The sequence below is a fragment of the Stutzerimonas sp. genome (assembly GCF_982611455.1).
In genome coordinates, this window is sequence record NZ_CEXBBO010000017.1 from 1 (window position 1) to 55,383 (window position 55,383).

54 protein-coding genes (1 of these 54 only partly in view) are annotated in these 55,383 nt (G+C 59.7%); 29 read left to right on the forward strand and 25 right to left on the reverse strand.

The window, feature by feature from the left end:
* Positions 1–175 precede the first annotated feature (175 nt).
* From glyA to AC2LD7_RS11940, 5 genes are all read left to right on the forward strand, one after another.
* Complete coding sequence (glyA, locus tag AC2LD7_RS11920) at positions 176–1,429, forward strand: serine hydroxymethyltransferase (protein WP_484597950.1); 1,254 nt, start codon at positions 176–178, stop codon at positions 1,427–1,429.
* Positions 1,430–1,544: 115 nt separating this feature from the next.
* Complete coding sequence (locus tag AC2LD7_RS11925; RefSeq protein ID WP_484597951.1) at positions 1,545–2,894, forward strand: cache domain-containing protein; 1,350 nt, start codon at positions 1,545–1,547, stop codon at positions 2,892–2,894.
* A gap of 38 nt (positions 2,895–2,932) precedes the next feature.
* On the forward strand, positions 2,933–3,571 hold the full coding sequence (locus AC2LD7_RS11930; RefSeq protein ID WP_484597952.1) for a response regulator: 639 nt from the start codon (positions 2,933–2,935) through the stop codon (positions 3,569–3,571).
* 105 nt (positions 3,572–3,676) lie between these two features.
* Positions 3,677–4,138: a methyltransferase family protein gene (locus AC2LD7_RS11935; protein ID WP_484597953.1), complete on the forward strand. Its 462-nt coding sequence runs from the start codon at positions 3,677–3,679 to the stop codon at positions 4,136–4,138.
* Positions 4,139–4,197: 59 nt separating this feature from the next.
* Positions 4,198–4,566: a PilZ domain-containing protein gene (locus AC2LD7_RS11940; RefSeq protein WP_484597954.1), complete on the forward strand. Its 369-nt coding sequence runs from the start codon at positions 4,198–4,200 to the stop codon at positions 4,564–4,566.
* A 14-nt stretch (positions 4,567–4,580) separates the two neighbouring features.
* Here AC2LD7_RS11940 and radA read toward each other — a convergent pair whose 3' ends face one another.
* On the reverse strand, positions 4,581–5,942 hold the full coding sequence (radA, locus tag AC2LD7_RS11945; protein WP_484597955.1) for a DNA repair protein RadA: 1,362 nt from the start codon (positions 5,940–5,942) through the stop codon (positions 4,581–4,583).
* A gap of 358 nt (positions 5,943–6,300) precedes the next feature.
* Here radA and mscL point away from each other — a divergent pair, with 358 nt between their 5' ends.
* The 5 genes from mscL (at position 6,301) to bamJ (ending at position 11,272) form a co-directional block, all read left to right on the forward strand.
* Positions 6,301–6,711, forward strand: a complete 411-nt coding sequence (gene mscL, locus AC2LD7_RS11950) for a large-conductance mechanosensitive channel protein MscL (RefSeq protein ID WP_484598026.1) — start codon at positions 6,301–6,303, stop codon at positions 6,709–6,711.
* A 139-nt stretch (positions 6,712–6,850) separates the two neighbouring features.
* A complete protein-coding gene (locus tag AC2LD7_RS11955; RefSeq protein WP_484597956.1) occupies positions 6,851–9,301 on the forward strand; it encodes a Lon protease family protein in 2,451 nt (816 codons plus the stop codon).
* 175 nt (positions 9,302–9,476) lie between these two features.
* A complete protein-coding gene (locus AC2LD7_RS11960; RefSeq protein WP_484597957.1) occupies positions 9,477–9,812 on the forward strand; it encodes a PA4575 family protein in 336 nt (111 codons plus the stop codon).
* A gap of 163 nt (positions 9,813–9,975) precedes the next feature.
* Positions 9,976–10,464: a TIGR00645 family protein gene (locus AC2LD7_RS11965; RefSeq protein ID WP_484597958.1), complete on the forward strand. Its 489-nt coding sequence runs from the start codon at positions 9,976–9,978 to the stop codon at positions 10,462–10,464.
* A gap of 190 nt (positions 10,465–10,654) precedes the next feature.
* The gene (gene bamJ / locus AC2LD7_RS11970; RefSeq protein WP_484597959.1) at positions 10,655–11,272 is read left to right on the forward strand and encodes a BamJ family beta-barrel-assembly machinery protein; all 618 of its coding nucleotides are present in this window, start codon (positions 10,655–10,657) and stop codon (positions 11,270–11,272) included.
* Between the two features lie 3 nt (positions 11,273–11,275).
* Here the strand turns inward: bamJ and AC2LD7_RS11975 are convergent, their stop codons facing one another.
* Together AC2LD7_RS11975 and AC2LD7_RS11980 are read right to left on the reverse strand one after the other, a co-directional pair.
* Entirely contained in the window at positions 11,276–11,503 is a 228-nt protein-coding gene (locus AC2LD7_RS11975) for a PA4570 family protein (protein ID WP_484597960.1), read from the reverse strand.
* A 167-nt stretch (positions 11,504–11,670) separates the two neighbouring features.
* Entirely contained in the window at positions 11,671–12,639 is a 969-nt protein-coding gene (locus AC2LD7_RS11980) for a polyprenyl synthetase family protein (protein ID WP_484597961.1), read from the reverse strand.
* Positions 12,640–12,886: 247 nt separating this feature from the next.
* Here AC2LD7_RS11980 and rplU point away from each other — a divergent pair, with 247 nt between their 5' ends.
* The 4 genes from rplU (at position 12,887) to proB (ending at position 16,099) form a co-directional block, all read left to right on the forward strand.
* Positions 12,887–13,198 (forward strand): 50S ribosomal protein L21, encoded by a 312-nt coding sequence (gene rplU / locus AC2LD7_RS11985; protein WP_003281576.1) that lies wholly within the window; start codon positions 12,887–12,889, stop codon positions 13,196–13,198.
* A 35-nt stretch (positions 13,199–13,233) separates the two neighbouring features.
* A complete protein-coding gene (gene rpmA, locus AC2LD7_RS11990) occupies positions 13,234–13,491 on the forward strand; it encodes a 50S ribosomal protein L27 (protein WP_025240448.1) in 258 nt (85 codons plus the stop codon).
* A 167-nt stretch (positions 13,492–13,658) separates the two neighbouring features.
* Complete coding sequence (cgtA, locus tag AC2LD7_RS11995) at positions 13,659–14,876, forward strand: Obg family GTPase CgtA (protein WP_484597962.1); 1,218 nt, start codon at positions 13,659–13,661, stop codon at positions 14,874–14,876.
* A gap of 104 nt (positions 14,877–14,980) precedes the next feature.
* The gene (gene proB / locus AC2LD7_RS12000) at positions 14,981–16,099 is read left to right on the forward strand and encodes a glutamate 5-kinase (protein ID WP_484597963.1); all 1,119 of its coding nucleotides are present in this window, start codon (positions 14,981–14,983) and stop codon (positions 16,097–16,099) included.
* A 245-nt stretch (positions 16,100–16,344) separates the two neighbouring features.
* Here proB and rpsT read toward each other — a convergent pair whose 3' ends face one another.
* The gene (rpsT, locus tag AC2LD7_RS12005; protein WP_014854146.1) at positions 16,345–16,623 is read right to left on the reverse strand and encodes a 30S ribosomal protein S20; all 279 of its coding nucleotides are present in this window, start codon (positions 16,621–16,623) and stop codon (positions 16,345–16,347) included.
* Between the two features lie 214 nt (positions 16,624–16,837).
* Between rpsT and murJ the strand changes: the two genes are divergently transcribed.
* From murJ to ispH, 6 genes are all read left to right on the forward strand, one after another.
* On the forward strand, positions 16,838–18,385 hold the full coding sequence (gene murJ, locus AC2LD7_RS12010; protein ID WP_484597964.1) for a murein biosynthesis integral membrane protein MurJ: 1,548 nt from the start codon (positions 16,838–16,840) through the stop codon (positions 18,383–18,385).
* Between the two features lie 84 nt (positions 18,386–18,469).
* Positions 18,470–19,420, forward strand: coding sequence for a bifunctional riboflavin kinase/FAD synthetase (ribF, locus tag AC2LD7_RS12015; RefSeq protein ID WP_484597965.1), 951 nt, complete (start codon positions 18,470–18,472; stop codon positions 19,418–19,420).
* Position 19,421: 1 nt separating this feature from the next.
* Positions 19,422–22,253: an isoleucine--tRNA ligase gene (ileS, locus tag AC2LD7_RS12020; protein ID WP_484597966.1), complete on the forward strand. Its 2,832-nt coding sequence runs from the start codon at positions 19,422–19,424 to the stop codon at positions 22,251–22,253.
* A gap of 57 nt (positions 22,254–22,310) precedes the next feature.
* Entirely contained in the window at positions 22,311–22,814 is a 504-nt protein-coding gene (gene lspA / locus AC2LD7_RS12025) for a signal peptidase II (RefSeq protein WP_484597967.1), read from the forward strand.
* Positions 22,807–23,244 (forward strand): FKBP-type peptidyl-prolyl cis-trans isomerase, encoded by a 438-nt coding sequence (locus AC2LD7_RS12030; protein ID WP_484597968.1) that lies wholly within the window; start codon positions 22,807–22,809, stop codon positions 23,242–23,244. The genes lspA and AC2LD7_RS12030 overlap by 8 nt, the downstream gene beginning before the upstream one ends.
* A gap of 169 nt (positions 23,245–23,413) precedes the next feature.
* The gene (gene ispH / locus AC2LD7_RS12035) at positions 23,414–24,358 is read left to right on the forward strand and encodes a 4-hydroxy-3-methylbut-2-enyl diphosphate reductase (protein ID WP_484597969.1); all 945 of its coding nucleotides are present in this window, start codon (positions 23,414–23,416) and stop codon (positions 24,356–24,358) included.
* Between the two features lie 155 nt (positions 24,359–24,513).
* Here ispH and AC2LD7_RS12040 read toward each other — a convergent pair whose 3' ends face one another.
* From AC2LD7_RS12040 to AC2LD7_RS12070, 7 genes are all read right to left on the reverse strand, one after another.
* Positions 24,514–24,948: a type IV pilin protein gene (locus AC2LD7_RS12040; protein ID WP_484597970.1), complete on the reverse strand. Its 435-nt coding sequence runs from the start codon at positions 24,946–24,948 to the stop codon at positions 24,514–24,516.
* Positions 24,945–28,838 carry a pilus assembly protein gene (locus tag AC2LD7_RS12045; RefSeq protein WP_484597971.1) on the reverse strand — a complete coding sequence of 1,298 codons (3,894 nt, stop codon included), beginning with the start codon at positions 28,836–28,838 and terminating at the stop codon, positions 24,945–24,947. Before AC2LD7_RS12045 ends, AC2LD7_RS12040 begins: the two co-directional genes overlap by 4 nt.
* Before the next feature lie 43 nt (positions 28,839–28,881).
* On the reverse strand, positions 28,882–29,430 hold the full coding sequence (locus AC2LD7_RS12050) for a pilus assembly PilX family protein (protein ID WP_484597972.1): 549 nt from the start codon (positions 29,428–29,430) through the stop codon (positions 28,882–28,884).
* Positions 29,427–30,173: a PilW family protein gene (locus AC2LD7_RS12055; RefSeq protein WP_484597973.1), complete on the reverse strand. Its 747-nt coding sequence runs from the start codon at positions 30,171–30,173 to the stop codon at positions 29,427–29,429. Before AC2LD7_RS12055 ends, AC2LD7_RS12050 begins: the two co-directional genes overlap by 4 nt.
* An 11-nt stretch (positions 30,174–30,184) precedes the next feature.
* Positions 30,185–30,730 (reverse strand): type IV pilus modification protein PilV, encoded by a 546-nt coding sequence (gene pilV / locus AC2LD7_RS12060; RefSeq protein WP_484597974.1) that lies wholly within the window; start codon positions 30,728–30,730, stop codon positions 30,185–30,187.
* Positions 30,727–31,212, reverse strand: a complete 486-nt coding sequence (locus AC2LD7_RS12065) for a GspH/FimT family pseudopilin (protein WP_484597975.1) — start codon at positions 31,210–31,212, stop codon at positions 30,727–30,729. Before AC2LD7_RS12065 ends, pilV begins: the two co-directional genes overlap by 4 nt.
* Before the next feature lie 157 nt (positions 31,213–31,369).
* On the reverse strand, positions 31,370–31,873 hold the full coding sequence (locus tag AC2LD7_RS12070; protein WP_484597976.1) for a GspH/FimT family pseudopilin: 504 nt from the start codon (positions 31,871–31,873) through the stop codon (positions 31,370–31,372).
* A 78-nt stretch (positions 31,874–31,951) separates the two neighbouring features.
* Between AC2LD7_RS12070 and thiO the strand changes: the two genes are divergently transcribed.
* The 3 genes from thiO (at position 31,952) to speA (ending at position 35,937) form a co-directional block, all read left to right on the forward strand.
* Positions 31,952–33,082, forward strand: coding sequence for a glycine oxidase ThiO (gene thiO / locus AC2LD7_RS12075; RefSeq protein ID WP_484597977.1), 1,131 nt, complete (start codon positions 31,952–31,954; stop codon positions 33,080–33,082).
* A gap of 449 nt (positions 33,083–33,531) precedes the next feature.
* Positions 33,532–33,903, forward strand: coding sequence for a translation initiation factor Sui1 (locus tag AC2LD7_RS12080; RefSeq protein ID WP_484597978.1), 372 nt, complete (start codon positions 33,532–33,534; stop codon positions 33,901–33,903).
* A gap of 120 nt (positions 33,904–34,023) precedes the next feature.
* Complete coding sequence (gene speA / locus AC2LD7_RS12085; RefSeq protein WP_484597979.1) at positions 34,024–35,937, forward strand: arginine decarboxylase; 1,914 nt, start codon at positions 34,024–34,026, stop codon at positions 35,935–35,937.
* Positions 35,938–36,152: 215 nt separating this feature from the next.
* On the opposite strand, the gene AC2LD7_RS12090 is transcribed toward speA, so the two are convergent.
* Both AC2LD7_RS12090 and AC2LD7_RS12095 read right to left on the reverse strand, forming a co-directional pair.
* Entirely contained in the window at positions 36,153–36,494 is a 342-nt protein-coding gene (locus AC2LD7_RS12090; RefSeq protein WP_484597980.1) for a zinc ribbon domain-containing protein YjdM, read from the reverse strand.
* A 175-nt stretch (positions 36,495–36,669) separates the two neighbouring features.
* Complete coding sequence (locus tag AC2LD7_RS12095; protein WP_484597981.1) at positions 36,670–37,152, reverse strand: acyl-CoA thioesterase; 483 nt, start codon at positions 37,150–37,152, stop codon at positions 36,670–36,672.
* A gap of 317 nt (positions 37,153–37,469) precedes the next feature.
* Here AC2LD7_RS12095 and AC2LD7_RS12100 point away from each other — a divergent pair, with 317 nt between their 5' ends.
* Together AC2LD7_RS12100 and AC2LD7_RS12105 are read left to right on the forward strand one after the other, a co-directional pair.
* Complete coding sequence (locus AC2LD7_RS12100; RefSeq protein ID WP_484598027.1) at positions 37,470–38,972, forward strand: catalase; 1,503 nt, start codon at positions 37,470–37,472, stop codon at positions 38,970–38,972.
* 77 nt (positions 38,973–39,049) lie between these two features.
* Positions 39,050–39,601, forward strand: a complete 552-nt coding sequence (locus AC2LD7_RS12105) for an ankyrin repeat domain-containing protein (RefSeq protein WP_484597982.1) — start codon at positions 39,050–39,052, stop codon at positions 39,599–39,601.
* Here AC2LD7_RS12105 and cynS read toward each other — a convergent pair whose 3' ends face one another.
* Together cynS and AC2LD7_RS12115 are read right to left on the reverse strand one after the other, a co-directional pair.
* The gene (cynS, locus tag AC2LD7_RS12110; RefSeq protein WP_484597983.1) at positions 39,602–40,051 is read right to left on the reverse strand and encodes a cyanase; all 450 of its coding nucleotides are present in this window, start codon (positions 40,049–40,051) and stop codon (positions 39,602–39,604) included.
* Between the two features lie 259 nt (positions 40,052–40,310).
* On the reverse strand, positions 40,311–41,072 hold the full coding sequence (locus AC2LD7_RS12115) for a phytanoyl-CoA dioxygenase family protein (protein WP_484597984.1): 762 nt from the start codon (positions 41,070–41,072) through the stop codon (positions 40,311–40,313).
* A gap of 311 nt (positions 41,073–41,383) precedes the next feature.
* Between AC2LD7_RS12115 and AC2LD7_RS12120 the strand changes: the two genes are divergently transcribed.
* Complete coding sequence (locus tag AC2LD7_RS12120) at positions 41,384–41,914, forward strand: cytochrome b (RefSeq protein ID WP_484597985.1); 531 nt, start codon at positions 41,384–41,386, stop codon at positions 41,912–41,914.
* A gap of 52 nt (positions 41,915–41,966) precedes the next feature.
* On the opposite strand, the gene AC2LD7_RS12125 is transcribed toward AC2LD7_RS12120, so the two are convergent.
* The 3 genes from AC2LD7_RS12125 to AC2LD7_RS12135 form a co-directional block, all read right to left on the reverse strand.
* Entirely contained in the window at positions 41,967–45,620 is a 3,654-nt protein-coding gene (locus AC2LD7_RS12125; protein WP_484597986.1) for an AAA family ATPase, read from the reverse strand.
* Complete coding sequence (locus AC2LD7_RS12130; RefSeq protein WP_484597987.1) at positions 45,617–46,852, reverse strand: exonuclease SbcCD subunit D C-terminal domain-containing protein; 1,236 nt, start codon at positions 46,850–46,852, stop codon at positions 45,617–45,619. The genes AC2LD7_RS12125 and AC2LD7_RS12130 overlap by 4 nt, the downstream gene beginning before the upstream one ends.
* Positions 46,853–47,753: 901 nt before the next feature.
* Entirely contained in the window at positions 47,754–48,626 is an 873-nt protein-coding gene (locus tag AC2LD7_RS12135; protein WP_484597988.1) for a helix-turn-helix transcriptional regulator, read from the reverse strand.
* 334 nt (positions 48,627–48,960) lie between these two features.
* On the opposite strand from AC2LD7_RS12135, the gene AC2LD7_RS12140 reads away from it, so the two are divergent.
* On the forward strand, positions 48,961–49,176 hold the full coding sequence (locus tag AC2LD7_RS12140) for a hypothetical protein (RefSeq protein ID WP_484597989.1): 216 nt from the start codon (positions 48,961–48,963) through the stop codon (positions 49,174–49,176).
* An 18-nt stretch (positions 49,177–49,194) separates the two neighbouring features.
* On the opposite strand, the gene AC2LD7_RS12145 is transcribed toward AC2LD7_RS12140, so the two are convergent.
* Genes AC2LD7_RS12145 through AC2LD7_RS12160 form a run of 4 tightly spaced genes read right to left on the reverse strand, consistent with a single transcriptional unit; the run spans position 49,195 to position 51,813 of the window.
* On the reverse strand, positions 49,195–50,538 hold the full coding sequence (locus AC2LD7_RS12145) for a sensor histidine kinase (RefSeq protein WP_484597990.1): 1,344 nt from the start codon (positions 50,536–50,538) through the stop codon (positions 49,195–49,197).
* Positions 50,535–51,200, reverse strand: coding sequence for a response regulator transcription factor (locus AC2LD7_RS12150; RefSeq protein WP_484597991.1), 666 nt, complete (start codon positions 51,198–51,200; stop codon positions 50,535–50,537). The genes AC2LD7_RS12145 and AC2LD7_RS12150 overlap by 4 nt, the downstream gene beginning before the upstream one ends.
* Positions 51,200–51,505: a PepSY domain-containing protein gene (locus tag AC2LD7_RS12155; RefSeq protein ID WP_484597992.1), complete on the reverse strand. Its 306-nt coding sequence runs from the start codon at positions 51,503–51,505 to the stop codon at positions 51,200–51,202. Before AC2LD7_RS12155 ends, AC2LD7_RS12150 begins: the two co-directional genes overlap by 1 nt.
* On the reverse strand, positions 51,505–51,813 hold the full coding sequence (locus AC2LD7_RS12160; protein ID WP_484597993.1) for a PepSY domain-containing protein: 309 nt from the start codon (positions 51,811–51,813) through the stop codon (positions 51,505–51,507). Before AC2LD7_RS12160 ends, AC2LD7_RS12155 begins: the two co-directional genes overlap by 1 nt.
* A gap of 162 nt (positions 51,814–51,975) precedes the next feature.
* On the opposite strand from AC2LD7_RS12160, the gene AC2LD7_RS12165 reads away from it, so the two are divergent.
* Both AC2LD7_RS12165 and AC2LD7_RS12170 read left to right on the forward strand, forming a co-directional pair.
* Positions 51,976–52,335: a copper-binding protein gene (locus tag AC2LD7_RS12165; RefSeq protein ID WP_484597994.1), complete on the forward strand. Its 360-nt coding sequence runs from the start codon at positions 51,976–51,978 to the stop codon at positions 52,333–52,335.
* Between the two features lie 116 nt (positions 52,336–52,451).
* Complete coding sequence (locus AC2LD7_RS12170; protein WP_484597995.1) at positions 52,452–52,718, forward strand: PepSY domain-containing protein; 267 nt, start codon at positions 52,452–52,454, stop codon at positions 52,716–52,718.
* A gap of 13 nt (positions 52,719–52,731) precedes the next feature.
* Here AC2LD7_RS12170 and AC2LD7_RS12175 read toward each other — a convergent pair whose 3' ends face one another.
* The 3 genes in view from AC2LD7_RS12175 to AC2LD7_RS12185 are tightly spaced (each overlapping or abutting the next) and all read right to left on the reverse strand, a layout consistent with a single transcriptional unit that may run on beyond the window.
* Positions 52,732–54,390 carry a GMC family oxidoreductase gene (locus AC2LD7_RS12175; protein WP_484597996.1) on the reverse strand — a complete coding sequence of 553 codons (1,659 nt, stop codon included), beginning with the start codon at positions 54,388–54,390 and terminating at the stop codon, positions 52,732–52,734.
* Entirely contained in the window at positions 54,380–55,021 is a 642-nt protein-coding gene (locus AC2LD7_RS12180; RefSeq protein WP_484597997.1) for a gluconate 2-dehydrogenase subunit 3 family protein, read from the reverse strand. Before AC2LD7_RS12180 ends, AC2LD7_RS12175 begins: the two co-directional genes overlap by 11 nt.
* Positions 55,021–55,383, reverse strand: the 3' end of a protein-coding gene (locus AC2LD7_RS12185) for a hypothetical protein (RefSeq protein WP_484597998.1). The gene runs 609 nt beyond the window's last position; only the last 363 of its 972 coding nucleotides appear in the window; its start codon lies off the right edge, out of view — the gene reads right to left on this strand; it ends in the stop codon at positions 55,021–55,023. The genes AC2LD7_RS12180 and AC2LD7_RS12185 overlap by 1 nt, the downstream gene beginning before the upstream one ends.

A 55,383-nucleotide genomic window follows, 5' to 3' on the forward strand; every position in this document is an offset into this window, starting at 1 on the left:
AGCCTGAAGCCTGAAGCCTGAAGCCTGAAGCCTGAAGCCTGAAGCCTGAAGCGCCGCTATCAGCTTCTCGAACACTCATGATGTACATGACCAAGCCTCATACCCGCGCCCCGGCGGATGAGGTAGAATCCGCGCCTCTCTTTATATACCGCCAGCTGATTCTCAGGGGACTGCCATGTTCAGCCGTGATTTGACCCTCGCCCGTTTCGACGCCGATCTCTTCGCTGCCATGGAGCAGGAAGCCCAGCGTCAGGAAGACCACATCGAGCTGATCGCCTCGGAGAACTACACCAGTCCGGCGGTGATGGAAGCCCAGGGTTCGGTACTGACCAACAAGTACGCCGAAGGCTATCCGGGCAAGCGCTACTACGGCGGTTGCGAGCATGTCGACGTGGTCGAGCAGCTCGCCATCGATCGCGCCAAGGAGCTGTTCGGCGCCGATTACGCCAACGTCCAGCCGCATGCCGGTTCGCAAGCTAACAGCGCCGTCTACCTGGCTCTGCTCAATGCCGGCGACACCATTCTCGGTATGAGCCTGGCCCACGGCGGCCACCTGACCCACGGCGCCAGCGTCTCGTCCTCCGGCAAACTGTACAACGCCGTGCAGTACGGTATTAACGATCAGGGCCTGATCGACTACGACGAAGTCGAGCGTCTGGCCGTCGAGCACAAGCCGAAGATGATCGTTGCCGGCTTCTCAGCTTATTCCCAGAAACTGGATTTCCCGCGCTTCCGCGAGATCGCCGACAAGGTCGGTGCCTACCTGTTCGTCGACATGGCTCACGTGGCCGGTCTGGTCGCCGCAGGCGTCTACCCGAACCCGGTGCCGTTCGCCGACGTGGTTACTACCACCACCCACAAGACCCTGCGCGGTCCGCGCGGCGGCCTGATCCTGGCGCGTGCCAACGCCGACATCGAGAAAAAGCTGAATTCCGCCGTATTCCCAGGCGCCCAGGGCGGCCCGCTGGAGCATGTCATCGCAGCCAAGGCGGTGTGCTTCAAGGAAGCGCTGCAGCCGGAATTCAAAACCTATCAACAGCAAGTCGTGAAGAACGCCCAGGCCATGGCCGAAGTGTTCATTCAGCGCGGCTTCGACGTGGTCTCCGGTGGTACTCAGAACCACTTGTTCCTGCTCAGCCTGATCAAGCAGGACATCACGGGTAAGGACGCCGATGCCGCTCTGGGAAGCGCTCACATCACCGTGAACAAGAACAGCGTACCGAACGACCCGCGTTCGCCTTTCGTCACATCCGGCCTGCGCATCGGAACCCCGGCCGTTACCACTCGTGGTTTCGGCGAGTCCGAGTGCCGTGATCTGGCCGGCTGGATTTGCGACATCCTCGGCAACATGGGCGACGAGTCGGTGATCGCAGCGGTTCGTGGCAAGGTCGAGGCGGTCTGCGCCAAGTTCCCGGTCTACGGTAACTAAGGCATCATCGCAATACGGAGAAGCCCGGCCATTTCGCCGGGCTTTTTCGTTTTTACCCAAGGTAGATATATAGCAACCAGCGTTCAGCAAGACTCGTGTCATCCGGAGAGGCTCGATGCAGCTCAAACACAAAATCGCCGCGCTCAGCATCCTGCCTTTGCTGCTGGCCGTGGCGGTGGTCTGCGCGCTGGTCCTCCTGCAGAACCAGCGCCTCGGCGAACAGCAGGCCCAGCTGATCGAAACCAGCATCCTGGCGAGCAAGCAGGCCGAGTTGAAAAACTACGTCGAGATGGCCACCAGCATCATCGCACCGCTCTACGACAGCGGCCGGAATGACGCCGAGACCAAACAGAAGGTGCTTGCGGCGCTGGGCCGATTCAGCTTTGGCAGCGACGGCTATTTCTTCGTCTACGACCGTAGCGGACGCAACCTGATGCATCCACGCCAGAGCGAGCTGGTAGGGCAGAACCTATGGAACATGACCGACCCGAACGGCCTGCCGGTGATTCAGGCGCTGATGCACAGCGCCGAAACCGGTAAGGGTTTTCAGCGCTACGCTTGGCAAAAGCCCTCCACGGGGCAGTTCGCGGCGAAACTCGCCTACGTGGTGATGCTTGATCGCTGGGGCTGGATGCTCGGCACCGGCATCTACCTCGAGGACGTCGACCAGGCCATCCTGAAAGTACGTGAGGAGGTTTCCGGCGGCATTCACACCACCATGCTGGCAATCGCCGGGGTGGCGTTGGTGGCGGTGCTGCTCGTTTTCGCCAGCGGCCTGACGCTGAATGTCAGCGAGCGTCGGCTGGCGGATCGCAAGTTGCAGGTGCTTACCCAGCGCATCGTCAGCCTGCAGGAAGAAGAGCGCTCGCGGGTGTCTCGCGAGCTGCACGATGGCATCAGTCAGTTGCTGGTCTCGATCAAGTTTCAGTTCGAGCTGGCCAGTCACGAGCTGGCCAGTGGCAATCCGAAGGCGTTGGAAACGCTGGATCGCGGAACCGAACGCCTGGCGGGAGCGATCGGCGAGGTGCGGCGGATCTCTCACGATCTACATCCGTCGTTGCTCGACACGCTTGGCCTGCCGGCAGCGATCGGTCAGCTTGTGGCCGAGTTCGAACAGCGTAGCGGACTGAAAATGGTATACAGCGATGGCCTCGGCGATGAGATTCCAGACGATGCCGTCGCGGTCGCTTTATTCCGCGTCCTCCAAGAAGCCTTGACCAATATCGAGCGGCACGCTGCGGCACGCTCGGTGTATATCACGCTGGATGGCAACGACGCGTCGGTGCGCTTGAATGTCCGCGATGACGGCGCGGGATTCAATCCACGTCAACTCGATAGCATCAAGGGTGGCATCGGACTGCGCAATATCCGCGAACGAGTCGAACACTTCGGTGGACGTTTCAGTCTGGCCTCGGCACCCGGGCGTACGGAGCTGGACGTGACCCTGCCAGCGCAAGTCGGATGATGCCGGCCGAGATAAACGAATAAGAAGAGGCTCGCCCAATGAACCCCAAAGCGTGCATCAAGGTAGTACTCATCGACGATCATGCGCTGGTGCGTGATGGTATCCGTGCGCTGTTGATGGCCGTGCCCGGGCTGGATGTCGTCGGCGAAGCCGGTTGTGGCGCTGAGGCAAACGAACTGCTCGGTCGCGTGCCGGCTGATGTGGTGCTGATGGATATCGGCTTGAAAGACATCAACGGGCTCGAGCTGACCCAGTCGCTGCGCGAGCAATATCCGGACATCCGAATACTGATCCTGAGCATGTACGACAATCAGGAATACGTGAACACCTCGGTGAAGGTTGGAGCCTGCGGCTATGTATTGAAGGACGCACCTTCACGGGAAATCATCCGGGCGATCGAGGCGATTGCCGCTGGCGGCACTTATTACAGTGAAGGCATCGCCGAGAAGCTGGCCAGCCGCGGCGCTGAGGAGCGGGAGCTGACCCCGCGCGAGCGCGAGGTGCTGCTGATGCTGGCCCAAGGGCATAACAACAAGACCATGGCGCGCGCGCTGCAGATCAGCGTACGGACGGTGGAAACCCACCGGCTGAGCATTCGCCGTAAGCTCGATATCGATCGGCCGGCGGACCTGATGAAGCATGCGATGGTGCATGGCTGGCTGCCGGGGCAGCACTAGCGACCCGATCAAGGCGCTTGAGAATAGAGATCCGCCCAGAAGCCGTCGTTAGCTTGTCCGTGGCTTCCTGTAGGATTGCCCATCAAACAGCTCTCTGGACGCCACATGTCTGTCATACCTTCGGGCGTGATTCTGCCGCCGCCGCTGGTTTACCTGAGTTTCGTAGCCTGCGCTTGGGGGCTGACAAAGTGGGTGCCGCTCGATCTGCCACGGTACGGGCTGTTGGCGTTTGCCGGCTGGGGTTCGATTGCCGTCGGCATCGTGCTGATGCTCTGGGCGGCGCTGGAGATGTATCGCCACCGCACCACCATCAACCCTTACGGTAAACCGAGCAGCCTGCTGCAGACCGGGCCGTTCCGTTTCTCACGTAACCCCATCTATCTCGCCGACACACTGATTTATTGCGGCATCGCGCTGTTGCTCGACAGCCTCTGGCCATGGTTGTTGCTTCCCTTGTTGGTCCTCTGCATACAGCGCACCGTCATCGTCCACGAGGAGCATTTACTGACGCGGTTGTTCGGTGACGATTACCGGGCCTATCGGCGACACGTGCGGCGTTGGCTCTGAATTGCCTTGGCATCGCAGGCGTGACCTATAGTGAATGTAGATTTCCAGGAGTAGATCCGATGAGCGAAACAAGCAGCGACCGCCGGCGCTTTCAGCGCTTTGCCTTCGACGCCGAAACGGTGCTTCTGCAGGGGCAGCGCCGCTGGCCGGTCGAGTTGCACGACCTATCGCTGAAGGGGTTGCTGGTGCATCGTCCGACAGGCTGGGATGCCGATCCCGCGCAGCCGTTCGAAGCACGGATACGGCTGTCCGACGATGCTGAGGTGCGCATGGAGGTCGAAATGACTCATGCCGAAGGCGAGCTGATCGGCATGGTTTGCCGGTACATCGATGTCGACTCCATCAGTCATTTGCGACGGCTGGTCGAGCTCAATCTCGGCGACGAAGCGCTACTCGAGCGTGAACTTGCAGCGCTCGGCGCGCCCTGAACGTCGTCGCGGTATTACTCGAACAACGCATCCAGCGCCTGTTCGAGCCGCGTCACCGCGATGATCTCAAGACCGGCCGGCGCCTCCTTCGGGGCGTTGCCCTTGGGCACGATGGCGCGTTTGAAACCGTGCTTGGCGGCTTCCTTCAGTCGTTCCTGGCCGCTCGGCACCGGGCGGATTTCACCAGATAGGCCGACCTCACCGAATACCAACAGATCGGTATCGAGTGGCCGGTTGCGCAGACTCGAGATGACCGCGGCCATCAGTGCCAGATCCGATGCCGTTTCCAATACTTTCACGCCGCCGACCACGTTGATGAACACGTCCTGGTCATAGGTCGGAATACCGCCGTGGCGATGCAGAACGGCGAGCAACATGGCCAGGCGATTCTGATCCAGCCCGAGGGTGACGCGGCGCGGGTTGGCCATGTGGCTGGTATCGACCAGTGCTTGGACCTCCACGAGCATTGGCCGGGTGCCTTCCCAGGTGGCCATGACGACACTGCCGGGTACCGCTTCCTGCGCGCGGGTGAGAAAGATCGCCGAGGGGTTGGTGACTTCCTTGAGGCCCTTGTCGGTCATGCCGAACACGCCCAGCTCGTTGATCGCGCCAAAGCGGTTCTTCACCGCGCGCAGCAGGCGCAGGCGGCCATCGGATTCGCCTTCGAAATACAGCACCGTATCGACCATATGTTCCAGCACCCGCGGACCGGCGAGCGCGCCTTCTTTGGTCACGTGGCCGACAAGAAAGATCGCCGTGCCGCTCTGCTTGGCAAAACGCACCAGCAGCGCCGCACTTTCGCGCACCTGGGCGACGCCGCCGGGCGCAGATTGCAGCTGCTCGGTGAAGATCGTCTGGATCGAATCGATCACCATCACTTTGGGCTTTTCCAGGCGCGCGGTGGCGATGATGGTTTCGATGCAGGTTTCGGTCATCACTTTGAGCTTGTCCTGCGGCAGGTCCAGGCGGCGGGCGCGCATCGCCACCTGCTGCTGGGACTCCTCACCAGTGACGTAGAGCGCCGGAAACTGCCGGGCTATGTTGCACAGGGTCTGCAGCAGGATGGTCGATTTGCCAATGCCCGGGTCACCGCCGATCAGCACTACCGAGCCGTCTACCAACCCGCCACCAAGTACGCGATCCAGTTCGCCGGAGGCGGTGGAAAAGCGAGGCACTTCTTCGACGCTGACTTCGGCCAGGGTCTTGATATTGGCCTGCTCGCCGGCCCAACCGGCGCGGCCCGACGGCGGCGCGGCGCCGTCAATGATGGTTTCGACAAGGGTATTCCAGGCGCCGCAGTCGCCGCACTGGCCCGCCCACTTGGGGAAGGTCGAGCCGCATTCGGTGCAGCCATACATGCGCTTGGCCTTGGCCATGAGGAACTCCGTGTCGAGCAAATGGAGCCGCATGATAACGGCTGACTCGATCGGCATCAGCCACAAGCGCCGCGCGATTGTAAAGGAATCGCACAGAAGCGAAGCTCAGCGCGACGGACTATAGCCGCGCCCTGCTTTCGTAGGATGGGTGAAACCCATCAAAGCGCAACAACGTAATCCCAGGGTGCCATCAAGCGGCACCTGAAAACCTGCGCCTACCCACGCAAACCAACCGTTCCTGCTACCGCTGAAATCTGTCTGGCCCGGTGCTTGAACCAAACCTATGCTGCACAAGGTCAAAGCGCTACGGCGGTCGTTCCGGCCGCAATTTTTCAATGACCAAGGGGAGAGAATTCATATGGGCATGATCAGTGAGTTCAAAGCATTTGCAGTGAGGGGCAACGTCATCGACATGGCGGTCGGCATCATTATCGGGGCGGCGTTCACCAAAATCGTCTCGTCTTTCGTCGCCGACGTGGTGACGCCGCCGCTTGGGATGTTGATCGGTGGTGTGGACTTTTCGGATCTGGCCATCGTACTCAAGCAGGCCGTGGGCGATGTGCCTGCGGTAACCCTGAGCTATGGCCGCTTCATCCAGACGATGTTTGATTTCGTCATCGTTGCCTTTGCCATTTTCCTTGCGGTGAAGGGCATCAATAGCCTCAAGCGCAAGGAGGCAGAGGCGCCATCGGCTCCGCCGGCACCCAGCAAGGAAGAGGTGCTGCTGACCGAAATCCGCGATGCGCTGCGCGCACAGAATCGGCCATAAGGCGGGCCTGACGATGCGCTAGAGATTTTGCGGCACTACAGCTCCCGGCACGGCTTTCTGCACCTTGCAGCCAGGCAGAGGCATCGCCAGAATGGCGGCATCAATCGTGGCCATCAGGCCACTCCAGCAAGGATTTCCGATGCCCGAAACTGTCGCTGCCGGCCTGCGCCTGGCACCCGAGGCGCTGACCCGCCCCTTCGAACCCGCTCAGTTCGACTTCAAGACCACCGATGAACTGGAGCCTTTTCTCGGCGTGCTCGGACAGGAGCGCGCGGTCGAAGCCCTGCAATTCGGCGTGGCGATGCCACGTCCCGGCTATAACGTTTATGTGATGGGCGAACCGGGAACGGGCCGTTTTTCCTTCGTGCGGCGCTACCTCAAGGCTGAAGGCAAGCGGCTGGATACTCCCTCGGACTGGATGTACGTCAATAATTTCGACGAGCCGCGCGAGCCGCGCGTGGTGGAGTTGCCCCAAGGCGGAGCCGGTGAGTTCATCGCCGACATCGGCCAGCTGATCGACAATTTGATGGCGACTTTCCCTGCGGTGTTCGAGCACCCAAGCTTCCAACAGAAGAAGAGCGCCATCGATCGCGCCTTCAACCAGCGCTACGACAAGGCACTGGATGTCATCGAGAAGCTTGCCCTGGAAAAAGAAATCGCCCTCTACCGCGACAGCAGCAACATTGCCTTCACGCCGATGAAGGACGGCAAATCGATGGACGAGGCGGAGTTCGCCCAACTGCCCGAGGCAGACCGCGAGCGCTACCACGAAGATATTTCCGCGCTGGAAGTCCATCTGAATGAAGGTCTCGCCAGCCTGCCGCAGTGGAAGCGCGAGTCGAGCAATCAACTGCGCCAGCTCAATGACGAGACCATCAGCCAGGCCTTGCAGCCACTGCTCGCGCCGTTGTCGGAGAAGTATGGTGAGAATGCGGGCATCGACGCCTACCTGCAGGCGGTGCAGGTCAATCTGCTAAAAACCGTGGTCGAGCAGTTGGTCGACGAGAATCGCCCCGACGCCCAGACCCGCCAACTGCTCGAAGAGCAGTACAGCCCGAGCCTCGTGGTTGGGCACCCGCTCGACGGCGGCGCGCCAGTGGTGTTCGAGCCGCACCCGACCTATGACAATCTGTTTGGCCGTATCGAATACAGCACCGATCAAGGCGCTCTCTACACCAGCTATCGCCAGCTGCGCCCAGGCGCGCTGCACCGCGCCAATGGTGGTTTCCTGATGCTCGAGGCGGAGAAGATGCTCAGTGAGCCCTTCGTCTGGGAAGCGCTCAAGCGCGCCTTGCAGTCGCGCAAATTGAAGATGGAATCGCCGTTGGCCGAGCTTGGTCGGCTGGCGACCGTGACGCTGAACCCGGCGGTCATTCCGCTCAACGTCAAGGTCGTGATCATCGGCTCGAGGCAGCTGTACTACACGCTGCAGGACTTGGATCCGGATTTTCAGGAGATGTTTCGCGTGCTGGTGGACTTCGATGAAGAAATCCCGCTGGCCGAAGACAGCCTCGAACAGTTCGCCCAACTGATGAAAACCCGCACATCGGAAGAGGGCATGGCGCCACTGACCGCCGCGGCGGTTGCGCGTCTGGCCACCTACAGTGCGCGACTGGCCGAGCACCAGGGACGTCTGTCGGCGCGTATCGGTGATCTGTTCCAGCTGGTCAGCGAGGCGGATTTCATTCGCCAGCTGGCCAAGGACGAAGTCACCGATGTCGGTCACATCGAGCGGGCCTTGAAAGCCAAGGCCACCCGCACCGGGCGCGTCTCGGCACGCATCCTCGAGGACATTCTCGCCGGCGTCATCCTCATCGACAGCGAGGGCGCCGCCATCGGCAAGTGCAATGGCCTGACGGTGCTGGAGGTTGGCGACTCCGCGTTTGGCATGCCGGCGCGCATCTCGGCCACGGTTTATCCGGGTGGTTCGGGCATTGTCGACATCGAGCGCGAGGTCAATCTCGGTCAGCCGATTCACTCCAAGGGTGTGATGATCCTGACCGGCTTTCTGGGCAGCCGCTACGCACAGGAATTCCCGCTGGAAATTTCTGCCAGCATCGCGCTGGAGCAATCCTACGGGTATGTCGACGGTGACAGCGCATCGCTTGGCGAATGCTGCGCGCTGATTTCAGCTATCTCGCGCACGCCGCTCAAGCAATGCTTCGCCATCACCGGATCGATCAATCAGTTCGGTGAAGTGCAGGCCGTCGGTGGCGTCAACGAGAAGATCGAAGGTTTCTTCCGGCTGTGCGAAGCGCGAGGGCTGACAGGCGAGCAGGGCGCGATCATTCCCTTCGCCAACGTCACCACGCTGATGCTCGACGAGCGCGTGCTTGAGGCGGTGCGCCAGGAGCGCTTCCACATCTACGCTGTGCGTCATGTGGATGAAGCGCTCTCGCTGCTGGTCGGCGAACAGGTGGGTGCGGCGGACAAGGACGGGCAGTTCCCCAAGGGCAGCGTCAATGCTCGGGTGGTGGAGCGGTTGCGCGATATCGCCGAGATCGAACTCGAGGACGAAACCAAGAGCGACGCAGCGCCACCGTCGGAAGTCCTGGCCACGGCGCCGACAAACGGTGCGGAGCAGAACTAGTCGGTTCTATATTGAGCGGTTATTGAACGGAACGATACGACCGGTTGCGGGTCTGCAATGGAGGGGAGTTCCCACTCCCTATCCACATGGTTATCCACAGCTTCTGGGGATAAACAGGTTGGCCCGGCCATTCGTCGAGAGTGGCGGTGCGCAACCGAGCGCGAGGATCGCCGTCATGTCACACACGCTTTGCCTGAACCGCCAGTGCCTGGGCCTAGTGACCCGTATCGAATGCATCATCCGTCCACTAGCCGGCGGCAACGGCTTATGGACGCTGCTCTGCGCGGCGGGTATCAGTACCGGTCAGCCTACTGCGATCAAGGCGCAGGGCCCATTCCACGGGCCTCGAGAGGCTGAGTCAGTGCTGGAGGCGATAGCCAGTAATCTCTATGGGCAAGGCTATTGCGAATCCAACTCGCCATCGATCTGGCAACTGCATATGCAAGCTGAATTGCGCAAGGTCAACGCTAACCAGGCTCGTTATCTCGGTGGTTGGGAATCGCGAACCTGAGTCATGGATGATCGCGTCGCGTCTGCGGGCTTGGCTTTTCTGGCTAGGCCGGCGGCTTTGTGATTTTCTTATCCACAACGAAATATGCTGCCACAGCGCCTTTATTGAAGACTCCGTAGCGCTGCGTATACTCGCCTGCCTGTATCCGCCTCAGTGAGAACAGATGGAACGCTTCATCGAGAACACCATGTATGCCGCGCGCTGGTTGCTGGCGCCTATCTACTTTGGCCTGGCGTTCGCCCTGTTGGCCTTGGCGATCAAGTTCTTTCAGGAAATCTGGCACATCCTGCCGGTAGTGCTGTCTCTGAGCGAAGGCGATCTGATTCTCAAGCTGCTGTCTCTGATCGATATGGCGCTGGTGGGCGGCCTGTTGGTCATGGTCATGCTGTCCGGCTATGAGAATTTCGTGTCGCAGCTGAACGTGGACGAAGGCAAGGAAAAGCTCGACTGGCTCGGCAAGATGGACTCCGGCTCGCTGAAGATGAAGGTGGCAGCGTCGATTGTGGCGATTTCCTCGATTCATCTGCTGCGTATGTTCATGGATGCGCAGCAGCTCGAAAGCGAGCAACTGATGTGGTACGTCATCATTCACCTGACATTCGTGTTCTCCGCGTTTGCCATGGGCTATTTGGACAAGCTCACCAAGCATTGATCCGCTAATTGCCAGTACGCCGGATTGCAGCCATGCTCCGATCGACGCGGTGCGGTCGCGCTCGTCATTATGGCCATGCCTTTCAATCAGCAGGTTCAAAGCGGTGACCTGACTCGCTCAGTGAGGAGGCGGGTGTTAGAAAGCAGGGCTGTGCTAGGCTGTCGGCCCTTTTTTCCAGCGGAGCCCAGGCATGACCGATCTGAACCTTTCAACCGACGAAACTCGCGTGAGCTACGGTATCGGCCGCCAGCTGGGGGATCAGTTGCGTGATAATCCGCCGCCGGGCATCAGCCTGGATGCGGTGATCGCAGGCATTCGTGATGCCTTTTCCGGTGCTTCGAGCCAAGTCAGCCCGGAAGAGCTGAACGCCAGCTTTGCAGTCATTCGCGAGCGCATGCAGGCCGAGGCTCAAGAAAAGGCCGAAGCCGCCGCAGGCGAGGGCAAAGCGTTTCTGACGGAGAACGCCAAGCGCGAAGGCATCACAACGCTCGAATCGGGTCTGCAATACGAAGTGCTCACCGCTGGCGACGGCGCCAAGCCGAGCCGCGAAGACCAGGTCCGCACTCATTATCACGGCACGCTGATCGATGGCAGCGTTTTCGACAGCTCTTATCAGCGTGGCCAGCCGGCCGAATTTCCGGTCGGTGGCGTGATTGCTGGCTGGACCGAAGCTCTACAGCTGATGGCCGTCGGCAGCAAGTGGCGCCTCTATGTACCGAGCGAACTGGCGTACGGCGCCCAGGGTGTCGGTAGCATTCCTCCGCACAGCGTGTTGATTTTCGACGTCGAGCTACTGGCAGTACTTTAAAGGCTAGGGGCGCAACGCCCGTGCATAGCTGAACAGGAACAGGTTGCGTACCTGTTCCTTGAGCACGCCGGCCTCGCTGGTGCTCAACTCCTGCAGATCCAGATCGCCCTGCTCGCGCAGTTCGTCCAGGGCTTCTCCTTCCAGTGAAACGCACACCGCACCGGTGTTGCGATCGAGTATCCGTAGATAGGGTTGCGGACGGTCCAGCCAGGCATCGATCAGATAAGTCATTGTTCACCTCCAGTTGATTCATTTAATGAGAATAATTGTTATTTGCAAATACGCAAGCGCAAAAATCCTCAGCTCCGATCGATGGCGGCGGGTCTGATCAATATGGCTAATGAAGTGTTGGGTGAGCGGCTGGAAGGGTGCACGACGCTCCCTTCGACTCTTTAACGTCAGTGCGTCCGAGCGACGGCGAAGCGGCTGAGTTCTACCAAGGCGTCGCGATAGCGGTTAGCGGGGATTAATTCGAGGCAGGCGATGGCACGATCGGCATAGTCACGCGCCATACGTGCGGTGTACTCCAGTGCACCGCACGCTTCTACGGCCGTACGGATACTTTCGAGATCTTCAATGCCGCCTTTCTGGATCGCTTTGCGCACCAGCGCAGCCTGTTCCGCGCTGCCTTCGCGCATGGTGTAGATCAATGGCAGGGTTGGCTTGCCTTCGGCCAGATCGTCGCCGACATTCTTGCCGAGGGTTTCGGTGTCGCCCTGATAATCGAGAAGATCGTCCACCAGTTGAAAGGCAATGCCCAGATGATCGCCAAAGGTGCGCAGCGCCTCGCACTGTTCCGCGCTGGCGCCAGCCAGAGTAGCGGCGCTGTGGGTGGATGCTTCGAAGAGCATCGCGGTCTTGCCGCGGATGACTTCCATGTAGATTTCTTCGGTGGTGCTGGCATCGCGGACTTTGGATAGCTGCAGCACTTCGCCTTCGGCAATCACTCGGGTAGCTTGGGAAATGATGCGCATGACCGGCATTGAGCCGAGATCGACCATCATTTCGAACGAGCGCGCATAAAGGAAGTCGCCCACCAGTACGCTTGGCGCGTTACCCCACAGCGCGTTGGCAGTGGAGCGGCCACGGCGCATGCCGGACATGTCGACCACATCGTCATGCAGCAGAGTCGAGGTGTGCAGAAATTCGATGATTGCAGCCAGCAGGCGCAACTGATCGCCCTTGAGGCCCAGTGCGCTGCCGCTGAGCAAGACCAGCAAAGGGCGTAGGCGCTTGCCGCCGGCCGAGGTGATGTAATCCCCGATCTTTTCCACGAGCGGCACGCGGGAAGTCAGTTGGTTGCGGATAATGCCGTCAACGGCGGCAAAATCTTCAGCCACTACTTGGTAAAAGGCCTGGGGTTGCATCGGGGACGAGTACTCCTCGGAGATTGCGCGGCATGCTATGGGGCGGGTCAGGCACTGTCAAGGCAAGGCCCGCCGGCTATTGCGTGTGTCCTGGCGCATGCGTACAATCGCGGACCCTGAACTTCCCCCTGGGCATTTCCCTGCCTTACGCAATTGCAAGGGCGCCTCTCCCGGCCCCGAGCAGCCATGCCAGCCACCAACTATTTCACTTAAGCGCTGGGTGAGCAGGATCAACGGAGATACACAGATGTACGCAGTTATCGTTACCGGCGGCAAGCAATACAAGGTCGCCGAAGGCGAATACCTCAAGATTGAAAAACTCGAAGTTGCCACCGGCGAAGCAGTCACTTTTGACCGCGTTCTGCTGATCGGCAACGGCGAAGATGTAAAGATCGGCGCTCCGGTGGTCGATGGTGCCAAGGTCACTGCTGAAGTGATCGCCCAAGGTCGTCATGACAAGGTCACCATCATCAAATTCCGCCGTCGTAAGCACCACATGAAGCGTCAGGGCCACCGTCAGTGGTTCACTGAGGTCAAAATCACCGGTATTCAGGGCTAATCGGGCCTGAATCCCCTTATAGGAGTATTGAACTCATGGCACACAAAAAAGCTGGCGGTTCTACCCGCAACGGTCGCGACTCAGAAGCCAAACGACTTGGCGTGAAGATGTACGGCGGCCAGGTCATCAAGGCCGGCAACATCATCGTGCGTCAGCGCGGCACCCAGTTCCATGCCGGTTACGGCGTCGGTATGGGTAAGGATCACACCCTGTTCGCGAAAGTGGAAGGCGTGATCAAATTCGAAGTGAAGGGCGCTTTCGGCCGTCGCTACGTGAGCGTCGTCGCAGCCTAACTGCGGCGTTGCTGGAAAAGCCCTGTCATGCGACGGGGCTTTTTTGTTTCTGTATCCTGAGGCTCTTGCAAAGAAACTGCTCGGTGCTCATTCAGTTTTCGCTGGGTTTTTTGCAAGACCCTTATGTTCCTGTTTTCTAGCCCGTCCCTGCGGCGGGAGGCGTTCCCATGAAATTTGTCGATGAAGTGTCGATTTTTGTAAAAGCCGGTGATGGTGGTAACGGCATGATGAGCTTCCGCCGTGAGAAGTTCATCGAGAAAGGTGGCCCTAACGGCGGCGATGGCGGCGATGGCGGTTCCGTTTATTTGGAAGCCGACGTGAACCTCAATACGCTGGTCGACTACCGCTATACCCGCCGCTTCAATGCGCCGAATGGGCAGAAGGGCGGTAGCACGGAATGCACCGGTGCGAAGGGTGATGATCTGATTCTGCCGGTGCCGGTCGGCACCACCGTAATCGATGCCGCTACCCAGGATGTCATTGGAGACTTGACCAAGCCAGGTCAGCGCCTGTTGGTCGCTCAAGGTGGTTGGCATGGTCTGGGCAATACGCGCTTCAAGTCGAGCACCAATCGTGCGCCGCGGCAGACCACGCCGGGCAAGCCTGGTGATGCGCGCGACCTGAAACTGGAATTGAAGGTACTGGCCGATGTCGGCCTGCTGGGCTTGCCAAACGCTGGCAAGAGTACCTTTATCCGCTCGGTTTCGGCGGCAAAGCCGAAGGTGGCGGATTATCCCTTTACCACGTTGATTCCAAATCTCGGCGTGGTCAGCGTTGGTCGCTACAAAAGCTTTGTCATTGCTGACATCCCTGGTCTGATCGAGGGTGCAGCCGAAGGTGCCGGCCTGGGAATCCGATTCCTCAAGCACTTGGCGCGGACTCGTCTGTTGCTGCATCTCGTAGATATGGCGCCGCTGGATGAAAGCGACCCGGCCGACGCCGCCGAAGTGATCCTCAACGAGCTGGACAAGTTCAGTCCGGCCTTGATGCAGCGTGATCGGTGGCTTGTACTGAACAAGGCCGACCAGTTGCTCGAGGAGGATCGCGAAGAGCGCGTGCGTCGAGTTGTCGAGCGTCTCGAGTGGACCGGACCGGTTTTCGTCATTTCCGCTCTGGAGCGTGAAGGTACCGAGGCGCTCACTCAGGCCATCATGCGTTATTTGGACGAGCGCACAATGCGCATCGCCGAGGAGCCCGCATATGCCGAGGCGCTCGCCGAGCTGGATCAGCAAATCGAAGACGAGGCGCGTGCCCGTCTGCAGGAACTCGACGATCAGAGGGCGTTGCGCCGTGCTGGCGTCAAGGCGGCAGCGGATGTCGACGATGACGACTTCGATGATGACGATGATGACGAGGGCGGCGCTGAAATTTTCTACGTACGTTAAGCGTAGTTTTCTATGTAGGCGCGGGTATAGCGAGTGGTCGGCGGGCTGGCTCGTCTGATGCTCATCGAATGGTTTGGCCGGATACCGGATAGAAGGCGGGATCGATGCGGGACAAGGTGAGCGGCGCGCGGCGCTGGGTGGTAAAAATCGGCAGCGCGTTGCTGACCGCCGATGGGCGTGGTCTCGATCAGGCGGCGATGGCTGTCTGGGTCGACCAGATGGTGGCGCTGCGTGAGGCCGGGGTCGAGCTGGTGCTGGTATCGTCCGGTGCCGTTGCCGCTGGTATGAGTCGCCTAGGTTGGACGGCTCGCCCCAAGGCGGTTCACGAGCTTCAAGCAGCTGCTGCAGTCGGTCAGATGGGTTTGATTCGGGCCTGGGAAACCAGCTTTGCGCGCTGCGATCAGCAGACGGCGCAAATCCTCGTCACGCATGACGATCTCTCTGATCGCAAGCGCTATCTCAATGCGCGCAGCACCCTGCGGACCCTGATTGATCTTGGAGTGGTTCCGGTCATAAACGAGAACGATACAGTCGTTACCGACGAAATCCGCTTCGGTGACAACGATACCTTGGCTGCGCTGGTGGCGAACCTGGTCGAGGCGGACCTGTTGGTGATCCTTACCGATCGCGACGGCATGTTCGATGCGGATCCGCGCAGCAATCCTAGCGCTAATCTGATCAGCGAGGCGCGCGCCGATGATCCGGCGCTGGATGCTGTGGCGGGCGGTACTGGTGGCGCGCTGGGGCGCGGCGGGATGCAGACGAAGCTGCGCGCGGCTCGCCTGGCTGCGCGTTCCGGTGCCCATACGGTAATCATAGGTGGTCGTATCGAGCAGGTACTGGCGCGGCTCAAGACCGGCGAGCAGCTCGGAACGCTGCTGGCGCCCGAATGCAATCGTCACGCTGCGCGAAAGCAGTGGCTGGCCGGGCACCTGCAGACGCGCGGCACCGTCACGCTTGATGCTGGTGCGGTGCATGCCCTTAAACAGGGTAATCGCAGTCTGTTACCGGTTGGGGTCAAGGCGGCGCAGGGTAGTTTCCGGCGTGGTGAGATGGTGGTCTGCGTGGGACCGGATGGGCGCGAGATTGCCCGCGGGCTGGCCAATTACAACGTTGCCGAGACTCAACGGATTCTTGGGCGGCCATCGGATGAGATCGAGAGGCTGCTTGGTTACGTCGATGAGCCGGAGTTGATTCATCGCGACAATATGATTCTGGTTTGATTGGTAAAAAAGCCGACGAAGCGCTGGAGGCTTGAGGCTGAGCGGAAAAGCGGCGTGCTCTGGAGTGGCGGGTTTCAAGTAAACGCAGAAAGCGTTTGATGTGGGGCGATTCCGCGCCGAATCCTGTTCAGCCTTCAGCCTTCAGCCTTCAGCCTTCAGCCTTCAGCCTTCAGCCTTCAGCCTTCAGCCTTTCTTTGAGGCACAAAAAAACCGGCGCTAGGCCGGTTTTTTCAAGAACGTGCAGTTTAGGCTGCAGCAGCTTCGCCGAGGGCCTTGATGTGACCATTCAGGCGGCTCTTATGGCGAGCGGCTTTGTTCTTGTGAATGATGCCTTTGTCGGCCATACGGTCGATCACGGGCACGGCTGCGGTGTAAGCAGTACGAGCTTTTTCCAGATCTTTTGCATCAATGGCTTTGACCACATTCTTGATGTAGGTACGAACCATGGAGCGCAAGCTGGCGTTGTGGCTGCGACGCTTCTCAGCCTGAATTGCGCGTTTTTTGGCGGAAGGGCTGTTGGCCACCGTCGAACTCCTCGAAAACGTGGGATTACAAAGCAAATAAGGCCGCGAATCATGCCGATGCGGCGCATGGTTGTCAAGCCTGTTTCAGTCATGGGTACTGGCCGGACAGATGGGGTGCCGCTAAACTCGCGGCCTCTTTCAATGTCGTAACTGGCCATCGACCGATGGCCAATTGTCTGGCCGGATCAATCCTGCTGCAACTCTAGGAAGACAAATGTCCGATACATCCGGCAAGGGCGGGTTGCTGCGTTCCAGTGCGGTGGTTAGCGTAATGACGCTGCTGTCCCGCGTGCTGGGCATGGTACGCGATATGGTGGTGGCCAGCTACTTCGGCTCGGGGGCTGCTGCGGACGCCTTCTTCATAGCGTTCAAGATCCCCAATTTTCTTCGGCGGCTGTTCGCCGAAGGCGCATTCGCTCAGGCTTTCGTGCCGGTCCTGTCGGAATACCGAACCAATCGAGCGCTGGCCGAGGTCAAGCTGCTGGTCGATCGTACCGCGGGCATGCTCGGTCTGATCCTTACCGGTATTACCGCGATCGGCGTGCTGGCTTCTCCTTATGTGGTCATGCTCTTCGCGCCGGGCTTTCATGATGATCCGGCGAAGATGCAATTGGCGGGCGAGCTGCTGCGCATCACCTTTCCTTATCTATTGCTGATTTCCCTAACGGCTTTTACGTCCGGCGTGCTCAACAGTTATGGGCATTTCGCTGTGCCGGGCTTTACCCCAGTGCTGCTCAACGTTTGCATGATTACATCGGCAGTGTTTCTCACGCCTTATTTCGATCAGCCGATCATGGCGCTCGCCTGGGGCGTGTTCATCGCCGGGTTCGCGCAGCTGGCGTTCCAGCTTCCTTACGTGGCCAAGCTGGGATTGCTGCCGCGTCCGCGGGTGCGCTTCGGTGACGAAGGCGTGCGGCGCATCATGTTGCTGATGGTGCCGGCGCTGTTCGGGGTTTCGGTCAGTCAGATCAATTTGTTGCTCGATACCGTCCTCGCTTCCTTTCTACAGACCGGCAGCGTGTCGTGGCTGTATTACGCGGACCGCCTTTCCGAGCTGCCATTAGGTGCGTTTGGCATCGCCATCGGCACAGTGATCCTGCCGAGCCTGTCGCGTCAGCATGCGGGGCAAGATCCTAAAGCGTTCTCCGATACGCTCAACTGGGCGTTGCGGATGGTACTGCTGGTGGGGATTCCCGCGGCGCTTGCGCTGGGCATGCTGGCTGAGCCGCTGATCGCCAGCCTGTTCTTTTACGGTGCGATGAGCGAAGAGGCGGTGGTGCAGTCGGCCAGTGCCTTGGAAGCTTATTCTCTGGGTGTGCTGGCGTTCATGCTTATAAAAGTGTTGGCGCCGGGCTTCTTCGCACGGCAGGACATGAAGACGCCGGTGCGTGTCGCAATCATTTGCATGGTCGCCAATATGGTGATGAATCTGATCCTGATTTGGCCGCTCAAGCATGTCGGGCTGGCATTGGCAACGTCGTTGTCGTCGATGCTCAATGCGGGGCTGCTGTTTTGGGGGCTGTACAGGATCGGCGTATTTGAGATTGCGCCGGGTTGGGGGCTGTTCCTTCTGCGCCTGTTTGGTGGTTGCGCCGCGATGGTCGCTGCGGTCTGGTGGCTGAATGTGCCGTCCGTCGAATGGTTTGGCTGGGATTGGCAGCGGCGAGCCTTGCAGCTGGCATTGCTGGTTGCCGCTGGCTTGGCGGCGTTCGTCGCTGGGCTGATATTGCTCGGTCTGCGTCCGCGGCATTTACGTCACTGATCGCTTCGGGCCGCTCACGGCAAACCTGTCCGGGGCCGGTGCCTCATGCGTATAATCGACGACTTTTCAAGCAAGAAGTGCGGTATGCAGCTGGTTCGAGGTCTTCATAACCTGCGCCCCCGGCATCGGGGTTGCGTCGCCACCATCGGTAATTTCGACGGCGTCCACCGGGGGCACCAGGCTATCCTGGCGCGCTTGCGAGAGCGTGCGGCCGAGTTAGGGCTGCCAAGCTGCGTGGTGATCTTCGAGCCACAGCCGCGCGAATACTTCGCACCGGACAGGGCGCCCGCACGCCTGACCCGGCTGCGTGAAAAACTTCAGCTGCTGGACGAGCAGGGCGTCGATCTAGTGCTGTGTCTGGCTTTCAATCGACGTTTGCGCGAGCTGAGTGCCGCCGAGTTCGTCCACGCGACACTGGTCGAAGGGCTTGGCGTTCGGCATCTGGAGGTCGGTGATGACTTCCGTTTCGGTTGTGACCGTGCCGGTGATTTCAATTTTCTGTTGAAGGCCGGCGCTGCGGAAGGCTTCACTGTCGAGGCAGCAACTACCATCGAGGTCGATGGCGACCGAGTTAGCAGTACGCGGCTGCGACAGGTACTTGCCAGCGGCGATTTGGTACTGGCGGAGAAGCTGCTCGGTCGACCGTTCAGTATCACCGGACGGGTCATGCATGGGCAGGCGCTAGGGCGTCAGCTTGGTGCGCCGACCGCCAATATCCAGCTCAAGCGCAAAAGCACACCGCTTAGCGGGGTGTTCATGGTGAGTACGGAAGTCGACGGCATAATACAGCCGGCCGTGGCCAACATCGGCACGCGCCCGTCGGTCAAAAGCGACGGCCAACCCCATCTGGAAGTGCACTTGCTCAATTATCAGGGCGACCTCTATGGTCGTCTGCTGTGCGTGACCTTTCACCACAAGCTGCGTGATGAGCAGCGCTTCGCCTCGCTGGAGGCGCTCAAGACGGCGATCGAAGCAGATATCGCCGCGGCTCGCGAATACTGGCGGGCTTCACCCTTTACCACGAGTCAGGACTGAAATGACCGATTACAAAGCGACCCTCAATCTGCCGTCCACGGCATTTCCGATGAAGGCCGGTCTGCCACAGCGCGAGCCGGAGACCCTGCAGCGCTGGAACAGCATCGACCTGTACGGGAAGCTGCGGCAGATTGGCGAGGGTCGCCCGAAGTTCGTCCTGCATGACGGCCCGCCGTATGCCAACGGCAGTATTCACATCGGTCATGCGGTGAACAAGGTCATCAAGGACTTCATCGTCCGTTCCAAAACCCTTGCCGGTTTCGATGCGCCCTACGTGCCCGGTTGGGATTGCCATGGCCTGCCGATCGAACACAAGGTAGAAATCACGTTTGGTAAAAACCAACCTGCCGACCTGACCCGCGAGCGCTGCCGTGCCTATGCGGCCGAGCAGATCGAAGGGCAAAAGGCTGACTTCATCCGTCTCGGCGTGCTCGGCGAGTGGGACAATCCCTACCGCACCATGGATTTCGCCAACGAGGCCGGTGAAATCCGCGCGCTGGCGAAGATGGTTGAAGGCGGCTTCGTCTTCAAGGGCCTGAAGCCGGTGAACTGGTGTTTCGATTGTGGCTCGGCGCTGGCCGAGGCGGAAGTCGAGTACCAGGACAAAAAGTCCGATGCCATCGACGTCGCTTTCCAGGTCGAAGACGCGGACAAGCTGGCGGCGGCCTTCGGCGTGGCAGCGTTGGCCAAGCCGACCAGCATTGTCATCTGGACCACCACGCCCTGGACTATTCCGGCCAACCAGGCGCTCAACGTACATCCCGACTTTGTCTATGCCCTGGTCGACACCGGCGAAAAGCTGCTGGTTCTCGCCGAAGAACTGGTGGAGTCCTGCCTGCAGCGCTATGGCCTGACCGGTGAAATTATTGCCCGTTGTGAAGGTAAGGCGCTGGAGCTCATCCGTTTCCGTCATCCGTTCTACGAGCGCTTCGCGCCGGTCTATCTGGCCGACTACGTGGAAACCGGCGCCGGTACCGGCATTGTCCATTCCGCGCCCGCTTACGGTGAAGACGACTTCCGCTCCTGCAAGCATTACGGCATGGAGAACGACGATATTCTCAGTCCGGTGCAGAGCCATGGCGTCTATGTCTCCGACCTGCCGTTCTTTGGCGGCCAGTTCATCTGGAAGGCCAACCCGGCCATCGTCGAGAAGCTGGCTGAGGTCGGTGCGCTGCTCAAGCACGAGTCGATCCAGCACAGCTACATGCATTGCTGGCGACACAAGACTCCGCTGATCTACCGCGCTACGGCGCAATGGTTCGTCGGCATGGACAAGGTGGCTCACGATGGCAGTTCGTTGCGTCGCCGGGCGCTGGACGCCATCGAACAGACCGAATTCGTCCCTGCCTGGGGCCAGGCGCGGTTGCACGGCATGATCGCCGGGCGCCCGGATTGGTGTATCTCGCGTCAACGTACCTGGGGTGTACCGATCCCGTTCTTCCTGCACAAGGAAAGCGGCGAGCTGCACCCGCGTACCGTCGAGCTGATGGAGGCCGTGGCGCAACGTGTGGAGCAGGGTGGTATCGAGGCCTGGTCGAAGCTGGATGCGGCCGAGCTGTTGGGCGACGAAGCGGCGCAGTACGACAAGATCAGCGACACCCTGGACGTCTGGTTCGACTCCGGTACCACGCACTGGCACGTGATGCGCGGCTCGCACCCGATGGGGCATGACAATGGCCCCCGTGCGGATCTGTATCTGGAAGGCTCCGACCAGCATCGCGGTTGGTTCCACTCATCGTTGCTGACGGGCTCGGCCATCGACGGTCATGCGCCGTACAAGGGGCTGCTGACGCACGGTTTCGTGGTCGACGAGAACGGCCGCAAGATGTCCAAGTCGCTGGGCAATGTCGTTGCGCCGCAGGAAGTCACTGACAGCCTGGGTGCTGACATCCTGCGCCTTTGGGTAGCCTCTACCGATTATTCCGGCGAGATGGCAGTATCCAAGGTCATCCTGCAGCGCAGCGCTGACTCCTATCGCCGCATTCGCAACACCGCGCGTTTCCTGCTTTCCAACCTCGACGGTTTCGACCCGGCGCAGCATCAGGTGCCGGTCGATCAGATGATCGCGCTCGACCGCTGGGCCATCGATCGCGCACTGCTGTTGCAGCGTGAAATCGAGGAAGCCTACGGCACCTACCGTTTCTGGAACGTCTATCAGAAGGTGCACAACTTCTGCGTACAGGAGCTGGGTGGTTTCTATCTCGACATCATCAAGGACCGCCAGTACACCACTGGTGCCGACAGTCTGCCACGACGCTCTTGTCAGACGGCGCTGTACCACATCGCCGAAGCATTGGTCCGCTGGATCGCGCCGATCTTGTCCTTCACCGCTGATGAAATCTGGCAGTACCTGCCGGGCGAGCGCAACGAATCGGTGATGCTCAACACCTGGTATGAAAGGCTTGCCGAGTTGCCGCAGGACATTGAGCTGGGTCGCGAATTCTGGGAAAGCGTCATGGCGGTCAAGGCTGCCGTGAATAAGGAATTGGAGGCCCAGCGTGCCGCCAAGACCATTGGTGGCAACCTGCAGGCCGAAGTGGTGCTTTATGCCGAAGCTTCGCTCGTGGCCGATCTGTCCAAGCTGGGTAACGAGCTGCGCTTTGTGCTGATCACTTCGGCCGTCGAAGTCGCGCCGTTGGCTGAGGCTCCGGCCGCTGCGGTGGAAAGCGAACTGGCGGGCTTGAAGCTGCTGGTCAAAAAGACCGAACACAGCAAATGCGGTCGCTGCTGGCATCACCTACCAGACGTGGGCAGCGATGCCCAGCATCCGGAGATCTGCGGTCGATGCGTGGAAAATATCGAAGGCGCCGGCGAGGTCCGCCGCTATGCGTGACGGTGCGTATTATCGTAGGGCGGACGCAACCCGCCGTGTTCTTTCGAGGGCAGCGGAATGACCTCGCGCTTCGGTAAGCTCACATGGCTCTGGCTGACCGTGCTGGTGATTGCACTGGATCAGGCATCCAAGCATTACTTCGAAGCCAACTTCAGCCTGTACCAGAAGGTCGAGGTGATACCCGACTACTTCGCTTGGACCCTGGCCTACAACACGGGCGCAGCCTTCAGCTTTCTTGCCGATCATTCCGGCTGGCAGCGTTGGCTATTCGCCGTGATCGCCATCGGCGTCAGTGCCGTGCTGGTGGTCTGGATGAAACGCCTGAAGCCCCACGAGACCTGGCTGGCGGTTGCCTTGGCGCTGGTCTTGGGGGGTGCCCTCGGCAACCTCTATGATCGTGTGGTGCTTGGTCACGTGGTCGATTTCATTCTGGTGCATTGGCAGAACCGCTGGTATTTCCCAGCATTCAACATCGCCGACAGCGCCATCACCATCGGCGCCGTGATGCTGGCGCTGGATATGTTCCGTGGCAGTAAAACGGGAGAAGCGGTAAATGACTGAACAACGCATCGGGCCGGACATGCAGGTGACTTTGCACTTCGCGCTGAGCCTGGATAATGGCGAGCAGGTCGATAGTACCTTCGACAAGCAGCCGGCCACCTTCAAAGTCGGCGACGGAAACCTGCTTCCGGGCTTCGAACAGCAGTTGTTCGGGCTCAAGGCCGGCGACAAACGCACCATCCAGATCGCGCCGGAACAAGGCTTCGGCCAGCACAACCAGCAGAACGTGCAGGTCATGCCTCGTAGTCAGTTCGAAGGCATGGAACTCTCGGAAGGCCTGCTGGTGATCTTCAACGATGCAGCCAAGACTGAGTTACCGGGTGTCGTCAAAAATTACGACGAGCTCCAGGTCACCGTGGATTTCAACCATCCGCTGGCCGGCAAGACGTTGACCTTCGAAGTGGAAATATTCGAGGTCAAGCCGGTCTGAAAGACCAGTCCCTGTAAGCAAGCTGCTCTTGTAGGAGCCTGCTTGCTGGCGAACCAGGGCGCGTTCCCCTATTGCGAGCATGGGCGTTATGGAGATTCCAGCTTCGCTTCATACCGCTGACCAGGCGTTACACTCAACAACTCATCCGCCCCGAGTGCCGAGAATTCACATGCAAATCAAACTCGCCAATCCGCGTGGCTTTTGTGCCGGTGTCGACCGTGCTATCGAGATCGTCAACCGTGCCCTCGAAGTCTTCGGTCCGCCGATCTATGTGCGTCATGAGGTCGTGCATAACAAGTTCGTGGTGGAGGATCTGCGTGAGCGGGGCGCAATCTTCGTCGATGAACTCGACCAAGTGCCGGATGGCTTTATCGTGATTTTCAGCGCCCACGGCGTGTCGCAGGCGGTGCGGATGGAAGGGGAAAGGCGCGGCCTGAAGGTGTTCGACGCCACCTGCCCACTGGTCACCAAGGTACATCTGGAAGTGACCAAGTACAGCCGGGAAGGGCGCGAGTGCATCCTCATCGGCCATGAGGGGCATCCTGAAGTCGAAGGCACCATGGGCCAATACGACACTGCCAACGGCGGCTCGATCTACTTGGTAGAAGACGAGGAGGATGTTGCCAATCTGCAGGTTCGCAACCCTGACGCGCTGGCATTCGTTACTCAAACCACCTTGTCCATGGACGACACCAGTCGCGTGATCGATGCGCTGCGGGCACGTTTCCCGTCGATCGGCGGGCCGCGCAAGGACGATATCTGCTACGCCACCCAGAATCGCCAGGATGCGGTCAAGCAACTGGCCGGCGAGTGCGATGTGGTGTTGGTCGTCGGCAGCCCCAACAGCTCTAACTCCAATCGCCTACGCGAGCTGGCCGAGCGCATGGCGACCCCCGCATACCTGATCGATGGGGCGGAAGATCTCAAGCGTGAGTGGTTCGAAAATGCCAGCAGAATCGGTATCACCGCCGGTGCCTCGGCGCCCGAAGTGCTGGTGCGTGGGGTGCTCGATCAACTACGCGAATGGGGCGCTACGGGGATGGATGAGCTGGACGGGCGGCCGGAGAACGTGACGTTCTCGATGCCGAAGGAGTTGCGGTTGAAAGCCCTATAGCTGTTGCCTATGGATTGCGATGTGACGGATAGCGTCTGCAACGAACTCCGGTCGTGCAACTTACCGGACTGCGGCCTCGCGATAGCGCTTTAGGAATAATCTGACAGAGCGGAGGCCGGAATTTGGCCTTCCTCTGCTATCCCTAAGTTTTTAGGCTACCGCCAGCATTCCGACCATGCTTTGGAGCCGGTATTGCCCTTGGTTCCGAGCGCATTCAGCGTCAGATTTCCACAGGCTGTGTCGCTGAACTGCTGATCGGCGCTTAGAGTATAACCGCCGTCTCCATCTTCAGCCCCAACAGTCAGGGTGTACTTGCCAGTATCGGACGTTACACCGCTGCTTGTTGAGGAACGCAGTTTAAGTTTGGCAACATCCGCTGCATCTGTAATGTATCTATTGTTCTGGGCGAAGTAGCGCTCTTGTCGTGCCGCGGCCTCACTCAGCAGCGCTTGACCTTCTGTGCGATTGCCGCGGAGCACGTAGTCTTGATAGGAGGGATAGGCAATCGCCGCAAGAATTCCGATGATCGCTACGACAATCATCACCTCTATCAGAGTAAATCCTTTAGTTGTTCGCATTATGAGAGTCATTGAAATTCCTCTGGAATAATATGCCAGCTCTGGCGCCCGCTCGAATTAGGGTCATCGCCTACGGTTGCAGGGTCGTTGGCACCGTCACTGCCATACACTTTGTTACCTGGGGCCAGGTTGAAACCGCCCAGAGCAGGAAAGCGAACCCCTGATATAACCTTGTCAGTGTACTTATCGACGCCGTCTACTATGCCGTCTTTGCTCAGGTCAAGCACGTTGTAAGCTGTGCGTCCACCGGTATATGCATCAATCGCATAGAACCATGTGTCGGCTCCATCGGAGCAAGGGTCAAGATTAGGTGTCAGGCTGCTGTAAAACAACGTACGGCCGCTTGCAGACATATTATTGATGACCATTTCACCGAGTTTGGCTGAGCCTACCTGCAAATTAAGCTGCCAGCCCCATTCTGCAACATTTCCGTCGTCCTGCAGATCCGTCGTATCTGGCTTAAACCAGCTGATCATGTCATCGCTGAGGATCCGAATGTCATTAGTTGCCTGATTGCCTTCTAAGCCAACCAAAGCGCCGTCATTTTGTGTGCCGAACGTTTGACTTGCTAGATTGCTTCGTTCCTCCGCGCGAGCGGTGGCCTCAGTGGTAGGCTGAGCTCTTGTTTGGCGATCCCATATGCCATAAATGGTCATTGCGCGGCTTGTATCAACATTGGCGTCATTGTTTTCGAAGTATTTTCCGGTGCCGAATAGTACGAGGTAGCCATAGCGTGTTGGATGTCGGACCAGCGACGGTTGAATAGTTATCGGCTGCCGCGCCTCAATCTCGTTCTCATCATCACGAGCCGTAAAAAGCGGGGTTTCATTGTAGGAAGTCTTAAAGTCATCGGTGCTGACATTGACTTGCCGGTTTCTTGAAAAAGGGTCGCCCGACATGGTGCCGTCTGTGTTCACAGGTTTAATAAGATCAAACCGCCACAGGTTGCCCTGAAGGTCGCCGGCATATGCGTAATCGGCAATGCCATCGCCGTTGTTATCGGCTGCGCGCACGCTAGAAAGCCCATTGGGCAGGCTCGTGCCGTTCTCCACGACTTCGGGCAGTTCAAGCTTTTTCAGCAGGTCACCGGTCTGGATATCAATGATCAGCAATGCCGCTTTGTCATTTGTGCTGTTATACCCATTTCCCATCAGCACAGCCCACTGTCCGCTATGTAGACGAACAATCTCTGGCTGAGCGAAGGTGTAGCCTAAGTCTACGTCGCCGTTCTCGGCAGTCGCGTCGAATTCCCAGAGCAACTTGATGTTTGTCGGGTCGGTGATATCGAGTGCGAAGAGCGCTTTGCCGCCGGCACGCAGTGTGCCGACTAGAACGGTCCGCCAACCATCAGCATCGCTGAAATAAACATCGCGAACAATGGGAGATCCATCCACGAAGAAGCGGTGCTCGCCGCCAGCGTAGTTTTTGCCTGTCAGGCGATAGAGGTTCGGCATCACCTCGCTAGGTATGAACGAAAAATCCGCTTTGCCGGTCGATGCGTTAAACCCATGCAGCATGCCGTCGTTGGCACCCACATAAAGCATCTCCTTGCGCCCATCCGGGTTAGCTTCAGTGATTTTTTTATGGGTTTGGCGGAAATCCGCATAGCCCTGATACCCCGCTCGACCCTGCGGTGCATCCGCGCTGATAGGGTTTTCGATTTGGTCTGCTAGATACGCTAGATAGCTCGGTGTACCAACAATTACGGGACTTGAATTAATGATGTCCCCAATTACTGTGCTGCGCTTGCGAAAATGCTCATCACCACTGCCTTCGTTGGCGCGGCTGCCTTGAATATAGGCCACGCGCTCCTCACCCCGTCCATCTGAGGAGTTGTTCAGGCTCTCTGGATTTTTGTTAAAAAGAACCTTTTGCTCATCGCTGAGGTTGTTCCAATCGAAATTTTCCAGGCCCGATCCCTCGGTGGAGCCGGAGTTTATTGACACATCTAGAGTGGACTGGTTGCGCTCTTTGGAACTCCAGAGCTCTGTCTGCGTTCCGCTAGCATCAACGGAAGTCCTAACCATTTCCCCGCTCCAGTCCTCGCTAGAAAACTGTGTCGCGTAGATATTACTTTGAAGTTCTGCGCCGTCCGCATCCGACACGAAGGAGGCGGATACTGCCGGCCGTGCAGCTGTGGTAGTGCGATCCGAGATTCGATTGAGGATTTCTTGGAATGCCTCGACCATGGCTTCCGGACTATCAACGCTGAAAAACTCGCCTCGGGAATTAATTGCTGTATGCCAGAGATCGTAAATATTGTTCGCACTGTCGGCTTCAGGCTTTGGCCATGATTTTGCACCGCTAACGAGGTTGTTGTAGCCGTTACCCCCGAACGTGCCCTCGTCCTGGTCCCACTCTAAGCCTGATAACGTCAACGATTCCGTTAATCCAAGACCCATAGTGTAATTGACCATGTGCTGCCAGTCGGCGGGGTCGTTTTTTGGATCCCAGTACTGGATCGTGGCGTCGGTATTAGCGGCGCGTACATATGGCTTAAGGTTGTTTGCAAGATTGGAGTTTAAGTCGGTCGCCCAATAGTGCATAGCTAGGTCGGCCAGTGTATTTGTGTGGTCGCTTACATATGGGTGGCGTGTTCCGGAGTAATTTTTACCATCCGGTAAATTCACTGAACTATGGTCAGGCTTCAGGTTCGACGGGCTAGCATTGTTACCGTTCCACATGCCATCCGTCATCAAAACGTGGTAGCTGGGTCGGCATGAGTACTGAGGTGACTGTACGGTAGTTCCTTTTCCGCCCGAACTGGTAAAAGGATTGGGTGTCTTCGCCCACGCTTCGTCTCGCTTAAGGAATTCGCCGGCTCGTCCTAGTGCCTCGCGAAGCGGGGTACCGCTATCAAATTGGATGTCCGTAAGCCAGTTGAAGAAGTTTCCCTTGTGTTGAGTGTTGAATTCTCGAAGCAGGTTCTTATCGCAGGCTCCCTCGGTCAGGCTTTTGCAACTATTGAGGCTCTGCCAGTTAAACCGAACAGAGGACGATAGGTTATTGAATGCGATGTTGGTAGCGCTCAGTGTGGCTAGTGCTCGGTTACGGTAAAAGGAGTACCAGATCGCGAAATTTTCCCGCTCGTCAGTACCGTCAATTCCGGAACTGGCCGAAACGGTAATCAATTCATAACACTCGTCGTCCTCTTCTGATTCGCTTACACAGTTTGGCAAGCTTGTGTTAAATACATAATAGTAAGCCGGAACTCCTTTCTGAGTGTCGTTACTGGAGACACTTTGCCGCTCGCCTCTATATCTAGTCCTGCCGCTTGATCTGTAACTTTCGCAAGAGAATGTGTAATAGCCATTAAATGTACATTCCCTTTCATTGGAGAAGCTCTCTCGGCTGCCGGTAAGGTTTATGAAGTCGCTGGCGGGGTTTTCAGCAAGCCTGTATATCGTGCCGCTTCCAGAATAGTTCGTGCTGCTTGAGTAAGTGTAGCTCTGCTCTTGCGAAATGTCGTAATCCCAAGATACTTTATAGTCATCGCTTAGGTTTACCGTTCCGGCGCTCGTTTTAAACCCGTTTTGATAAGCGCTTGTGAAGCTTGTGCTATATCCAGGGCTTGCTTCGCTGCCATCATCATTCGTCTTGGTCGGTACTTGGTACGTGACCGCGGGGTTGTAATACATTGGGTTGAAGGTAGAGGATTTGGCCCTTCTAGTGTTGCGCCACCCACTACTTTCCATACCGATTCGGTCCGGGGCAAATGCGAAGCGCATACTTCCTGAGTCATCGAGAGTCAAAATCAGGTTTGGCGCAACCGTATCGTTAAGTATAAGTGGAATGTTGCTTATGTTTAACGCTGCTGCAGTCGCAGCCTGAGTTCCGCTGAGAAATAAAGCGCAGCCAAAGAAACTGGCGACGGCTTTTTGATAGAAAGTAAGGGCGCTCATAGCGGCTCCATGAGAACGAGTAAGAGGTTGAGAGAATGCGCTGTTATTCGCTTTCAATCCGGCCTTTCGAATTCAAGGCGGTCGTAGAACGCAAAGCGGCACTCAGATTATTACTAGTTGAAGAGCTGTTAATCTCATAGCGGAAAATCCCTATACCCATGAGCATATTCCCATACTCAGGATTTTCGTTTTCCCCTTGAGTTTCACCCGATGGTGCTATCTGTGCGTACCAAAGCGCTTCCCGCTCTAGTTGAGTGTCGTCGCTGGGGGAGTACTCTTGGTGGTCGGTGAAATCCTGCCCGTAGGCAGGCTCTCTGTCCAAGAGGCAAAGCGTTTTAGTTGAAATTCCATCGCAGTTGCTCGTAGGCTCCTGAGGTCCACGAACAGTCGCTCGGCGTTCGCCGTCTCTTAATGCTGATTCTGCAGTGCTCAAAAGTTTTTTCTGTTCGGATACGTTGCCTGTAATACGAGCTTCCAGCACGACTTCGCGCATATTAGAAATCGCCAATACAGTAAGGATGAGCAGGAATACCATTGCAATAAGCAAGCTGGCGCCGCGTTGCCGGTATATGGAGAGAGAAGGTGAAATCATGGCAGGCGATTCCTTATGCTAATGGTGCTTCCAGTCCTTGAGTAGAGTCGTCTGTCTGGCGTTTCTGCATCGTCGAGATATTTTGCGGACCATTGTTTGTAGGCCGCACTGTCCGACGTGTCGCTAAGCTGCGCGGATGTAGCGGTCAGGGCGGAATAGCGGATTGTACGAATTTCATCGTTCGAACCGGGAGCGAGCTTGTAGGAGTTCACGATTTTTGCGTCGTTTGAATTGATGCCGTATTCGAAGCGTATATCTACGATTCCATTGGCGATTGGTTGGCTGTTGCAGCGCAGCTCTTCTGTTTCGTCATCGAATTCAAATCTGGCTACGATCGGGTCTTCTTCAAAGGTTGTATATGGCTGAGATGGTATGTCCTCAACATCGTTGCCCTCGCAATCTTTCGCGTCGGTGAACGCCGGCTGATAGCGAATGCAGAAACTCTTCTCATCGACATATGTAATTGTTTGTCCGGCAGCGAAGTTGCAGCCTTCGGCTGTTTGGGCCGGAAATGAAAATTCGAATTCACTATCGGGCTGCCGTCGATACCCTGCCTTTGCCAGCTCTTGTTCGAGAATGAGTAGGGTGTATCGGCCATTTTCGATGTTTGTCGTTTGCCCTTGCTGAAAGAGATAGTTGCGCTTGTTATCAATATAAATCTGTGTGATGCCAAGTATTAGAAAACTACTGATGGCCAACGCCACTAGCAATTCGACCATCGAGAGTCCAGCTTGCCTGCTCATGTATATAATTCCTACAGTTCCGATCGAATTCGGTAATGGCAAAGCGAGCTGCTCGGTTCTTCCTCTTCGCCGTCCTCCCCGCCGTCCAGATCGGCGTCGTTGAGACAACCTTCCCCTTGGGCTTGCCAAGCAACCTGAATCTCAACCACAGAGCCGTTCGCACAGGAGCCAGGGGCCTTGGAACGACAAACGTGAAACTCGCCAGCGACTTCCTCATCCTTCGCGCCGGGAAGCAGGGCGCGCACATCTCTGGACCAGCACGCTAACTGCTGGGACACGGCGGAGTTGGCAAGTTCGATACAGCTGGTAGGGTCAGTAGCAGCTGGGGGCAGGCTATCGAATGAGTAGCTGCTGATTTCACTTGGATTAGCCTTGATCAGCTCAAATAGATCGCTTGTGAGCATCGCCGCTTGGTTTCGCTGCACGGAATCCTGAGTGTATTGAATGGCACGGCCTTGCATTGCGACGAGCCCGATAATGCCGATGCTGATAAGCAGCAGGGTGACCAGCACCTCGATAAGGCTGAAGCCATTTTGAGGAGTGAAAGGATGCTTCATGGCGTGCAGCTTCCCAATGTTTGGCCAGATTCGGTCCCACGAGCATGGAGCTGCGTTGCACCGCTTGCGCTGATGGTAATTAAGTATCCAGAGGAGCTGTCTGTATCCCGGCACAACGTCAAACGTGCGCTTTCTGCCGTTCCGTTAGGGGAGTACTCAAGGCTTGTGAAGCTCGCACGGATGTTGGCTTGTGCGGGGGTTGGCACGAATTGCCGCAGCACGGCCTGGCTAGTGACTGCGGTGGCCGTCCAGGCTTGCTGGTCGCTGCCGACCGTAACTCGAATAGTTTGACGGTTTGCTACCGCGGAGCTTCGTGCATATTGCAGAAACGCCTGTAGCTCTTCCGCATTACCCTGAAGCTGATTGTTGCGGATAAATGTGGACAAATTTGGCGTTGCAATGCTGACGATAATCGCCAGCAAAGCGACGACGATGACTAATTCGATGAGGGTGAATCCGTGCATGCCTGAACGACGAGACATGATGAGCTCCATAGAACTTGACGGCGGAAGCATGACGTTTGCACCGAACCGTGTCGCCATAGTGAAGACAGCCGGCTCGAATGGTTGGATGTTCGGTAATGGGGCGTTACGGTTTTGTGATTTGCATCTGATTATGAAAGCTCCGGTGCCAGTTGAATCAGCTGCAGTATTTAAGCTTCTTCTCGTTCTCCTGTTCACTGCCTAAGCGAATGCGTCCTTGTCGGCTCAATATGACCTGCCATGAAACGCGCTTGTCATGGCACTGATAAAAAAAGCCGTTACTGCTGGGGCTGGTTCCGTTGGTGTAGAAAACTATGTCATTTGAAAATCCGCTCCAGCGCAAAGGATTATCGCGTGCAAGCCGGCTGTGACGATGCGTCATCTCGCTCCGCAAGCTCCGAATCATCCAGCCGGACGACCAGTCGGTCTGGCATGCTTCGCCGTTTCCTGATGCACACAGTTCAATGGCGCCGCCGCTCATCACTGCATAGGCACGGGCGTACTGCAGAGCAGAAAGCATCTCATCGCGTATCGCGTGCTGCCGGTTTCGTTCAACGAAGTCAGCGAAGTTGGGTATGGCAATCGAGCTGACTATGGCAAGCAGTGCTACCGTGATCATCAATTCGATAAGCGTAAACGCCCGTTGTCGTTTGGGCTTCATGGTGCGCTTCCTTTTGCACGTATGATTCGGTCTTCCAGACGGCCCCTTTTTTAACGTCGTATGGTTCAAAGTCAAGGCATGAGCGGTGAATCTGCTGATCCATTGGAGATAAGTGTGGCTGATGTATCAATAGTCGTCGGCGGAGGCGTCATTGGCCTGCTTTCGACCTATCTACTGGCGAGCGCAGGCCAGGAAGTCGTTTTGCTCGAATCAGGTGAGACGGGCACCGAAGCCTCCTGGGCTGGCGGCGGTATCGTTTCTCCGCTTTACCCGTGGCGCTACAGCCCGGCGGTGACGGCGCTGGCGCATTGGTCGCAGGCGTTCTATCCGCAGTTGGGGGGACGGCTGCTCGAGCAGACCGAGATCGATCCCGAGGTGTACGAGACCGGGCTCTACTGGCTGGATTTGGAGGATGAAGGCGAGGCGCTGGCCTGGGCTGAGCGTCAGGGGCGCTCTCTGGAGCGAGTGCCGATGAGGCAAGTGCACGCCGCGGTACCCGAGCTTGGCGAAGGGTTTTCTCGGGCGATATTCATGCCGGGAGTCGCCAACGTGCGCAACCCGCAGCTTTTGCGCGCCCTGCGGGAGGCGCTCGCCAGGATGCCGGGCGTAAGGGTGATCGAGCACTGCCCGGTGACCGGTTTTATCCGTGACGGCGAGAGGATTCTTGGAGTCCACACGGCGCAAGGCGAAATACGAGCCGAACGGGTGGTGGTTGCCGCCGGGGCGTGGAGCGGTAAATTGCTGGCTACGCTGGGGCTTGAGCTGCCGGTCAAGCCAATGAAGGGGCAGATGATTCTGTTCAAGTGCGCCGCAGACTTTCTGCCGAGCATGGTGCTGGCCAAGCGGCGCTATGCGATCCCGCGTCGCGATGGCCATATCCTGGTGGGCAGCACACTTGAAGACGCAGGCTTTGACAAGACGCCGACCGAAGATGCGCTTGAAAGCCTCAGGGCCAGCGCTATCGAACTGCTACCGGCGCTGGCTGATGCGACCGTAATCAAGCACTGGGCCGGGCTGCGTCCGGCTTCACCCAAGGGCATTCCGTATATTGGGCCAGTACTGGGTCATGACGGCCTCTGGCTCAACTGCGGACACTTTCGTAACGGTCTGGTGCTGGCTCCGGCGTCCTGCCAGTTGCTGACGGATCTGATGCTGGGGCGGCCGCCTTGCATCGATCCCGAGCCGTACGCCCCGGTCGGTCGGCTCTGATGTTCGCCCGGATTTGATAAGCGCTTCGGAATGATGGCGAGCCCCGCGGTTTAGTGGGGTTTTGTTGTTAAGGCGGGATGGTTTAACGAGCGGTAGTGTCTGGAGCCGACTCCCTGCCGGCCGCGGGTCAGTTTTCGCCGCGGGTCGCGCCTCCCACAAGGTTTCGGTATGGGCTTTGGCCAGCGATGGGCGAGGCTTCTGGCTCGTCAGTGAACGGAACCCAGCGCTTCGATGTGGAGTGAGTCCGCATTCGCCACAATTCGTGTTTTTCCACAGGGCTCGGTATGCACGCGTTGCTCTTGTAGGAGGCCCGCCTCGGGGCGAAGCTTTTCAGGCTGTTCGCGGCGATGACGGTGCAGCGCTTCGAGTGAGCCGGTTTTGCTGTTAAATTGCTCGGCTTTGTGGCGCTGGGCGTAGCTGCGCCGATTTCTTCGCTCAAGAGGTTTCGTGTGGCCAAGAAAACCACCTCCTTGTCGGGCCTTGGCGGCCTGGTATTTTCCACCGATGCAGGGCGGCATTGTCCGGATTGCAGCCAGCCTCTGGATGCCTGTGTCTGCAAGCAATCCGTGATCCCCGGAGGCGATGGCATCGCTCGGGTTCGCCGGGAGAGCAAAGGCCGCGGTGGCAAGACGGTGACGACGATTACTGGCGTACCGCTTGCTGAAATTGAACTCAAGGAGCTTGCCAGTGCCCTCAAGCGTCGCTGCGGTACTGGCGGTGCGCTCAAGGATGGGGTCATCGAGATCCAGGGCGACCATGTTCAACTGTTGCTGGATGAGCTGATCAAGCGCGGATTTAAGGCAAAAAAATCCGGCGGTTGAGCTCTTTTTCTATCCAATCATCGTTTGCGCTTATTTCCTTGCGCACCGGCTGTCCAACCGGGATAGCCTTTCTGTCGTGTTCTACTGCCCGACAGACCACCATTTTTTCAGGAGACTTAGATGCCCGTACGACGCACACGTAAAGACGACGGCAGCCAATGGACCGCAGCGGACAGCCGTAGCGTTTACGGCATTCGTCACTGGGGCGCGGGTTATTTTTCGATCAGTGATGACGGTCAAGTCGAAGTGCGCCCGCAGGGACCGGTTGGCGAGCCGATCGAGTTTACCGGGCTGATCGAACAGCTGCGTGATGCGGGGCTGACTTTGCCGTTGCTGGTGCGTTTCCCGGACATTCTGCAGGACCGCGTTCGCCGGCTGACCGGCGCCTTCGATGCCAACATCGAACGGCTGGAATACCAGAGCAAGTACACCGCTTTGTATCCGATCAAGGTCAACCAGCAGGAAGCGGTGGTGGAGAACATCATTGCCACGCAGAACGTCGCCATCGGCCTTGAGGCCGGTTCCAAGCCCGAGCTGATGGCCGTGCTGGCGCTGGCGCCAAAGGGTGGCACCATCGTCTGTAACGGCTACAAGGATCGCGAATTCATCCGCCTGGCGTTGATGGGGCAGAAGCTCGGGCACAACGTGTTCATCGTCATCGAGAAAATGTCGGAAGTGGGCATGGTGATCGAAGAGGCCGCTGAGCTAAAAATCCTTCCGCAGGTCGGGCTACGAGTGCGATTGTCATCTCTGGCGTCGAGCAAGTGGGCCGACACGGGGGGGGAGAAATCCAAATTCGGTCTGTCCGCCGCGCAGTTGCTTACCGTCATTGAGCGCTTCCGTGCGGCTGGCGTCGAACAGGGCGTGCGCCTGCTGCATTTCCACATGGGTTCGCAGATCGCTAACCTGGCCGACTACCGCGACGGCTTCCGCGAGGCCATCCGCTACTACGCCGAGCTGCGCGCGCTGGGGCTGCCCGTCGACCATATCGATGTGGGCGGTGGGCTGGGGGTCGACTACGACGGCACGCATTCGCGCAACGCCAGTTCGATCAACTACGACATCGACGAATACGCCGGCACCGTGGTCGGCATGCTCAAGGAATTCTGCGATCGTCAGGAGCTGCCGCACCCGCACATTTTCTCCGAGAGCGGTCGAGCCATGACCGCGCACCATGCGGTGCTGGTGATGCAAGTGACTGACTTCGAGCGTCACAATGACGAGCCGCCGACCATCGAAAATTACGACGAGCTCCCCGAAATCGTCCAGGCGCTGGCCGATCTGCTTGGCCCTTCCGATCCGGAGATGGTGACCGAAACCTACTGGCGCGCCACTCATTACATGAGCGAGGCCGCGGCGCAGTATGCCTCCGGTAAGTTGTCGCTGGCGCAGAAGGCCCTGGCCGAACAAAGCTACTTCGCCATCTGTCGTCGTCTCTATAACCAACTCAAGGCACGCCAGCGCTCGCATCGCGCCGTGCTCGACGAGTTGAACGACAAGCTGGCGGACAAGTACATCTGCAACTTCTCGGTGTTCCAGAGCCTGCCGGATACCTGGGCGATCGATCAGATCCTACCGATCGTGCCGTTGCAGCGTCTGACCGAGGAACCGGTGCGCCGCGCCGTGCTACAGGACCTTACCTGCGACTCCGACGGCAAGATCAAGCACTACGTCGATGAGCAGAGCATCGAGAACAGCATGCCGGTGCATGAGATTCAGGCGGGGGAGGAATATTTCCTCGGGGTCTTCCTGGTCGGGGCTTACCAAGAAATTCTCGGCGACATGCACAACCTGTTCGGCGACACCGATTCGGTGAATGTGTATCAGCGCGAGGACGGCAGCTACTACCACGCAGGCATTGAGACCCACGACACCATCGAGGACATGCTGCGCTACGTGCACCTGTCGCCCGAGGAGCTGATGACCTACTACCGCGACAAGGTCTCCAGTGCGCGGCTCAGCGCCAAGGAACGCACCCAGTACATCGACGCGCTGCGCTTGGGTCTGACACGCTCTTCGTATCTCACGCCTTGAGCCAGCACAGTCGATAACGACGCCGAATGCAGGAATGCTAAGCCGCATTCCGGCACGCGGTGCCGGCTCGGGATGAAAGAGGTCGGCTTCGAGGTGAAGTTTTGGCTCTGTTGGCAGGCTTCGCCTGCATTCGCCACGGGGCGTGCCTCCTACAAGCGCACTGCGCAGGCGTTTGCGTCTGTGGGAGGGCCGACCCGGCGCGAAGCTTTTTGCTTTTAGACCTTTCTAACGAACTCCGATTTCAGCTTCATCGCGCCGATACCGTCGATCTTGCAGTCGATGTCATGGTCGCCGTCACACAGGCGGATGTTCTTGACCTTGGTGCCAACCTTGACCACCAGCGACGAGCCCTTGACCTTTAGGTCCTTGATCACGGTGACGGTATCGCCGTCCTGCAGCGTATTGCCGACCGAATCCTTGATGATCTTTTCATCGCTGGTAGATACCACTGGCGCTGTGGCGGACCACTCGTGGGCGCACTCCGGACAGACCAGCATCGGACCGTCCTCATAGGTGTATTCGGAGTTGCATATAGGGCAGGGCGGCAGAGCGCTCACGGCAGATCCTCGGTTTGGTGATGCAAAAAGCCGCGAATTGTATGAGTTTTTCCTGCTCTGCGGCGCAGGCGGTATGTCGTTTGCTGCGTGTTCCGGTCTACCCACCGGAGCGGCTGGGTTGGTTGCCCGCCGCATCGGTCACGGCTGGGCACGGGTTCGAATCGGTACGGTGAATTCAGGCTTCGTCCTTGATCGCCTGATAGCGCTCTTCCAGCTCGCGGCGGATCTGCCGGCGCTGCTGGGCCTGGGCGAAACGGCGTTTCTGGTCGGGCGTCTGCGGTTGTAGCGTGGGCACGGTTGTCGGGCGACCATCTTCGCCGACCGCGACCATCGTGAAAAAGCAGCTGTTGGTATGGCGAACCGTCTTATGGCGAATGTCTTCGGTGACGACCTTGATGCCGATCTCCATCGACGTATTGCCGGTGTAATTGACCGATGCCAGGAACGTCACCAACTCGCCCACATGGATCGGCTGGCGAAAATTCACCTGATCGACCGACAGCGTGACCACATATTGCCCGGCGTAACGGCTGGCGCAGGCGTAAGCGACTTCGTCGAGATATTTCAGCAGCGTGCCGCCATGTACGTTGCCTGAAAAGTTGGCCTTGTCCGGCGTCATCAGTACGGTCATGGTCAGTTCGGCGTTTCCATCAAGCATGGTGCGCGGCTCGTGCTGGCAAAAAGGGCCGCTACTTTAGTCGAATACGAAGCGGCTGTGTGCACCCAGGACGCGCTGCCTTCAGTTTTATTTTCGCGGGTCAATGTGGCAATAGCGCGCAGAGCCAGCAGCGCGCGTCCGCGTGCATTGCTTGCAATTTTCTAACAAGCAGAATCTGCCTATCGCACCGCTTCGCTTATTCAATTGGGGTGGCGCGGCGCCCGCTCCTAATCTTCCCGCTGCGTTCCAGACGCAATTAAAAACGAGAAGAGGAAGAGTGAATGAACCGTTACCTGTCAGGCGCCTTGCCTGCACGCATGCTGCTTGGCGTGCTTTGCGCGAGCGCGCTGTCGCTTTGCGCCCATGCTGCTCCGCTGACCCGCGACAATGGCGCGCCTGTCGGCAACAACCAGAACTCGCAGACTGCCGGCCCCAACGGCTCGACCCTGCTGCAAGATGTACAGCTGCTGCAGAAGCTGCAGCGCTTCGGCCGCGAGCGTGTGCCCGAGCGCGTCGTGCATGCGCGCGGTACCGGCGCCCATGGCGAATTCACCGCGACCGACGATATTTCCGATCTGTCCCTGGCCAAAGTCTTCGAAAAGGGCAGCACCACCCCGGTTTTCGTGCGCTTTTCCGCCGTGGTGCATGGCCTGCACTCGCCAGAAACCCTGCGTGATCCCCGTGGTTTCGCCACCAAGTTCTACACCGCCGATGGCAACTGGGACCTAGTCGGCAATAACTTCCCGACCTTCTTCATCCGCGACGCGATCAAGTTTCCGGACATGGTCCACGCGTTCAAGCCCGATCCTCGCACCAATCTGGATGACGACACACGTCGCTTCGACTTCCTCTCTCACCATCCCGAATCCACTCGCACCCTGACGCTGCTGTATTCCAATCAGGGCACGCCAGCCAGCCTGCGGATGATGGACGGCAACGGCGTTCACGCCTACAAGCTGATCAATGATCAAGGTGATGTGCACTACGTGAAGTTTCACTGGAAGAGCCTGCAGGGCGTGAAGAACCTGGACCCGAAGGAAACCCAGGAGATGCAGGGTAAGGACTACAGCCACCTGACCTCGGACCTGATCGCCGCCATCGACCGGGGCGACTACCCGAAGTGGGACCTCTACATTCAGGTGCTCAAGCCGGAAGACCTGGCTAAGTTCGAGTTCGATCCGCTGGATGCCACCAAGATCTGGCCTGACGTACCTGAGCGCAAGATCGGTCAGATGGTGCTGAACAAGAACCCGGACAATGTATTCCAGGAAACCGAGCAGGTCGCCATGGCACCCGCTAACCTGGTGCCTGGCATCGAGCCGTCCGAGGATCGCCTGCTGCAAGGCCGTCTGTTCTCCTATGCCGATACGCAGATGTACCGCGTCGGCGCCAATGGCATGAGCCTGCCGATCAACCGTCCGAAAGTCGCTGTCAACAACGGCAACCAGGATGGCCAGCTGAACAGTGGACACACCACTACCAGCGTCAACTACCAGCCGAGCCGTCGCGAAAACCGTGAAGAAACGCCGCGGGCTATCTACAGCAAGACTGCGCTGACCGGCACCACTCAGCAGGCGCCGATCTACCGCGAGCAGAACTTCAAGCAGACCGGCGAGCTGTATCGCTCGTTCAGCAAGAAGGAGCAGCAGGATCTGATCAATACGCTGGGCGGAGAGTTGGCTAAGACCGATCAGGAAGCGCGCTACCTCCTGCTGTCGTACTTCTACAAGGCGGACGCCGAGTACGGCGAAGGACTGACCAAGGTCGCCAAGTCCGACCTCAAGCGGGTCAAGGCGCTGGCCGCCAACCTGCAGGACTGATGCAGCAATCGGCCGTCGCCACGTACGGCGGCCACTGACCCGAGCCAGGCTCGGGTCAGCTATTTAAGGAGCAGAGCATGAAGTGCTTTTATCTGTTAGCTGCCTTGCTGCTCGGCAGTGGGCAGGCATTCGCCGCGTCGGAACTGAACGCGGTATCGAATGACTCCGAGCAGGTCCAGACTCAATTACGCGACTACTTCTTCAACGCCGCTCGCTTTGGCGATAACGAGGTTCTCGACGAATTCATTCAGGCCGGATACGACCTGAACACCGCCGACGAGAAGGGCTACACCGCCTTGATCCTGGCGGCCTACAACGGCCACCCGGATACGGTGGAGCGGCTTATCACCGCCGGTGCCGATGCCTGCGCCGAGGACAAGCGCGGCAACACCGCCCTGATGGGCGCGATCTTCAAAGGTGAGCTGCGCATCGCCAAGCGCTTGTTAGCCACCGAATGCGACCCCGACCAGCGCAACAAGGCCGGCCAGACCCCAGCGATGTACGCCGCGCTGTTCCAACGCGATGCTCTGCTCGAAGCGCTACGCGAGCGAGGAGCCGATCTCGAGTCAAGCGATCCGCTGGGCAACAACGTCGATAGCCTGGCACGTGGCGAAATCCGTACCCGCTGATCAATAACTCTTGTACGGCAGAAATTTGCCGGACAGGACGACATTGACTCGATCACCCTTCGGGTCGGGTTGGCGTTGAATATTCATAGAGAAATCGATGGCACTCATGATGCCGTCACCGAACTCCTCGTGGATCAGCTCCTTGATGGTGCTGCCGTAGACGTTGACGAGTTCGTACCAGCGATAGATCAGCGGATCGGTGGGCACTGTAGTCGGTAATGACCCTTTATAGGGCACGATCTGCAACCAGGCGACGGCTTCGTCAGGCAGCTCGAACAGCTTGCCGAGGGTTTCCGCCTGGGTTTTGTCGAAGGCCATCTGGCCAAGGCAGCCGGCGGTGGTCCATTCCTTCGACATGCCGATGGACTCGGCCACCTGGGTCCATTTCAGGTTTTTGCGCACCTTGGCAGAAACGATCATCTGGGTGACTTGGCTGCGGCAGGAAATCATGGCGTTACCTCGTTCACTGGAGCCGCGGCGGCGGCAGGTATCGCCAGTGATGCATGACATATGCCAGGGGGACGGAGGTGGCTTGGGTTTCCATCGTCGCGAAAATGATCGGACAGGCTGAATCCAATCGCTTTTCAGAATGTAGGGCCGAATTCATTCGGCCGATCAATGACCCAGCTGCATCGGCCTAACGAGTTCGCCTGAGGGATTGACTATAGGTAATTTCTGAAGCGCATCAAGCCGCTGCAAGACTCTCCCTTCAGTCGTACTCCGACGCCTCATGCTTGCCTAGCAAGCGCCGCTGCCTCGGCGTGGCCGCTGCGATCACCTCGGGATTGAAACGCCATTGCAGATAGGGCGAAAACTTCTGCGCGACCATGCGCCGGCCGTAGTGCACTTGCAGCAGGTAACGGCTGCGGTCGGTTGTGCGGTTGCGGCTGCCGGCGTGCCAGAGATCGCTGCGAAACAGCAATATGTCGCCGGCTTCACAGAGCACCGGTTCGAGGGGCTGTCCGTGCCAGCTGATTTCACCCTGGCGTGGTTTGCGGCCGGCGCGGTGGCTGCCGGGAATCACGAGCGTCGGGCAGAGATCCGCATCGATCCGGTCGAGATAGATGTGTGCCGTGCAGACCTGCATCGGCAGCTCGAAGGCGGGATCGGCCAACAGCGCTTCCGGCAGCTCCATCGCCAGATAGTCCGCATGTAACTCGCCACCGATGAAGCCCGGACGGCTGCGCCAGGCGGTCTGGCCGATCACATGGCAGTCCGCACCGAGGCAGGCTTCGGCCAGTTCGATGACACCCGGTAAGTCGAGATAGGCCAGCCAGAACGGATCGCGATTGAACACGCATTTGTAATGGTCGTCGACCAGGCCCTGGTAATCCCAATGGATCGGCTCGAGGCGATCGATGGCGGCGCGCACGTCGTCGATTTGCTGCGATTGCAGAACGCCCCGCAGCAGTACGAAGCCTTGCTCATGCATGGCCTGCAATAGATCGGCGGTGAGGGCAGTTCGTGGCATAGCGGCAGACTCGAAAACGCTTAGGCTGTCGACAGCTTGTTGAAAGCCTAGGTTCGTATGCTGTCACCGCTCGCGATGACCTGTCCTCGCAGCAGGCGCGCAGCCACAAGCGGTGCGCTGGTTGCATCCCTTCTCGTGCGAACACCGGCCACGCGGCCACAAGCGGCGTCCGCCGGGTTCGCTTTTCACCCGAAAGCCGCACCAGTCGCATGGCGAAACCGCTCTGGCTTGGGTTCTGACGCCGTTTGAGCGAAAATCGCCGCGCTTTTTTCCGTCGCACATCGATGCGCTTGGCATGTCACGAGGCTTGGATGACTACCGCACGTTTCACTCCTGTACAGATCCTGTTCCACTGGCTCAGCGCGCTGCTGGTGCTGACAATCATCGCGTTGCCTTACGGCGCGGATTTCTTCGCATCGCTACTCGGTGGCAAGGGCAACGTATTTACCCTGCACAAGTCGCTTGGCGTCGTAGTGCTGGCGTTGACCCTGCTGCGCCTGGCCTACCGTGGCCGCAAGGTTGCGCCGCAACAGCTCGAGCCCCAGCAATCCCGCACGCAGCAAATCGCTGCCGCTGGCGGACATGGGCTGCTTTACCTGCTGTTGTTGCTGATGCCGATCTCCGGTCTGCTGTTCGGCAGCAAACCAATCAATCTGTTTTGGCTGGCGGAGATCGGACCGCTGCCGTTCTCATCCGACATTCGTGGCGTGGCGAAGGACGTCCACATCCTCGGCCAGTACGTGCTCTTCGCAATGATCCTGGGCCACGCCGCCGTTGCTCTCTGGCATCACTACGTGCGTCGCGACGACGTGCTCAAGAACATGCTGCCGCTGGTGCGCTGAGGCCGATCTGCACCGCTAATCACGGGCGAGCGGCCTCGCACTAGCGTGCCGCTCAGCCCGCCCCACCGATGATCTGCAGCCCGCTCTGACCGTTGCCCTGTCGCTGCACCTGAATCTGCACCGGGATGCGCTCGTGCATTTCCGCGACGTGGGAAATCACCGCGACCTTGCGGCCCTGGGCTTGCAGCGAGTCCAGTGCGTCCATGGCAATTTGCAGCGATTCGGGGTCGAGGCTGCCGAAGCCTTCATCGATGAACAATGACTCGATCTTCAGCTTGCTCGACGCCATCGAGGCCAGGCCCAGCGCGAGCGCCAGCGAGACGAGGAAGGTTTCGCCGCCGGACAGTGAATGCACCGAGCGCAGTTCGTCGCCCATTTCCGTATCCATCACCAACAATCCCAGCGGACTGCCGCCGCGCTTGAGCCGATAACGCCGCGCCAGCTGACGCAGCTGCACGTTGGCGTGCTGCACCAGCAGATCGAGGTTGTAGGCTTGGGCGATCTTGCGGAAGGCACCGCCGTCGCTCGATCCGATCAGCGCGGCGATGCGGCCCCAGCGCTGGCTTTCGGTCGTGGCCTCGGCGATCTGCTCGAGCAGAGACTGGCTCTGGTCGCGCCGACGGTCATCGTCGAGCAGCGCTGCGCGGAGTTCGGTGCTTCGCTGTTCTGCCGCGTTGCAGCTGATTTCCTGCTCTGCGTACTGGTGTTTCAAGGTTTCGCCATCCGGCGCATCGGGCTGCCCGGCCTGATGCGCGGCCAGCCGCTGCGTGCAGCCGTCCAGCCGTTCGCGGCTACGGGCGAGTTGCTCGGTGTTGGCGCGCAGACGTTCGCGCGCTTCGGCGAGCAGTGTTTCGTCCAGCTGCAGCAGCTGTTCCAGGGTCGCATCGTCCATATCAGGATGCGTGGCGCGCCAGGCTGTGAGTTCCTCGCTCAGCGTGCTGCGTTCGGCCAGCAGCTCTTCGCGTCGTTGATTGCAGCTCTGCTGTTCACTGGCGAGTCGAGTCAGGTCGACGCGTGCCGCGTTCAATTGCCGGTCGACGTCGGCGTTTTGCTGGCGAGCGGTCAGGATCGCTTCTTCCAATTGCTGCTGCCAGGCTTGGGCGCTGGGCTGTTCACCGAGGCTTTCGCGCAGGCTCTGGCGGCAGGCCAATTCGCGGGCTTCGAGTTCGGCGAGGCGGGCGGCGCACGCCTTGTGCTGGTCGAGACGATGCTGTTGCTGCAACTGCTCGCGCTCAAGTGCGGCCTGGCGCAGTTGTCGCTCCTCGGCCAACTCGTTCTGTTGGTCGATCTGCTGACGCCGGGCTTCGACCCTGCTGTCGAGCTGCATGAATGTCTCGGCAGGCGCCCCGCGCCAACAGGCGAGCGAGGCAGCAGGCAGCAGACTGGCGAATTCAGCCAGCTCGTCAGTCAATCGCTCGTCGTCGCGGGCGATGGCCTCGCGCTGGCTGGTGAGCGCCTGTGTCGCCTGAACGCAGGTGTCGCGCGCGCTCTGCCAGGCGTTCTGCAGGGTTTCGCTTCGCTGCTGCATCTTGAGCAGTTCACGCTGGCGGGCATTGGCCGTGGTGATGTCGGTTTTAAGCGTGGCGAGCAATCCGTCAAGCCAGGACTGGCGCTCCGTTTCCGCCTCGCTCAACAGTTCGTCGTAGAGGGGCAGGGCGGCCAGTTGCGGTTCCAGCGTTGCCAGCTCATCGGCGATTTCAGCGTGTCGCTGCCCGTTCTGTTTGATGCCTGTCGTCAGTGCGATGTGCTGGTCGCGCAGCGCCTGAAGCTTTTCATCGTGATTCTTCAGCTGCAGCTGGGCTTGTTCGACTTCGCGCTCGTCCCCCTGATCGAGGGCGGCGAGCAGCGCACTGCCGTCGTGCCAGGGATGTTCGAGGCTGCCGCAGACGCTGCACGGCTCGCCTGGGGCCAACGCCGCGCGCATGGCTTCGACATTGGCGCTGCGGGCCAGGCGCTGGCGATCCAACAATGTCTGCACCACCGTGAGCGCCTTTTCCGCATCGTCGCGTTCGCTACGGGCGAGCTTGCCGGCCTGCGTAAGGGCGTCGAGCTCCTGCTGCTGGCTGCTTTTCGCGTCGATCAATGCCTGTTGCTGATGTGCCAGTTGCTGTTTGCGAGACCAATGCCCGTGTAGGCTTTCTCCTTCGCGCAGGGCTTCGCGCCAGGCGTCGAGCCGAGTGTTGAGTTGGGCGAGTTGGTCGGCCAGGCCCGTTTCACCGCCAATGTCTGCTTGCAGTGCGTCGAGCGCCTGGCGTGCCTGAACCTGTGCGGCTTCGGCGTTCTTGGCAGTGGCTTCCAGGGCTGGAAGCTCCTGACGACCCTGTTGCAGGCGAGCCGCAATCTGCACGGCCTGCTGCAGGCGTGGCCGATAGCCATTCCAGGCCGCGCACAACGGCTGCAACTCGGCGCTGCGGGCAAGCCCTTCGGTCAGGGCTGCCAGTTGGCTGGTGGTCTGTTCCTGCTGCTGCCGTAGTTGAGTCAGGGTCTGTTCACCGGCCTTGCTTGCGGCTTCGGCGTGTTCGGTTTGCTGGCGCGCGTCGCTCAGGTCATTGGCCAGATGGCTTAAACGCTCCTCTTCGCGGCGCGCCTGCACAAGCCGCGGTTCGGCGGCCTTGAGCGCTTGCTCGGCTGCATTCAACGCATCGATCGAATTTTTGCAGAGCTGTTCCAGCTCATCGAGCCGCTGCTGCATCGCGCTGTGCTCGCGGCCATGGCGGGCCAGGTTTTCCTCGACTTTGGCCAGCAGCGGCGCCAGTTCCTGCTCGCGTAGGAAGCGATGCCGTTGCGGTGCCAGCAGCTCGAACAGCCCGAGGATGCGGCGGGCGTCGGCGAGGTTTTCATGTTCGCTTTCAGCATCGGTCAGCTGCTGCCTGGCATTGTCGCGATCAGCTTGCAAGCGGGCCAGGTCCTGCAGCCATTGGCTCTGCTGTTTCAGGATCTCGAGCTGCTGTTGCATTGCCTTGAGTTCGGCTAGCTGCTGCTCATGCTGCGCTTCCAGCGCTTGGTGCGCCTCGGGTTCGAGTGGCTGCACGCCGCCGGCCTGTTGTTGCAGAACAGCCAGCGCTTCGCGGGTGCGCTTGGCGGCCTCGAAGGCGGCCTGGCCGAGGCGGCTGTAGAGGCCGGTATCGGTGAGTTTTTCCAACAAGGTGCCGCGGTCGTTGTCATCGGCCTTGAGAAATGCGGAGAACTCGCTTTGGGCCAGCAGCACGGCGCGGGTGAATTGCGCCATGTTCATGCCGAGTCTGGCTTCGAGCAGCTCCTTGAATTCGCGTTTCTTGCCGCTGGCCAGGAGCTGGTCGCGGTCCAGGTCCAGCAGGCTCTGGTTGCTGGCCTGCAAGCGGCCGTCGACCTTCTCACGGGCGCGTTTGACCTCCCATCTGGCACGGTAGCGGTGGCCATCGACGCCGGCGAAATCCACCTCTGCATAGCCGCTGCTGCAGCCGCGACGTAGCAGGTTGCGTTCGTCGGTATTGCCTATCTCGTCGCTGCCGTCTGGAACCTTGCCTTGGGTGCCTACGTCTTCCAACCGCGGCGTGCTACCGAACAGCGCCAAACACAGCGCGTCGAGAATGGTGCTTTTTCCGGCACCCGTGGGCCCGGTGATCGCGAACAGGCCGGCGCTGGCCAAGGGTTCGGCGGTGAAGTCGATGACCTGTTCGCCGGCCAGCGAGGCGAGGTTTTTCAGGCGGATGGCCAGGATCTTCATGTGGCGTCTCCTTCGCCGGCGAACTCGACGCGTTGTAGCAGGCTGGCGAAATCATCCAATGCCTGCTCGTCCGGCGGGTTGCCGAACTGTTCTTCCCAGGCGCGGGCGAAGAGTTCCTGTGGCGTGATCTGGTCGAGGCCGAGCAGGACTTCGGATTCCGCCTCGCCGCGTTTACCAGCGTATTCACTGGCGATGCGCACCAATCGGCAGGCCTTGTTGGTGAGTGCCGTTTCGATACGCTGGCGCAAGTCCGGCAGCGGTTCGTCGAGCTGCACGCGCACCTCCAGCCAGGGCAGGTTTTCAGCGAACAGGCCCACCGGAGGCAACGCTTCAAGGGCGGCGATGACTTCCGCCAATGGTGCGCGACCGATGCGGATCATCTCCACGGCGCGTGGCACCGGCAGGCTTTCGATCGTGTCCAGCCGGTCGCCGCCAAAGCTCACCAGCAATACCTGATGCGGATAATTGATCTCGCCAAAAGACAGCGGCAACGGCGAGCCGCTATAGCGAATGCGCTCCTGGCCCGCGACCTTTTGCGGCTTGTGCAGGTGGCCGAGGGCGACGTAGGCGATGGGCTCGGGAAACAGACTGGCTGGCAGCGCTTCGGCGTTGCCGATGACGATATTGCGTTCCGAATCTTCCGATACCGCACCGCCCGCCATGTGCGCGTGGCTCATGGCGATCAGCGCTTGACCGGGCTGGCGCTGCGCTTCGGCCGCGGCGATCAGGTGCTGATGCACGTGGCGGATGCCGGCCATGTAGTCCTCGCCCGCCTCGCCGCCGGTGACTTCCGCCGGGCGCAGAAAGGGCAGGGCCAAGCACCATCCGGCCACTTGGCCCTTGGCGTCATGCAGCGGTACCAGCAACCGGCCATGGTCGAGCTGATGGTCCGCGAGCCAGCTGATGCGCCCGATGGCGTGGGCGTTGAGGCGCCTCATCAACGGCCCGGGTAACTCGATCCGACCGCCGGAGTCGTGGTTGCCGGCGATCATCACGATATCCAGCTGCGGCAGTTTTTCGTGGGCGCGAACTATGAAGTCGTACAGACGCTCCTGGGCCTTGAGCGGTGGGTTCACCGTGTCGAAGATATCGCCGGCGATCAGCAGGGCGTCGGGCTGATGTTGGGTCAGCTGGTCGAGCAGCCAGGCGAGGAATTGCGCGTGTTCGTAGTCGCGGTCCTGGCCGTGGAGGGTCTGGCCCAGGTGCCAGTCGGAGGTGTGAATCAGGCGCATACGAGGGGTCTTTTTTGGTGGCGAGTGGGCGCCTGCAGGCGGTCGGCGCGCACGGTTCGCCGGGGGCTGTTGTAGGAGCGAGCTTGCTCGCGAAGCTCTTGGGTTTGGGTTCGTGCGGGAAAACCTATTGGCGGGGTTGGCCGAGGCATTGGTTTCGCCCTGCTGGGCGACTCACTTTTTTCAGTCGCCGGATGGCCGGCCCCAAAAAAAGTAAGCAAAAACGCTTGCCCCTGCATACGGGGCTCGCTGCGCTCGACTCCCCTCACTCCATCGCTGCTCCGAGGGTCGCCGCGCAAGGGCCATCCATGGCCCTTCACGGCTCTCGCGGCATCCATGCCGCTCGCCCCTCTGCGCAGAGATTCCATTCGGCCTCCTGAAAGGGGCGTTTGGTGTTGCCTGGTAGGCCGTGCAAACGGGAACGGGCAGAGTTTTTTGTTGCTAATGCTCTTGGAAAACCTCCAGACGACTCGGTTCCAAGTCCCCTTCAGGAGGCCGAGCGCAGGCGTTGCGTAGGGGGTCGCGAGACATGGATGCCGAGCGAGGAGTGATGGGACATGGATGTCCCTTCGCGACGACCTCCGGAGCGGCGCCGGAGGGAGGGAAGTTTTGCGCAGCAAAACCCGGATGCAGGGGTGGCCTTCTTTTTGGTTACTTTTTCTTGGCCACACAAGAAAAAGTGACGCGCCGTGCAAGGCGCAACCTGTAGGTCGGGCCGAGGAAAGCGCGGCGCCATACTCAAACTTCTGCGCCAGCAATCGTTCGCGAGCGAGCTCGCTCCTACAAAAAGCAATGGCGCGGTCAGCCGCCACTGGCCAGAGCGCGCTGCGATTTGCAAAGGGGCCGGCGGGCGGAACCGGGTGAATGAATTCGCCCCTACAGATGAGGCGGCTGCGTGGAACCATCACGAATACAACCACACCTTCAACCCTTGCAAATTGCTCACCTGAATCTGCTGCGCAGCAGCATTCGCCTGAACGGTGTTGGGATCGATCTGATACCGCTGCAGCACGTACTGCACCAACGCTCCACGGGTCGCGATGCGCAGCTCGCCATCCTGCATGCCGTAATCGGTTTCGATGATCGCCTTCTGCTCCGGGTTAAGCCGCGCATCGGCCTCGATGATCACCTCTACCGAAGTATTCCAGGCCTTGTCTGCGTCACAGGTATTCTCGCTTTCATCCATCAGATCCGGCTCGCCGCGAAAGCGGCTCAACACGAAATCACGGTAGCCTCGATTCTTCTCGCAGTAAGCGCGCACATGCCAGCGGGTGCCGGTGAAGACCAGCGTATGCGGCGCCATCACGCGGATCTCGACGTCGGGGTGGGCGAGGGACACGTATTCGGTTTCCAGTCGCAACCCCTCACGGCAGGCTTTCAGGATCGGCCGCAGTACCTCGGGACGGATGCTGCGATCGGGCATGTGCAGCACTTCGGTGTGCGCATAGGCCAACGCTAGGCCTTCGATATGCGGCGCGCGATCACGGTTCTGGTCGAGCAGGTGGAGATAAGCGCTGGCGCTACCGTCGATGAACAGCGGCTGAAACTGCTTGCTCGGCGTATAGCCCTTCAGATGGCGGTCATATGTAAGGTTATTTGGCGCATGTTCGTTGAGGTAGGTATTGATGTCTTTCGACGCTTGCTGCCGACTGATGCCGAAGCTCTGCATCAGGTGACCCGTGGTCAGACGGCCTTCCCACCAGGCGATCGTCTCGATCAGGCGATAACGCAGTGCCAAGTCCCAGCGGATCTGATTGATCGATTGCATCCTTTTCATCCGTCCCTCTTCTGCTGGAAAACTTTACACGCGACTATCGGGTAGCTCGACGTGTCGCGCGAAGCTACATATATTCAAGGCGTACTTCAAGCGAGCAGAACGAGGACGACGACACCATGAGCCTGTTATTGAATGCGCTGCTGTTCTCCGCAACCGTCTTCGCCGGCATGGGTTTTCTGGCCTGGTTGGCGTACGGGAAAAGCGAGGGGAAGTGAGGCGGGCCGGGGCGCGCAACGTTACATTTTTTTGTCGATGAACGGTCATCCGATGAGTGGTTGGAATCTCCGGGTGATTTGCCGGGTCTTTGTCACAGACTTAGCGCATGAGGCGTTCGATGAAAACCCTGTCCCGTCACCTTGCCGACAATTTTCCGGCTGAATATCAGACCCGCGTGGAGCCGCAAGACGACGGCTATTTGGTGGTCCGCGTCGGTTATCGGATCAACGGCACCGAAGCCATTCGCATGGTCTCTGGCCGTCAGGTTCAGAACGGCCTGCTGGTGGAAACCATTCTGGAAGATATGCGCAACGAGCTGTCCCGCCCGCAGTAAGCGCTCTGCTCCTTCGCATCACCGATTGCCTTGCTGAGCTGCCCGGCCTTTTGCTGTCGGCAGGCGGATGCTGACCTGCAGCCCGCCGAGTGCGCTCTGTTCCAACGTCAAATCACCGTTCCAGGCGGCGGTGATATCCCGCACGATCCCGAGTCCCAGGCCGTGGCCCTCCGCCCGTTCGTCGAGACGTGTGCCGCGCTCCAGAGCGGCCTCGCGGCGGTCTTCGGGAATTCCCGGTCCATCATCCTCGACTCGGAGCAGATAACCATCCGGCAGCTTTTCGATGTTCAGCGATACCTGCGCGCGCGCCCACTTGCAGGCGTTGTCGAGTAGGTTGCCGAGCAGCTCGAGCATGTCTTCACGATCCCAGGGCAAGCGGCAATCGGCATGGGTGTGCCAACGCAGGTCGAGGTCGCGGCGGTGGATCATGTGCAGCGTTTCGAACAGTGCCGGCAGTTCTTCGGCGCAGTCGAAATGGGCGCCAGGCAGGACCTCGCCGGCCAGCCTTGCACGACTTAATTCGCGCGACACGCGCTGCTGGATCTGGTCCAGTTGGTCGCGCAGATTTGCCTGCAGGTCCGGCTGTGCTGCCAACTCCTCGCGCTGGGTGAGGCTGCCGAGCACGGCCAACGGGGTTTTCAGAGCGTGGCCGAGGTTGCCCAGCGCATGCCGCGAACGCTTGAGGGTGTCGTCGGTGTGCGCCAATAGACGATTGATCTGTTCCACCAGCGGCTGCAGTTCCTGTGGCACCTGGATGTCGAGCTGCTGACGCTGGCCCTGCTGCAGCTGCGCAATCTGCTGGCGGGCTCTTTCCAGCGGGCGCATGGCGAGCTTCACCGCGTAGCGCTGCAGGAGCAGGAACACCAGCAGGACGACACCGACCAGGCCCAATCCGGCGAGACGAACCTGGGCGAAACTCGTGAGGATCGGCGTGTAGTCGCGGGCGACGCTGATACCTATGGTTTGGCCATCGCGGCGGTAGTCGGCGTGATAGGTAAGCAGGCGCTGATCCTGCGGGCCGTCGAGTAGTTCGTCGCCGAGCCCATCGCTGCCGGGCCAGACCGGTTCGGCATCCCACAGCGAGCGGGAACGCCAGCTGCGCCCAGGCAGGTCGATACGAAAGTAATGGCCGGAAAAGGCCCGTTGATAGCGCGGATTCAGTCGGCTCGAATCGAGCTTGAAGCCATTCGGACCTTGCACCACGGCGATCAGCAGACCTTCGGTTTCTTCGCGCAGGTCGGTTTCCAGGCTGCGTTTGAGCCCCGTTTCGAACAGCCAGAGGCTGGTCTGCAGCAAAAGCAGGCTAACGATCAGCAGCACGGCGATCAGCCCCAGGCTGAGGCTGCGCTGGATCGACTTCAAGGCGCGCCGCCGAAGCGATAGCCCTGGCCGCGGCGGGTCTCGATCAACTCGCGGCCGAGCTTGCCGCGCAAGCGGTTGACGTGCACCTCGATCACGTTGGAATCGCGCTCGGTTTCGCCATCGTAGAGGTGTTCGGCCAGTTGGGTTTTCGACAGCAGCTGGCCGGGGTGCAGCATGAAGTAGCGCAACAGGCGAAATTCTCCAGCGGTCAGCTCGATATCCTGGCCGTCCTTGTTGCAATGCTGGCGTGCTTCGTCCAAAGCCAGCCCACCCACTTGCAACAGCGGCTGGTTGGCCACACCGTGGGCGCGGCGCAGCAGCGCTTGGATGCGCAACTGCAACTCTTCGGGATGGAAGGGTTTGGTCAGGTAATCATCGGCGCCGGCTTTGAGGCCTTCGATGCGTTCGGCCCAGGAGTCGCGGGCGGTGAGAATCAGCACCGGCGTTGCCAGGCCTCGTGCGCGCCAAGCGCGCAATACCTCCAGCCCTGGCTTGCCAGGCAGGCCGAGGTCCAGAACGATAAGGTCATAGGGTTCGCTGCTGCCTTGATAATCGGCATCTCGCCCATCGGCGAGCCAGTCGGTGGCGTAGCCTTGGCGGCTCAGGCTGGACACCAGTTCGTCAGCCAGCGGAACGTTGTCTTCGACTAATAACAGGCGCATCAGTCTTCTTCGTCCTTGAGCATCCGGCCATCGCGCGCGTCCAGTTCCAGCTCGCGAGCGATGCCATCTGCGGTCAGCAGTTCGATTTCATAAATATAAAGACCATCATCTTCTTCCAGCTCGGCTTCCAGCAGGCGAGCACCGGGATGACGCTCCATCGCCCGCTGCAGCAAACTTTCCAATGGCAGAATCAGGCCCTCACGGCGAAGCCGCAGGGCTTCATCCTGGTCCAGGTCACGGCTCGCCGCCGGGGTGGTGGCGAGCAGCAGAGCCAGTGGAATGGTGAGAAGAGTGGCGGGTCGCATTAATCGTCCTGATGGTCCTTGAGCACTTCGCCGGTTTTGGCATCGAGCTCCATGTCCCATTGCACACCTTTGTCGTCGCGCAATTCAACCTGATAAATGTGGCGACCGTATTCCTCTTCCAGTTCGGTCTCCTCAACCTTGGCGCCGGAGTGCTTGGCCATTGCCGTTTCGTTGAGCTTCTCGAACGACTGGATGGTGCCGGCATCGCGCAGCTTCAATGCTTCGTCGGGGCCCAGGTCGCGGGCCATGGCCAGGTTGGCGCCGAGGGCGAGGGTGGCGGCGGTGATCAGCGTAGTCAGTGTTTTCATGGGTTCGTTTTCCTGTGTGGGTTTTGACGATTCACAGGTTACGAGTGCTGGCTTACGCGAAACTGAACGGGTGTGTGCTGCGACAAAAAGCGTTTGGGCCAAGCAATAGGTGCGGCTGCATTGTCCAATGCAGCGTACGTCCACCTGTTTCGGGAGGCTGTCATGAATCTGTTCTACAGCGTCGCGCTAAGCGTGTTTCTGCTCAATCAGCCCGCGTTTGCGCAGGACCTGCTCAAGCCTACGGCCCCGGCGGAATCTCCGGATATCGACGCGGGGCCCGCCACTGAAATGGTTTCGGAGCCGGTCATGCGCGCCAGCGGAACCATCGAGGCCCTGGACCGCGAACAAGGCGTGGTGACCATCGCCCATGGCCCGGTGCCCGCTTTGAAATGGCCGGCATCGACCATGGAGTTCCAGGTCCGGCGAGAGCAGCTCGAAGGGTTGGTCGTAGGTGATGCGGTTGAAATCGGTTTTCAGAGTGAAGGCGACGAGGCGGCGATCGTCTCCATCGACAAGCGTTGATACATGCATCCTGCCGTTGTAGACGGTTTGTGCTGAACCTCCGTCTGCCCGTTGGGCTCGTATTCATAAGGGCTGCGTTGCACCCCGTCCCGACAAACAGCAAAAGGATCGAACTTATGTATCACAAGAAACTGACCGCTGCCCTGGCCGTCGCCGTTCTCGGAAGCGCCAGTGGTTTTGCACTGGCAGACAAGCCAGGCGCCGACTGGATCACTCTTGAGCAGGCCGTAGAAAAAGCCAAGGCAGCCGGCTATACACAGCTTCATTCCATCGACGCGGACAACGATTCGTGGGAAGGCGAAGGTGTCAAAGCCGATGGCAAAGTCTGGGAATTCAAGATGGACGGCAAGACCGGGAAAATGACCCGCGACGAGCAGGACTGATCGCAGCGGCCCGCTACAGTTCGGCGCGGCGGGCCAGTTTGCAGATGCGATCGGCGGTGCGGCAGGCGATCGCCTGGATGGTCAGCGATGGGTTGACCCCGCCCGAGGTCGGGAATACCGAGCCATCGCAGATCCACAGGTTGCGGATGTCCCAGCTGCGGCAGTCGGCGTCGACCACGCTGGTCGCCGGGTCGGAGCCCATGCGCGCGGTGCCCATCAGGTGCGCGGTGCCGTCCGTTTCGTTCCAGATGTTACGGGCGCCCATGCCCTCCAAGCCGCGGCGCATGAAGTCGACGGCATGCTCGACCAGCCGCTGGTCGTTGTCACCCATCGACCAGGTGACCCGTGCGATGGGCAGTCCGTACTGGTCCTTCTCATCCGCCAGCGTCACCCGGTTGCCGGATTGAGGCAGCGTTTCGCCGACGATCTTCAGCCCGACCTGGTGGTTGTACTTTTGCATTTCGTCGACCAGCGCCTTGCCCCAGAGCCCGCGGTTGCCGGTCTGGGTGGCGGCCCAGGCGGCCGGTAGCGGGCCCTGGCTCATGATCGCGTAGCCGCCGTGAAAATCCTTGCCGCGGTCTTCGTAGTTCCAGTGCTCGGTGATTGCCAGTGACGGCGGTCCCTTGTACCAGCGAATTTCCTCATCGACCTCGCCCCAAGCGGCCTGGTTGGCGTGCACCATCAGGTGCGTACCGACCAGACCGGAGCTGTTGGCGAGCCCGTCGGGGTAACGTTCGTTGGCCGAATTGAGCAGCAACCGCGGCGTCTCGATGGCGTAGCCGGCGACCACCACGTTACGCGCATGCTGGAAGCGCCACTGACCGTCACGGTGGTAATGCACACCGCTGGCGAGCCCATCCGGTCCGGTCTCGATGCGCCCGACCATGGCCAGGTCGCGTACTTCGGCGCCGGCACTGAGCGCACGAGGTATCCAGGTGTTGAGCACGCTCTGCTTGGCGTTGGTCGAGCAGCCGGTGACGCAGAAGCCGCGATAGACGCAGGGTGGCGCGTTGTCGCGTGGCGCCGAGAGGGTCGCCAGCGGTGTCGGTGCCCAGGCTACGCCCATCGCTTCGCAGGCTTTCGCCAGCGCCATGCCCGAGGCGTTCACTTCATGCTGACGATAGGGGTAGCGTCGGCGCTTCGGCCCCCAGGGGTAGCGTACCGGCCCGGAAATCTTCAGCGCCTGTTCGACCTCCTCGTAGTAATCCCACATCTCGCGCCAATCGAGCGGCCAATCCAATCCATAGCCGAGCAGCGAGCGCGCCTTGAACCACTCGGGGCGCATGCGCAGCGAGACCATGGCGAAGTGCACCGTGCTGCCGCCGACCGACTTGCCGCTGTTGTTGGTGCCGAGCTTGAGTGGATTTTCGCCATCGCACAGGCGCTCATCGGTCCAGAACAGCTTTTCCTGATGGGCCTCATCCGACGCGAATTCCTCCAGCGGTCGCCACCACGCGCCAGCGTCGAAGGCGACCACCGAAAAGCCGGCCTCGGCCAGCTTGCAGGCGAGGGTGCCGCCGCCAGCACCGGTACCGACAATGGCGAAGTCCACCGACTCGTGTTCCGGGTACTCACGCATCGGCACCCAGCCACCACGGTGGAACACATCAGGGGCTCGGCCGTTGCGACCGCGTGGCGTGCGCATGGCATCGAGCAGACGATCAGCGGACATGGCGATTCAACTTCCGCGCGTGGCCTTCCTTGCCGGGGTGGGCCTCGGCGGCTTCCCAGGTATCGCGGGTGTCCTCGGCCAGGCGCACGTAGCCACGCGGGCTGGCCGGGCCGCCGAAGCCCAGCTCGTTCCAGGCTGTCGGGTGGCTGTAGTAGGCGGCGGGAATGTCATGCACCAGGCGGTGGCTGAAGAAGGCCGCAGCCGGCATGCCCTGCCAGGCGGCGCCATGCAGCTCGTCGCGTTGCATGGCGGCAAGCAGATCGTCCTGTCGTGCCGGTGGCAGCTCGGCAAAGCATTGACCGTGATGGGCCTGCGCTTCGGCATCGAGTGCATCGAGCCCGGTGGCCCAAGCCTGCTGCAACGGCGGCAGACGGGCGTCTCGGTAGCCATCGCCACGGCGCTCGCTGACTCTGAGCTGCACCAGCGCGGCGACCGGGATCGGCAGTCGATCAGGCGGTTGCGGCACGATTCGATCACACACCGCCTGCAGGGTGCGCCATTGGTTCGCGCTGAAATAGCCGGTCTCGTTCGGCACGGCCAGACGTTGCTCGACGACCTCTCGGCTCGGTTCGTTCCACGACGGCCCCTGGCGTTTGCGCAGCACATCGTAATCGGGGTAACGGTTGGTCATTATTTCCACCATCGGTATTGCGCCAGTTGCTTTTCTTCGTCGAGCAGCGAGTGCGCCGCCAGCCCGGCCAGTGCCAGACCGGTGAAGCTCGGCGGTGCGGGTAGCGGCGGGCCGGCCTGTAGATTCTGTCGCCAGTTGCGCCAGCCGCCCATGTTTCGGGTGATGCCAAAGGCATGAAACCCGGCCCCGGCGAAGCCCATGAACGCGGTGAAACGCAGCACCAGTCGCGACAGCCAGCGCAGCCGCTGGCGGCGCGGACTGGTCAGTGCGCTGGCGGCCAGCAGTGCGGCGGCGAGCGGCGGCGCGGTCACCGGCAGGTACATCGCCGGGTTCTGGAACGAGCCACGAAAATGCAGCAGGCC

What these genes read in the sequence shown, in the direction of transcription:
- AC2LD7_RS11940 (WP_484597954.1), top strand. Translation starts at nt 4,198, where the DNA reads ATGAGCGAAACAAGCAGCGACCGCCGGCGCTTTCAGCGCTTTGCCTTC.
- murJ (WP_484597964.1), top strand. Translation starts at nt 16,838, where the DNA reads ATGTCCGATACATCCGGCAAGGGCGGGTTGCTGCGTTCCAGTGCGGTG.
- AC2LD7_RS12115 (WP_484597984.1), bottom strand. Translation starts at nt 41,072, where the DNA reads ATGCCACGAACTGCCCTCACCGCCGATCTATTGCAGGCCATGCATGAG.
- mscL (WP_484598026.1), top strand. Translation starts at nt 6,301, where the DNA reads ATGGGCATGATCAGTGAGTTCAAAGCATTTGCAGTGAGGGGCAACGTC.
- AC2LD7_RS12165 (WP_484597994.1), top strand. Translation starts at nt 51,976, where the DNA reads ATGAATCTGTTCTACAGCGTCGCGCTAAGCGTGTTTCTGCTCAATCAG.
- AC2LD7_RS12150 (WP_484597991.1), bottom strand. Translation starts at nt 51,200, where the DNA reads ATGCGCCTGTTATTAGTCGAAGACAACGTTCCGCTGGCTGACGAACTG.
- pilV (WP_484597974.1), bottom strand. Translation starts at nt 30,730, where the DNA reads ATGAAGCATCCTTTCACTCCTCAAAATGGCTTCAGCCTTATCGAGGTG.
- AC2LD7_RS12135 (WP_484597988.1), bottom strand. Translation starts at nt 48,626, where the DNA reads ATGAAAAGGATGCAATCGATCAATCAGATCCGCTGGGACTTGGCACTG.
- AC2LD7_RS12105 (WP_484597982.1), top strand. Translation starts at nt 39,050, where the DNA reads ATGAAGTGCTTTTATCTGTTAGCTGCCTTGCTGCTCGGCAGTGGGCAG.
- AC2LD7_RS12030 (WP_484597968.1), top strand. Translation starts at nt 22,807, where the DNA reads ATGACTGAACAACGCATCGGGCCGGACATGCAGGTGACTTTGCACTTC.
- AC2LD7_RS12175 (WP_484597996.1), bottom strand. Translation starts at nt 54,390, where the DNA reads ATGTCCGCTGATCGTCTGCTCGATGCCATGCGCACGCCACGCGGTCGC.
- AC2LD7_RS12120 (WP_484597985.1), top strand. Translation starts at nt 41,384, where the DNA reads ATGACTACCGCACGTTTCACTCCTGTACAGATCCTGTTCCACTGGCTC.
- AC2LD7_RS12155 (WP_484597992.1), bottom strand. Translation starts at nt 51,505, where the DNA reads ATGCGACCCGCCACTCTTCTCACCATTCCACTGGCTCTGCTGCTCGCC.
- cynS (WP_484597983.1), bottom strand. Translation starts at nt 40,051, where the DNA reads ATGATTTCCTGCCGCAGCCAAGTCACCCAGATGATCGTTTCTGCCAAG.
- AC2LD7_RS12125 (WP_484597986.1), bottom strand. Translation starts at nt 45,620, where the DNA reads ATGAAGATCCTGGCCATCCGCCTGAAAAACCTCGCCTCGCTGGCCGGC.
- AC2LD7_RS12170 (WP_484597995.1), top strand. Translation starts at nt 52,452, where the DNA reads ATGTATCACAAGAAACTGACCGCTGCCCTGGCCGTCGCCGTTCTCGGA.
- lspA (WP_484597967.1), top strand. Translation starts at nt 22,311, where the DNA reads ATGACCTCGCGCTTCGGTAAGCTCACATGGCTCTGGCTGACCGTGCTG.
- AC2LD7_RS12050 (WP_484597972.1), bottom strand. Translation starts at nt 29,430, where the DNA reads ATGATTTCACCTTCTCTCTCCATATACCGGCAACGCGGCGCCAGCTTG.
- cgtA (WP_484597962.1), top strand. Translation starts at nt 13,659, where the DNA reads ATGAAATTTGTCGATGAAGTGTCGATTTTTGTAAAAGCCGGTGATGGT.
- rplU (WP_003281576.1), top strand. Translation starts at nt 12,887, where the DNA reads ATGTACGCAGTTATCGTTACCGGCGGCAAGCAATACAAGGTCGCCGAA.
- AC2LD7_RS12100 (WP_484598027.1), top strand. Translation starts at nt 37,470, where the DNA reads ATGCTGCTTGGCGTGCTTTGCGCGAGCGCGCTGTCGCTTTGCGCCCAT.
- ispH (WP_484597969.1), top strand. Translation starts at nt 23,414, where the DNA reads ATGCAAATCAAACTCGCCAATCCGCGTGGCTTTTGTGCCGGTGTCGAC.
- AC2LD7_RS11975 (WP_484597960.1), bottom strand. Translation starts at nt 11,503, where the DNA reads ATGACTTATCTGATCGATGCCTGGCTGGACCGTCCGCAACCCTATCTA.
- AC2LD7_RS11960 (WP_484597957.1), top strand. Translation starts at nt 9,477, where the DNA reads ATGTCACACACGCTTTGCCTGAACCGCCAGTGCCTGGGCCTAGTGACC.
- AC2LD7_RS12140 (WP_484597989.1), top strand. Translation starts at nt 48,961, where the DNA reads ATGAAAACCCTGTCCCGTCACCTTGCCGACAATTTTCCGGCTGAATAT.
- AC2LD7_RS12070 (WP_484597976.1), bottom strand. Translation starts at nt 31,873, where the DNA reads ATGAAGCCCAAACGACAACGGGCGTTTACGCTTATCGAATTGATGATC.
- AC2LD7_RS12130 (WP_484597987.1), bottom strand. Translation starts at nt 46,852, where the DNA reads ATGCGCCTGATTCACACCTCCGACTGGCACCTGGGCCAGACCCTCCAC.
- AC2LD7_RS11930 (WP_484597952.1), top strand. Translation starts at nt 2,933, where the DNA reads ATGAACCCCAAAGCGTGCATCAAGGTAGTACTCATCGACGATCATGCG.
- ileS (WP_484597966.1), top strand. Translation starts at nt 19,422, where the DNA reads ATGACCGATTACAAAGCGACCCTCAATCTGCCGTCCACGGCATTTCCG.
- radA (WP_484597955.1), bottom strand. Translation starts at nt 5,942, where the DNA reads ATGGCCAAGGCCAAGCGCATGTATGGCTGCACCGAATGCGGCTCGACC.
- AC2LD7_RS11955 (WP_484597956.1), top strand. Translation starts at nt 6,851, where the DNA reads ATGCCCGAAACTGTCGCTGCCGGCCTGCGCCTGGCACCCGAGGCGCTG.
- speA (WP_484597979.1), top strand. Translation starts at nt 34,024, where the DNA reads ATGCCCGTACGACGCACACGTAAAGACGACGGCAGCCAATGGACCGCA.
- ribF (WP_484597965.1), top strand. Translation starts at nt 18,470, where the DNA reads ATGCAGCTGGTTCGAGGTCTTCATAACCTGCGCCCCCGGCATCGGGGT.
- rpmA (WP_025240448.1), top strand. Translation starts at nt 13,234, where the DNA reads ATGGCACACAAAAAAGCTGGCGGTTCTACCCGCAACGGTCGCGACTCA.
- AC2LD7_RS12095 (WP_484597981.1), bottom strand. Translation starts at nt 37,152, where the DNA reads ATGCTTGATGGAAACGCCGAACTGACCATGACCGTACTGATGACGCCG.
- proB (WP_484597963.1), top strand. Translation starts at nt 14,981, where the DNA reads ATGCGGGACAAGGTGAGCGGCGCGCGGCGCTGGGTGGTAAAAATCGGC.
- AC2LD7_RS12055 (WP_484597973.1), bottom strand. Translation starts at nt 30,173, where the DNA reads ATGAGCAGGCAAGCTGGACTCTCGATGGTCGAATTGCTAGTGGCGTTG.
- AC2LD7_RS11925 (WP_484597951.1), top strand. Translation starts at nt 1,545, where the DNA reads ATGCAGCTCAAACACAAAATCGCCGCGCTCAGCATCCTGCCTTTGCTG.
- AC2LD7_RS12045 (WP_484597971.1), bottom strand. Translation starts at nt 28,838, where the DNA reads ATGAGCGCCCTTACTTTCTATCAAAAAGCCGTCGCCAGTTTCTTTGGC.
- AC2LD7_RS12065 (WP_484597975.1), bottom strand. Translation starts at nt 31,212, where the DNA reads ATGTCTCGTCGTTCAGGCATGCACGGATTCACCCTCATCGAATTAGTC.
- thiO (WP_484597977.1), top strand. Translation starts at nt 31,952, where the DNA reads ATGAGCGGTGAATCTGCTGATCCATTGGAGATAAGTGTGGCTGATGTA.
- AC2LD7_RS11935 (WP_484597953.1), top strand. Translation starts at nt 3,677, where the DNA reads ATGTCTGTCATACCTTCGGGCGTGATTCTGCCGCCGCCGCTGGTTTAC.
- AC2LD7_RS12160 (WP_484597993.1), bottom strand. Translation starts at nt 51,813, where the DNA reads ATGAAAACACTGACTACGCTGATCACCGCCGCCACCCTCGCCCTCGGC.
- AC2LD7_RS11980 (WP_484597961.1), bottom strand. Translation starts at nt 12,639, where the DNA reads ATGCAACCCCAGGCCTTTTACCAAGTAGTGGCTGAAGATTTTGCCGCC.
- AC2LD7_RS11965 (WP_484597958.1), top strand. Translation starts at nt 9,976, where the DNA reads ATGGAACGCTTCATCGAGAACACCATGTATGCCGCGCGCTGGTTGCTG.
- glyA (WP_484597950.1), top strand. Translation starts at nt 176, where the DNA reads ATGTTCAGCCGTGATTTGACCCTCGCCCGTTTCGACGCCGATCTCTTC.
- bamJ (WP_484597959.1), top strand. Translation starts at nt 10,655, where the DNA reads ATGACCGATCTGAACCTTTCAACCGACGAAACTCGCGTGAGCTACGGT.
- AC2LD7_RS12180 (WP_484597997.1), bottom strand. Translation starts at nt 55,021, where the DNA reads ATGACCAACCGTTACCCCGATTACGATGTGCTGCGCAAACGCCAGGGG.
- AC2LD7_RS12040 (WP_484597970.1), bottom strand. Translation starts at nt 24,948, where the DNA reads ATGACTCTCATAATGCGAACAACTAAAGGATTTACTCTGATAGAGGTG.